Raw genomic sequence first — 57,088 nt, forward strand, 5'->3', positions numbered from 1 at the left:
TGACCAGCGAGGTTCCCTTGAACATGCCGATGACCTGGTTACCGGTTGCCGGGATGATCGAGGGCATCGCCTGCGGGATGATCACCTTGCGCATCCTGGTGCCCGCGCTCATCCCGAGCGAGTCGGCGGCCTCGATCTGGCCCTTGCCCACCGAGGAGAAACCCCCGCGGATGATCTCGGCCATGTACGCCGCCTCGTTCAGCGTCAGGCCGACCAGGGCCGCGGTGATCGGGCCCATGATCGCGTTCGTGTCCACGGCCGTGCCGATATCGGTGAACGGGATCCCGATCCTCAAATCCGGGTACAGGGCGGAGATGTTGAACCAGAAGATCAGCTGCACCAGCACCGGGGTGCCCCGGAACAAGGTAATATACAGCCCCGCGGCGATGGACACCGGCTTCACGTGCGAGGAACGCATGACCGCCAGGGCCAGCCCCAGCAGGGTTCCCAGGGCCATGGACGCGACCGTGAGGAAGATCGTAAGCATCAGCCCGCGCAGGATCGACTCGGCGAAGAAGTACTTCCCGACGATATGCCACTTGAAGTTCGGGTTGGTCAGGACCGAGGAAAGGATCCCGATCCCGACGAGGATGCTGAAAATCCATCCCGCGTACTCGGAACGGGTCCGAAGCCGCAACCGCGGCTTCAAGGCCGCATCAACGCTACCCATTGCTGTACTTCCTCGGGGGATCGTTTTCAACATCGGGGTACCCACTAGCGGATCGCGGCTTCAGTGATGGCTGATTCGCCCAAGCCCCAGTACTCCAGGGACTCCTTATACTCCGGGGACTCCAGCACGGACTGGATGGCTGCCTGCAGGGCCGGGGTCAACGGCGAGCCCTTCTTCAGGCCCATGGCGACGGTGGTGTTCGTGCGGGTATCCATCCTGGGCTCCAGGATGGTGAAGTGGTTGGGCTGCTGCTCGTCGGCCCATGCCAGGGCGCTGGCGTCGTAGAAGACGCCGTCGATCCGCTTGGAGTCCAGCTGCGTCAGTGCCTCCTGGACGTTGGGCAGCGTGATGGCGTTGATGGCCGGCTGGCCCTTTTCCTCGCAGGTCCACTTCGAAACGTTCGGCAGGTGCTTCAACTGCTGGGTGGAACCCTTGGTCACGCCAATGTTCTTGCCGCACAGAGTCTCGTTGGTCAGATTGAGCGGGTTGCCGTGGGGCACGGCCACGGCCGAGCCGCCCTTGAGGTAGTTGATCATGTCCATGACCTTCAGACGCTCTTCTGTGGCGGACATTGTGGTGGCAGTGAAGTCGTATCGGCCGCCGTCGATACCTGGAATAATCGTGTCGAACGCCGTGTTCTCGAATTTCAGCTTCAGCCCCAGCTTCTTAGCCACCAGGCGAGCGAGGTCCGGGTTCAGGCCGATCGGCGTGGTGTTGTCCTCCGCCAGGAACGTCATCGGCGGGGAGCTCAGATCCATTGCGACGGTCAGCTCGCCCTTGGACTTGTAGGACGCGGGCAGCAGCGCCACCGCGGCCGGGTCCGGCTGGACACCCTCAGAGACGTCACGAGTGTTTTGCGTCTTGGGGATCTCCGTGTCCTGGGTGCTCGTAGCCGCGCCGCCACAGGCACTTATCGTCAACACGAGAGCAAGTCCCGCGGCCGCCGTCTGGATCTTGTTCATGGTCTTCATGGTGCTTCCCTTCTAATTGCCTTCAGCAGCAAAAGTGCGCTGACGCCGGTGCAGGCTTTATCGATGCGTCTGGCATCTGAAGCAACTGGCGAAGCGGGGCAACCGCCACTTCGGGGGTGCTGTGATCTATATCTCGTCTGCACCTCTTATAAAACTCTAGGGTGCGGCAAATGTCAACAGTTCAACAGTAGAAAACTCAACTGTTGAGCAGCAATTGAGAGCCTGTGTCGTCCAACTGCCCGGAGTGGCGCGAGCAAGCGTGCACTGACTAAGGCGTTCTACCTGCGGTAAGAACGCCCCGAAGAGGTAGCTGGTGATGGAGCCAATGATCCTGGCCTGCCTGGTGCCGTCTGCATGCTTCACGGTAAGGGTGTAAAGGCAGTCCTGGCTGTCCATTACTTTCTTCATATAGGCATCGCCGGGCAGGACCCCGACGCCGCAGATCGCCCAGTCATGGGCTTTTCCGGCATTCATGAGCGTTTCCCGGTACATGGCCTGATGCGCGCGGTGGAAGCCGCCTACTCCGAAGTGGACGATGCCCTCAACCTTGACCTGTTGTACGCAGGTTGGCTGACCGGACCAGGAACGCTGGGCAGGGTGTAGTTGCCCAGGGTCGGCATGATGTGTGTCTATCCTTCGACGATGGACGATGGGATTGCGAGTGGGCCGAGGTCGGCCTGTTCCGGGGGGTTCGCCCCAGGTCGGGAGCAAGTGATGCCGGCTGCTGTGTTGGCGTAGCGGGCCAAGGCATGGAGCTGGTCCGGGGTAAGTGCCTGGAGGCGCTGCCGGGCTGCTGCGCCGAGTGCGTCCAGCTGCATGAGCCCGGAGATCAGTGCGGCCATAAAGGAGTCTCCTGCTCCGACAGTGTCTGCAACAGTGACCGTTTCACCGGGGATGTCAACCCTTCCAGACCGGTTGAGGAGGACCGGTCCGTGGGCGCCGCGGGTCAATGCCACCAGGGCAGGCCCCAGAGCCAACCATGCGTTCATCGACTCCTCCAGGGTCCTGTCGGGGTAGAGCCAGCGCAGGTCCTCATCGCTGGCTTTGACGATGTCGCTGGCGGCAACAAAGTCCTCTGCCTGTCTCCGGGCGGCTGCTTTGTCCGGGCTGATTGCCGGCCTGCAGTTGGGGTCGAAGCTGATGGTGGCGTGATGCCTGGCGCCTTCAATCAGGCCCATCACCGAATTACTGCCCGGGGGCAGAACCGTGGCAATGGATCCGGTATGGACGTGCAGGGAGCTTTCCGCCGCTGCCAGGGCGGGGATGGAAGCTCCGTTGATGTCCCAGCTGATGGCGAAGGTGTACCGGGCGGCACCCGTGTCGTCCAAAGTCGCCACAGCCGTTGAGGTGGGTTGGGATCCGCCGACGATGCTTTCGACGCCGTTGTTCTCCAGATGCTGGGCGATCAACTTGCCGTACGGGTCCTCGGCGAAGTGCGTGACGAGTTTGGTTTGAAGGCCCAGCCGGGCGCAGCCGACTGCCACGTTCAAAGGGCTGCCGCCCGGGTGTGTCTCGTGCGTTGCGGTGTTGCCTTTGCTGGGGTCTTCGATGATGTCGACGAGTGCTTCGCCGATGACAGTGACTAGGGCTTGGCTGTCGGAGGGTTTTGGTTGGGTGCCGGTCCCTTGTGATGACATGGCTGCTTCCTCGCAGGTCGGTGCTGGATGTGGCTGCGGATGCTCCGTAACTTTGGGGCTCAGCGGCCAGGGTAGACGACGGCTTTGAGCTGGCCGGGCTGCTTGCCGGCCTTGAGTGCCTGTTCGGATTCGGCGAGGGCGAACTTGCCGGTGACTAGGATGTCGAGGTCCACTTTCCCGTCCGCTATGAGCTGGATGGCAAGCGGCCAAGTGTTCGTGTAGCGGAAGACGCCGGAGAGCCAGATCTCCCGGTTCTGGATGTAGGAGACTGGGAGTTCGACGTCGTCCGCGCCCAGACCGACCAGAATGACCTTTCCCGCCGGTGCCACGGCCTTGATGCCTGAGCGGACTGCCTGCGGGGCGCCGGATGCATCAATAAACGCGTCGACGTCGAGCCCTTCCGCACTGTCGGTTCTGGCGTTCAACGCGTGGGTTGCGCCGTGTTCGAGGGCGAACGCGAGCCGGTCCTCGGCGATGTCGCTGATGTAGATTTCGGTGGCGCCGAAGGCGCGGGCGGCCTGGGCGGCGATGATGCCGATGGGGCCGGCTCCGGCGATCAGGACCCTGCTGCCGGGCCTGATCTCGGCGCGTTCGCAGGCCCAGAGTCCGACGGAGAGCGGCTCGATCAGGGCGGCCGCCTCGTCGCTGACGCTGTCCGGGATGTCGTAGGCGAAATCGCTTTGGATGGTGACGTATTCGGCGAAGGCGCCGTCGATCGGCGGGGTGGCGTAGAACTCGATGTCCGGGCACAGGTTATAGCGGCCGGCTTTGCACTGCTTGCACTTCCGGCAGGTGCGCTGGGGCTCGACGGCGACGCGCCGGCCGATGCGGGCAGGGTCGACGGCGCTTCCGACGGCGGCGATCCGGCCGGAGAGTTCGTGGCCCAGGATCAGCGGGTGGTCCACCACGTAGGGGCCGATCCGGCCGTGCTCATAGTAGTGGACGTCGCTGCCGCAAACGCCCACGGCGGCGACCTGCACGAGGACCTGGTCGGCGTCGAGCTGCGGGAGGGGCAGGGTTTCCATCGCCATGTCGCCCTGGCTTTTGAGGATGTTGGCGCGCATCGTGGCGGGCAGTCCGGAGCCGGCGGCGGGTGACTGTGTGGTTGTGGTTGTCATCGAAGTAGTCCTTGAAGTCTTGGGCGGGGGAACCGGCAGGCTATTTCACGGCGCCGAGGGAGAGTCCCTGGACGAGTTTGTCCTGGGCTGCGAAGCCTGCGAACAGCACCGGGAGGGAGATCACGACGGCGGCCGCGCAGACCTGGGCGAGGAAGAGGCCCTGGCCTGAGACGAAGCCGGTCAGGAACACGGGTGCGGTGCCGGCCACGACGCCGGTGAGGACCCGGGCCAGGAGCAATTCGTTCCAGCTGAAGATGAAGCAGATCAGGGCGGTGGCGGCGATGCCGGGCATGGCTACGGGGGCGATGACCTTGCGGAGGATGAGCAGGAGGTTGGCGCCGTCGATCTGTGCTGCCTCCAGCATTTCCTCCGGCACCTCAGCGAGGAAGGAGCGCATCATCCAGACGGCGATGGGCAGGTTCATTGATGTGTACATCAGGATCAGGAACCAGATATTGTCCAGGGCCCCCACGGTCCGTGCGAAGAGGTAGAGCGGCAGGATCGCCGCGACCACCGGCATCATCTTGGTGGACAGGAAGAAGAACATCACGTCGGTCCACTTCTTCACCGGCCGGATGGAGAGGGCGTACGCGGCCGGGAAGGCCAGGAGCAGCACGAGGACCGTGGACAGGATCGAGGCCGTGGCGGAGTTGATCAGCGACGGCCACGGGCTGACGCCGGAGGTTTCGCCGAAGAATTCCCGGTACGCGTCCAGGGTGAGGTTCGCGGCGATCGACGGCGGGTTCGTTGCCGCATCGGTTTCAGAGTGGAACGAGGTGAGGAACATCCACAGGACCGGGACTGCGAAGAGCAGTGCGAGCAGCCAGGCTGCGATGCCGGCGGCGGTGTTGTTGCGGGTTGGGTCCATGCGTGCCTTGCCGCGACGCGGAGGGCGGCCGGTGTTCAGCGCGGTAGGGCCGGGAGGTGTGCTCTGCGGTGCAGCAGGGGTGAGGGTGCTCATCGTGCTGCCTCCTTCTTGAAGAGTGAAAAGACGGTGCGGAGGGCGAAGGTCGCCACGATGATGGTGCCGATGACCACCACGACGCCGGCAGCGGACGCCAGGCCGTATTCGTTGGCGAAGTAGAACGTCTGGTAAATGGCGTAGGGCAAGTTGGCCGTGCCCAGTCCGCCTGCAGTGAGGGTGAAGACGGCGTCGAAGTTTTGCACGATGTAAATCGCTCCGAGCAGCCCGCCGAGCTCCAGGTACTGGCGCAGGTGCGGCAGGGTCAGGTGCCGGAAGATCGCCCACGGGGTGGCGCCGTCCATCTGGGCAGCTTCCACGGTGTCCATGGGGCGGGACTGCAGGCCGGCCAGCAGGATCAGCATCATGAACGGCGTCCACTGCCACACCAGGGAGAGGATCACCGCCATCATGGGTGCCTGCGAGAGCAGGTCCAGCTGTGGCGCCGCAGCGCTGCCGAACAGGGACCAGACCCAGGTCAGGACGCCATTGATCAGCCCATAGGTGGGGTTGAGCAGGGCATGCTTCCAGATCAGTGCTGCTGCCACTGGCACCACTAGGAACGGTGCGATCAGCAGGGTCCGGGCCAGGCCCCGGCCGATGAACTTCTTGTCCAGCAGCAGGGCCAGTCCCAGGCCGATCAGCAGGCTGATCAGCACCACGGAGACGGTCAGGAGGATCGTGGTCAAGATCGCCTGGCGCAGGTCAGGGTCAGTCAGGACAGTGGCGTAGTTCTCCAGGCCGGCGAAGGCGGTCTTGTCCGGGCTGAGGCTGTTCCAGTTCATGAACGAGATGATCAGCGTCACCACGAACGGGAGCTGGGTGACCAGGATGAGGAAGACCAGGGCCGGGAGCAGCGGTGCACGCCGTGCCCAGGCCAGGGCGCGTTCGCGCGACTTGGCGTCTTTCGAAGGTTTGGCTGCGGTGTGTCCCGGGCGGGAGATGCGCGCCGTTGCGGTAGTCATGAGGTTCTCCTGCTGTTCGGTTAGGGCTGCTTGTATTTGTTGCCGACCTTTTGGGCGGCTTCCTGGCCCTTGGCCAGCGCGTCAGCCACGCTGCCTTGACCGGCGATGGCCGAGCTGACGCCTTGGGACACGTTGGTGCCCAGGGCGGCGAATTCGGGGATGCCGACGAACTGGATGCCGACGGCGGGGCGTTCCTGCGCGCCGGGGTTCTTCGGGTCGGCGTTCTCGATGGCGAAGCGCTCGGCCTCGAAGAACGGGGCGGCCTTCTGGAACTCGGCGTTTTCGTAGGTGGAGATGCGTTTGCCGGACGGGACCTTTGCCCAGCCAAGCTCGGAAGCGACGAGTTCCTCGTAGTCCTTTGAGCTGGCCCAGGCGATGAACTTCTTTGCAGCGTCCTGCTTCTTGGAGGCGGCCTGCATGGCCCAGGACCAGGTCCACAGCCAGCCGGAGGACTTGGTTTCCTTCACCGGTGCCTGGGCGTAGCCGATCTTGCCCTTCACGGGCGAGTCCTCGGCTTCCAGGGCGCCGGCGGCGGATGTTGCGTCGTACCACATGGCCACTTTGCTCTGGCTCATGTTGTTCAGGCACTCGGTGAATCCTGCCTGCGCGGCGCCTGCTTCGCCGTGCTCGCGGACCAGCTTGGTGTAGAACTCGACAGCTTGGGTGAACTCCGGGGAGTTGACCTGGGCGTTCCAGTCTTTGTCGAACCAGGTGCCGCCGAAGGTGTTCACGACGGTGGTTAGGGGTGCGAAGACCTGGCCCCAGCCGGGCTGGCCGCGCAGGCAGATGCCCTTCATGCCCGGTTCCGCGCCGTCTACCTTCGCCGCTATGGCCGCGACCTCGTCCCAGGTGGGTTTCACCGGCATAGTCAGGCCCTTGGCTTCCAAAATGTCCTTGCGGTACATCAGGAACGAGGACTCGCCGTAAAACGGTTCACCGTAGAGCTTGCCGTCCTCGCCGGTCAAGGAGGCAGTGTATGCCGGCAGGATGTCGTCCTGGTCAAACTCCGGATCCTTGGCCACATCGTCCAGCGGGGCGAGCCAGCCGTTCGCGGAATAGAACGGAATCTCATAGTTGGAAAGGGAAGCTACGTCGTACTGGCCGGCCTGGCTGGAGAACTCCTGGCTGATCTTGGCCCGGACATCGTTCTCCGGCAGGATCGTGTAATTGACCCTGATCCCGGTTTCCTTGGTGAAGTTCTCCGCGGTAAGCCGCTGCAAGTCCTCCATCTGCGGGTTATTCACCATCAGGACACTGATGCTGTTCGGGTCACCGGCGGAATTACCTCCGCCGGCACCTGCACAGGCCGAGGCACTCAGCGCGACACACAAAGCGCCGGCGGCCAGGGTCGCAGCACGCATTTTCGGGCGCATAAAGGACTCCTATGTTCTTTCAAGGGTGCATTGTCACCGCGCCCCGACTGCCATGTCGGGGTACCAGACCGGGGCGAGGGCCATGACCGGAAATCCCGGTATACCTCGCTGATGTTCTTCAACATTAGGGGGCGATCCAAGTCACAACTAGCGCCCTAGTTGCCACTTTCTGATACTTATTTTCCCAACCTGTCACCGCCAGTAGGCTCTAATCTGGGATCAGGACCCTGAAGTACTGTCCAGAGTTCATAAACCGTCGACCAAAGGGAGTACCAAGATGACTGCCGCCGACATTGCTGACGGAGCCGCGGCGAGGCTGGCCGAGCGCCTGTTGGGGATGCGGGCCAACCGGGAGGTCATCCCGCCTGATCCCAACCACTCCGTCCGCTGGCACCAGCACAGCTATCCCAGCCCCGTGGCGCGATGGAACTACCACCCCGAGTACGAGATACACCTCATCCGCAAGGGCACCGGCAAGTTCATCGTCGGCGACCACATCGGCACCTTCGAAGCCGGCCACGTATCCCTCGTCGGATCAGGGCTACCCCACGACTGGGTCAGTGACCTGGAACCAGGCGAGGTGCTGGAAAACCGGGATGCCGTCATCCAGTTCGATGGAAAGTGGGTTGAGCAGGCCGCTGCCCTAGTCCCCGAGCTGGCCGAGGTGAGGCCGCTGCTGGAACAGTCGCAGCGGGGAATCGAGTTCCTGGGCGAGACAGCCCGGCAGGCGGCAGCATCCATCGAGGCGATGGGGACCACCTCCGGGCTGGTGCGGCTCCAGCACCTGTTTGCACTGTTCCGGGTCCTGGTCGAAGCACCTCAGGCAGACCGCCGCTACCTGGCCGAGGAATGGTTCAGGCCCCAGCTGGACGGCCAGGCCGCCGCCGTCGTCGACCTTGTCCTGGAATATGTGTTCAGCAACCATGCCGGCACCGTCAAGATGTCCGAGGCGGCCGCACTGGTCGGAATGCAGGAAGCGTCCTTCTCGAAATACTTCAAACGCGCCACCGGACAAAACTTCAGCGACCTGGTCCGCAAGCTGCGCCTGGCCCACGCCCGGCGCCTGCTGGAACGCAGCGACAAACCAATCTCTGACATCTGCTACGAAGTCGGCTTTACCAACCTCTCCAACTTCAACCGGCACTTCCTCAACGACGCCGGGGAAACTCCCCGGCGGTTCCGGCAGCGCGTCCAGAACTGACAATTCCGGCCAAAGCCTGCATTCCTGGTGCCGATGGTCCTTTCATCAAGCACCTAGCAGCGAAGCACCGGAGGCGATGTCCGGCCGCTGCCTCGGCCAAGGGGACTATTGGAGGTTTCCACCTGGTGCCGGATCCATACTTTTGATCAGTTTCATCATGGGATGCGAGATGATGCGGTGGATGCCGGGAAGTTTTGTCATTTTCTGGGTTTGGAACCGTTCGTACTCGTTGCCGTCCGCGACGTCGACCCGCACGATGTAATCAGGGACTCCATACACGCGCCGCGCTGGGATAACTGCCCATCAGCCTGATACCCGCTCGCCCTTTAGCGCTGAAAGCGCAGAGCGAAGGCGTTAGCCCCGACAATGAGGACTATCCCGGCCCATTCCACAGCGCCCAGTTCCTCATTGAGTGCGATGGCTCCGATGGCCACCGCGAACACAGGATTGATGCTCATGAGTACGCCAAAGATGTGGGCGGGGACGCTCCGCAGCGCTACCAGGTCAGCAATATACGGCACTACGGACGCCAGGAGTCCAGCGACGATGGCGCAAAGGACCATGGTGGCGTCGGGCCTTTGGGTGATGAAGATGGTGAGCCCGATGGGGATGAACAGCGCGGCTGACACTCCCGTTGCGGTGGCCGTTCCCTGGACACCGGGTATCCGGTTACCTACCGTTCTGTTCAGCAGGATGTACGCAGCCCAACTCGATGCCGCGATCAGTGCAAGACCGATGCCCGCGTAGTCCGTGGAAGCCTCGGGCTGGGTGATGGCAACTACGCCCGCACCAGCAATGGCAGCACAAAACATGCTGCCTTTATTTCGGGTCGTGGCCAAGGCAACTGCCAGAGGCCCAAGGAATTCCAGCGTCACGGCCAGTCCCAACCCGATCCGCTCGATGGCCGCGTAGAGCGAAAGGTTCATCGTTCCGAAAACAAGCGCGAGCAAAAGTATCGGCCACCATTGGGAAAGCGTGAAATCCCGGACCCGTGGCCGGACCAGCGGCAGGAGCACCGCGGCAGCGACAAGTTGACGAACTGCAACAACACCGACTGGGCCCACTGCCGGAAAGGCCATCGAGCCACTGGCAGCACCCAACTGGTTTGAAAGGGCACTTGCTACGAGCGTGGCGGTCGCCCGCCCCTGACGCCCTTTCCCTGCTTTATCCATGGTTGAATTCTCCGCAACGGCCGCTCTCCCCCATAATGCATAAGTGCATCGACTAATGCAGATCATGCATGAATAGACTGGTGGCCATGGACATCGAGATGCGTCACCTGAGATCTTTCCTCCGGGTTACAGAGGCTGGGACGTTCACCGACGCGGCGATTGAGCTGGGTATTTCCCAGGCCGCTGTTTCCCGGAACGTCGCTGCTCTTGAACGGGCATTAGGAGTCCGGTTGCTGGTGCGGACCACCCGAAGCGTGGAACTTACTCCCGCTGGGAAGCGCGTGATAGGTCGCGCCCGACATGCCCTCTCCGCGTTGGAGGGTCTTCGGCGTGACGCGTCCTCCTCCAAGAGCACCGTAAGGATCGGATATGCGTGGTCTGCCTTGGGCAGACACACCCCTGAGTTCCAACGCCGGTGGACCACCGCATTCCCCGACAAAGACCTGCTACTCATCAGGACAAACACCCCAACTGCAGGACTGGCCGAAGGAACAACCGATCTTGCAATCCTGCGCCGCACCCCCGAACCAGGAACCCTCGACTTCGTCCTCACCGGGTACGAGAAGCGCTACTGCGCAATGGCAACCGAGGACCCCCTGGCCGCCAAACGAACTGTCACGCTCGCCCAAATCAGCGATGCCACGGTTGCCATTGATCTACGCACCGGAAGCACCCGCCTGGACCTCTGGCCCGAAGGAAAGCAACCCGTTGAGACCGTAACCACAGACGACGTGGACGACTGGCTAACGGTCATCGGCAGCGGCAAAGCCCGGGGCATAACCGCCGAGTCCACCGCCCATCAATACCGCAGGGCCGGCCTGGTCTACCGGCTCGTCCGAGGCGCGCCGCCAGTCCCCGTCTACCTAGCCTGGTCGAAAACCGACTCTCCCGCACTCAAAACCGAGGCGGCCGAACTCATCCGCGGCCTATACGAAGCGCTAGAAATAACGCACGGGGCCGGGAGCTCGTCCAGATAGAGCACGTGTCAACCTGACGGCAGGGACCATTCGACAACGTAAAAAGGCGTGCCTCGCCTTTCAACATCGCCTTTCGCCAGCTGCGTGACGCCGCCTTGCTTCAGGTGTTGGCGGCGTGAGGTGCTCAGTGACCATTTTGTAGCAAAGCTTTCCGGTCAGTTTCTCGGGCCGGATCCACACGCGATAGCCTTCGGCCGCGGTGAACAACTGCCGCCCATAGTTGCCGTCCGACGCCAGCCAGAGTGCGGACGAATCAGGCATGACGTCGTCAACAATTCCTGCACGGACTATCGAGAAGTCCTTGCGGATTTCCACCGGAGTCCCGACCAGCCGGCTCCAGTCATGGTACGGGTATGCCTCGGCAGTCATCTCAACCTCATCCCTGCGCCTTGGTGCCGGGCCGTCTCGTATCTTGAAGTCGTTAGTCATGACCGGCTGCCTTAGAGGCGCCTTGGGCTGTCAGTGGAGGTGGCTTCCGCCGTTGATGTCCAAAGTGACGCCGGTGAGGTAGCCGGAGTCCTCGGAGGACAGGAAGGTGATGGCGGCAGCAACTTCTTCGGTGGTGGCGTTGCGGCCCAGTGGAATGCCGGCGTTGATCGCCGCTTCCTGCTCCTCTGTGCTGCCCACGCGGATGTTGGTGTCCACGGCGCCAGGGGTGATGGCATTGACGGTCACGCCGGTGGTTCCGAGTTCACGGGCAAGTGCCTTGGTCAAGCCCAGGATGGCAGCTTTGGCGGCGGAGTAGGGAACCTTGCCGAATACGCCGCCGCCGCGCTGGGCGGAAACGGAGGACATGTTCACGATCCGGCCCCAGCCGTTGTCGATCATGTCCGGCAGGAAGGCTTTAGTCACCAGGTAGGTTCCGGTGGCGTTAACGTCCATGATCTTGTGCCACAGCTCCAAGGTGGTTTCCAGGAACGGTACCGGCGAGGTGATGCCGGCGATGTTGGCCAGGGCACCCACCGGCGGGAGGTTTCCGGCACTGACCTCGCCCGCAACGGCCTGGTACGCCGCTTTGACGGAGGCTTCGTTGGCGACGTCGATCTCGTGGCCGAAGGCGGGGACGTTGTACTCATTGCCGATTTCAGTGGCGACCTTGGCGGATTTCTCGCCATCGAGGTCCAGAATCACCACGGCCCAGCCTTCACGGGCATACCGGCGGGCGGTGGTGATGCCGATGCCCCGATCCGAAGTTGCCCCTGTGAGGACGGCGGTGCGCTGGATAGTGCTCATGATGCTCCTTGAATGCTTGTGGTTCGGGTTGCTGTAGCAGGAGTTCGGGGAGCACGAGTCTTGGCGAGTTAGGCATCGGCGTAGTCCTCCGAACTGCGGTGATGTGTATCACCGTAAGCCCGGTCATTGTTAACCGTCAACCTCCAACATTGACTGTTGACACAGGAGCATGGTGCAGGTCACACTTGGGAAACGGTATGTTAACGGTCGACAGCGTTGGAGCCTTGAAGCTTCGTCGCTCATCGAAAGGGATTTAGCTAATGAGCAATGAAGCTCTCAAAATGCGGGGCCATGTCCATGGCACCAAGGACGCAAAGCGTGTCGCCGTCGGTTCCGGTGTCGGCGCTGTCATTGAGACGTATGACTTCATCGGTTTCGGCACCGCCGCGGCGCTGTACTTCGGGACCGCCTTTTTCCCCACCGGTGATCCCGTCACCGGCACCCTGGCCGCCTTCGCCACCTTGGGCGTCGGCTTCGCGGCCAGGCCCCTGGGCGGCATTATCGGTGGCCACCTCGGGGATAAGGTAGGTCGAAAGCCGGTCCTGGTCGCTTCCCTGATCCTGATGGGTGTGGCCACGTTCCTGATCGGGCTGCTGCCCACGTATGAGCAGGTCGGGCTTCTCGCTCCGGCGCTGCTGGTCTTCGTCCGCGTGGTCCAGGGCTTGGCCTTTGGCGCGGAGTGGGGTGGCGCCATTTTGATGAGCTACGAGCATGCGCCCTGGAAGTCCAAGGGCAAGTACACCGGCATTGTGCAGGCCGGCTTCCCGGTGGGCCTGCTGCTTGCCAACCTCGTCTTCCTGGTCAGCGTGAACCTCGGCGGTGAGCTGGCCTGGCGAGTTCCGTTCCTGGCCAGCATCGTGCTGGTGGTGGTTGGCCTGATCATCCGTTCCAAGGTGCCCGAGTCCCCTGTTTTCGACGAGGTCAAAGAAAGCGGCTCGATCGTCAAGTCCCCCATCATCGAGGTCATCAAGACCGACTGGCGGAACATCGTCAAGGGAATCGGCCTGCGCATCGCCGAAACAGCCGGCTACGCCGTGTCCATCACCTACATGATTTCCTACCTGCACACCGAGCAGCTGGCGGACAAGACCGAAACCCTTATTGCTCTCTGCATTGCCTCCTTCATCGGCATCTTCGCTACGGCCGCCTGGGCACGTTTGACGGACAGGATTGGCCGCCGACCGCTGTATGTCTGGTCCACCGCCTTCGCCGTCCTGTTCGCGGTTCCCATGTTCCTGATGGTGAACACCGGCATGTTCTTCTTTGTCATCGCCACCCTCGTTATCTCCTACGCCGTCTGCCAGAACTCGCTCGCCGGCGCCCAGGGCGCTTGGTTCCCCGAGCTGTTCCAGGCCAAGACCCGGTCCTCCGGTGCCTCTCTGGCCTACCAGATCTCTGCCATGGTGTCCGGGTTCACCCCCTTTATCACCACCCTGCTGTTCGTCGCCATGGGCTGGATGGGTCCGGCACTGCTGTTCGGCGCCTACGCGGCCATCGGCCTCTGGGCCGCCCTTGCCACTCGTGAGACCTGGGGCAAGCGCGAACGCCAGCTGGCTGACGAAGCCACCAAAAGCACGCCCAACACGGTAAGCGTCTGATGACCCTCACGCACGAAACGAACTCGGAGCCAGCAATGCCTACAAATACAGTCCAGGAACCCATCGCTCAGGACGGCGTGACGCGAGATGCCGTAACGCAGGAGAGGATCGCCCAGGTCAGCGCCGCCGCATACCGGATCCGGCACCACGCCCTGAACATGGGCGAAGTTCAGGGCCAGGGTTACGTGGGCCAGGCACTGGGGGCAGCAGACATGCTCGCCACGGTTTACGCCGACCAGCTCCGCTTCAAGGCCGCGGATCCGCACTGGGAGGCCAGGGACCGGTTCCTGCTCTCCACCGGGCACTACGCCATCGGCCACTACGCCGCCCTCGCCGAAGCCGGGATCGTCCCCGTCGAGGAACTGGAAACCTACGGCTCGGACGATTCCCGCCTGCCCATGTCCGGGATGTCTACCTATACCCCCGGCATGGAGATCTCCGGCGGTTCCCTGGGCCACGGCCTGACCATTGCGGTGGGAATGGCCCTGGGCCTGCGCTACCAAGGCTCAGGTGCCCGGGTGTTCAACTTCCTCTCGGACGGTGAGCTGGACGAAGGTTCCACGTGGGAGGCGGCGATGGGCGCGCACCACCACCAGCTGGGCAACCTCACGGCGATGGTGGACATCAACGCCCTGCAGGCCGACGGGAAGACCGACACGGTGCTGCGCACCGAGCCGGTGACTGAGAAGTGGGAGTCGTTTGGCTGGTACACCCAGCGGGTGGACGGGAACGACGTCGGCGCGCTGCTGGCCGCGTTCGACAAGGCAGCGGCCCAGGCCGCCGCCGTCGGACGCCCTTCGGTGATCCTGTGTGACACCAAGGTGGGCCGCGGTGTTCCGCTGCTGGAGGACCGCGAGAAGGCGCATTTCATGCGCATCGAAGAACATGAATGGCAGACCTGCCGCGAGCAGCTGACCGCCGGATACGAAGGAAAGACTGTCTGATGAGCACCACCACCGAGGCACCCGACAGCACAACAGCGGCCAAGCCAAAGCTGAAGACCTCCGCCATGATCGCGTCCTTCGCCGATCCGGGCCAGAAAACCTCCTCGGCACCGTTCGGGCACGCCCTGGTGAAAGCCGCGCAGGAGAACGACAAGATCGTTGGCCTCACCGCGGACCTGGGCAAATACACGGACATGCACATCTTCGCCAAGGCCTTCCCGGAGCGGTTCTTCCAGATGGGCATGGCCGAGCAGCTGCTCTTCGGCGCAGCCGCAGGCCTGGCCGAAACCGGGCTGGTGCCGTTCGCGTCCACCTACTCCGTGTTCGCCGCCCGCCGCGCCTACGACTTCCTCTGCCTCGACGCCGCCGAGCCGAACCTGAACGTGAACATCGTGGGCGGCCTGCCCGGCCTGACCACCGGCTACGGCCCCAGCCACCAGGCCACCGAGGACATGGCGATCTTCCGCGGCATGCCCAACCTGACCATTGTCGATCCCTGCGACTCCGTGGACATCAAAGAGGCCGTTCCGCAGCTGGCTGCCAGCGAAGGGCCAACGTACCTGCGCCTGCTGCGCGGCAACGTGCCCACCGTCCTGGATGAGTACGACTACACGTTCGAACTCGGCAAGGCCAAGGTGCTGCGCGGCGGCAACGACGTCGTGTTCATCTCCAGCGGGCTGATGACCATGCGCGCCCTGCAGGCAGCCAAGGCGCTGGCGGCGCACAACGTGGATGTCGCCGTCGTCCACACCCCCACCATCAAGCCGTTCGACGCCGCCACCGTCCTGGCCGAGATCAACACCGGCCGCCTGGCCGTGACCCTGGAAAACCACTCCGTGGTGGGCGGCCTGTTCGAAACGGTGGCGTCCGCCGTCGTCACCTCCGGCGTCGGCAAGCGCGTGGTCCCGGTGGCACTGCCGGACCAGTTCCTCGACGCCGGCGCCCTGCCCACCCTTCACGACCGCTACGGCCTCGCCGTGGACAAGATCGTGGCGAAGGTCCTCGCTGAGCTCAAATAAGCCGCTGCAGCACTAGGAAGCACGGCACCAAAATCCGACCGGTGCCGTGCTTCTGCCGTACTATCGAAATACGGCTGCTAACAGTCGACTTACAACATTGAGGACGGAAGCCATGGCCGGTCTGACAGCCCCGCTGCTGGGACTGCAAAAGAAAAGCCTGCGGGAGCAGGCGCTCTCGGCGCTGCGGACCGCGATCACCAGCGGCGAGCTCGAACCCGGGCGGCATCTAGTGGAAACCGAACTGTCCGAGATGCTGCAGATCAGCCGGGGTACGCTCCGCGAAGCCCTGCGCCAGCTGGAACAGGAAGGCCTGCTCGCCGCCGGGCCCCGCGGCAGGCTCTCCGTCCGCCACTTGGACGAGAAGGAAATCCGGGACATTTTCGCCGTCCGAGCAGCACTCGAATCACTCGCCGCTCTAACCCTTTGCGAGCTGCCGGACCGACAACAGATCACCCAATCCCTTCACGCCGCCATCGACACGATGGCATCAACTGTCGATGGGACGCTTGAAGAACGGATCGAGTCCGACCTCGAGTTCCACCGCACCCTATGCCGCCTCACGGGCAACGAGACTCTCCTCCACTCCTGGGAGTCATTGGAGGGCTCCATCCGGATGTCCATCATGTTCGCCGGCCGGGAAAAGGGCGTCAGTAACATGAGCGTGGACCGCCACAGGGATATCGTGGATGCTATCGACACTGGCGACTCCGCCCTGGTCCGGAAGACAATCCTCGAGCACATGGACACCGCTGCCGCCAACCTTGTCGCATAAGGACCTAGTACGGGCACGAGGCACGGGCTGGAGTTCGCTCGGCTAGTGCACACCCCAAGCTGACGGGCCTAGGCCTCTCGACCAGTATTTTTGCCACGCTTTGGGGCAAAAATTGGGATGCCATGCGTGTCCTATTAGGTGGTGACTTCAGTGGACTAGTGCTTGGGTCTTCCACTGGATTGGCGTGGGATTAGGGTCGGCATTGACCGCCTAATGAGGGGTTCCGTACCGGGATTGACGATGAGATCGATGGCGGTAGCGGCAATTTGGTCCAGGGGAACGCGGACCGAGCTTAAGGGTGTGGGCAGCCGCGCCGAAAGGGGTGTGTCGTTGTACCCGACCAGAGCGAGGTTATCGGGGATGGTGATGCCGTTGCGATGGGCTGCAGCCATCACACCCATGGCGATGTTGTCGTTGGCCGCGAAGATCGCTGTAGGGCGGTGGCCCGCGCCGAGGAGTGTTTCACCGGCCGTATAGCCGTTTTCGATGCCATAGCCCGCAGTGATGAGCCATTTGTCGGGCGGGTTGATGCCAGCTTCTTCCATGGCCCTGCGGGCGCCGGCGAGACGGGCCTTTCCGGAAGATGTGAAGTCAGGGCCGGTGACGACGGCGATGTCGCGGTGGCCGAGGTCGATGAGGTGGCGCGCGGCGAGGTAGCCGCCCACTTCGTCATCTCCGAGCGCAGATGGGCTGATACCGTCGGTGCGCAGTACCAGTGCATGCGCTACCCGGCGTTCACGCAGCAACCGTGGAAGTTTGTCATCGAGCCGGGCCGTGGCCAGAATCAACCCGTCAACGTTTCTGTCGAGCAGGGTTTCAGCAGCACGGCGTTCATCATCCGGATCGTCCCCACTGGTGGCAACCATGGCGAAGTAACCGCGGGAAGATGCGGCCTTTTCAAGTTCTTCGAACAACAGCGCCATGACCGTGTCGCTCAGGCGGGGGACAAGGACGCCCAACGTCCGCGTTTCGCCCCGTCGGAGGCTGGAGGCGAAAGAATTCCGACGATAGCCGAGTTCCTCGGCTATCTTCCGCACGTTTACCGCGGCAGCTGACCGGGACGTGGTGCGCTCATCCAGGGCGCGGCTGGCCGTGGAAATGCTCACGCCACTGGCCGCTGCAACATCCTTCAACGTGACGACATTGCCTGCGGCAGCTGGGTCCATTGCGGTTCTCCTCTTCAGCAAGGGTGTAACAGACACTCTAATCCTCCTGACTTGCAAACGTTCTCTTGACAGTGAGCTGCGCCACGTGCAGAATTGAAACCGTTCCCGCAAACGTTTTCATATCAGCGGGACTGCCGACCATCCATGAAGACAAGAGGTAGCTGTAATGACACTCGATCTCCGCGGACTTAGCCCCGCACCTGTCACCCCGTTCACCGAAGATGGCGCTGTCGACTACGCTGCGATCCAGCGTCTGGGTTCGTGGCTCGGATCGATTGAGGGCGTGAAGAGCCTGGTCGTCCTGGGCCACGCCGGCGAAGGGACGTTCCTTACCGAAGAGGAGCAGCTGGACGTTATCCGCGCGTTCGTGGCGTCGACCGACGGCCGCGTGCCGGTCGTGGCGGGCATCACGAAGGAGGGCAACAAGACCGCGGCCCTCGAGGCAAAGAAGGCGGTCGAGGCCGGCGCGGCAGCCGGTCTCGTCTACCCCTCGCACGGGTGGCTGCGCTTCGGATACCAGGACGGTGCGCCGCAGGCGCGCTACCAGGAAATCTATGAAGAGTCCGGTCTGCCGCTGATCATGTTCCAGTACCCCGACAACACCAAGGCGAACTACAACCTGGACACTCAGCTGGAGATCGCCGGCCAGGAGGGCGTCTTTGCCACCAAGAACGGTGTGCGGAACATGCGCCGGTGGTACACCGAGATCCCCGCGCTGCGCGCCGCGCACCCCGAGCTGCAGGTGCTGTCCTGCCATGACGAGTACCTGCTGCCGACGATGTTCGATGTGGACGGTCTGCTCGTCGGCTACGGCAACATCGCCCCCGAACTCCTCGTCGAACTGATCGAGGCCGGCAAGGCGCAGGACTACCCGCGTGCCCACGCCATTCATGAGCGGCTGCTCCCGGTGACCAAGAATGTTTACCACCGCGGGTCCCACATGGAGGGCACCGTGGCCTTAAAGTGGGGCCTCGTGAACCGTGGCATTCTGGACCACGCCACAGTGCGCACCCCGCTCCTGCCCCTGCCCGAGGGCGCCGATACCGAAATTGCGGAAGCCTTCGCTGCCGCAAACATCGGCAAGGTCACCGTCACCGCCTAATCCCAACCTTTACGGGTCCTCACGGGTGGCGGGCCCCTGGCCTGCCACCCGTGCCCTAACTTTCACTCTCCATCCCGGGCCATGACGCCCCCAGCAGTGTCGCTGTATAAGGAGGACTCGCCGATGCGCGAGCAGCAGAATAAGACCATCGCACACCAGGAAACCATGGAAGAGCAGATGGCAGCCCAGCAAGGAAACCAGGCCCCCGCGGCCGCGAAGAAGCACCGGACCTTCCTGCAATACCTTGCCCTGATGGGCCCGGCTTTCGTGGTCGGAGCCTGGCAGTTCGGACCCGGGAACCTCACCACCGCCGTGCAGGCCGGAAGCCGGTTCGACTACAGCCTCGTCTGGGTCATCGCCGTCTCAACGATCCTGATGATCTTCTTCACGGACATGAGCGTCCGGCTCGGCATCACCACCCCCGTCTCCTTGATCTCCTCGATCAAGGAACACCTGGGCAAATGGGTCGGTATCCTCGCAGGGTTCGGCGTCTTCGGGATCACCCTCATGTTCTCTGTCGGCAACGCCGTCGGGTCAGGCCTTGGCCTGTCACTGATCTTCGGCGGCTCCCCGGTCCTATGGACCGTCGTCTGCACCATCGCCGTCGCGATCGTGCTGGCTTTCAAGAACGTCTACGGCATCGTCGAAAAAGCACTCCTGGTAATCGTTGTCCTGATGGGCATCGCCTTCATCGCCAGCACCGTCGTCGCCCAGCCTGACTGGTACCGGACCATGGCCGGCATGGCCCCGCAGCTGCCTCCCGGCAGCGAACTCCTCATCGTGGCCCTCGTAGGTACCAACTTCTCCATCAACGCCGCCTTCTACACCTCCTACGGCATCAAAGAACACCGCCGCACCCGCGATGACTACCGCGACATCACCCTCGTCGACACCATCCCCGGCATCGTCGCCCCCGGCATCATGACCGCACTGGTCATCATGGTCGCCGCCGCCGTCCTCGGCAGGACCGGAGCCGAAGCCGGCACCATCAACGCCCTCGCCTCCGTCTTCACCCCGCTGGCCGGCCCCGTAGGAGCCATGCTCTTCGCCCTCGGCCTCTCCGGAGCAGCGTTCTCATCCATGATCGCCAACGCCACCGCAGGCGGAACCATGCTCTCGGACGCCATCGGCCGCGGCGCCAAAGCCGGATCACCCGCCGCCCGCATCGTCACCGGAATGATCCTGGCCTTCGGCCTGATCATCACCCTGTCATTCCAGTCCTCACCCGTGGGACTGATCGTCATCGCCCAGTCCCTTACTGTCCTCATCGCACCCCTGCTCGGAGTTCTGATCGTCATCATGGCCAACAAAACCGCCGTCATGGGTGACCTCCGCAACAAATGGTGGCAGAACCTCTTCGCAGCCATCGGCCTCATCGCCATCATCGCCTCATCCATACGCCTCATCACCCTCCTGACCAGCTAGCAACAACCCCCACCACAACGAACACAAGTGATGCCCCCCCTTATGGTGGGGGCATTACTCATTGGCGGTTGTTTCATATCTGCGACCAGGCAGCCGTGGCCCTTCATGGTAACCACTGCCCGAATTCCAAAAGACACGGCGCATCCATTAAGGGCACACCCAAACCTGACGTCGGAGCGGCCTGACGTGGGAGGACTCGGCCTGTGGGGTGGAGCCCTGGGTTGTTCTCCGACGTCCGACCAGTTACATCAGGTGACATGGCCGCCCATGCCCGAAATGGACTTCATAAGATATGCAACTCCATGGACTTTTCCGTGTTTTCGAACTTCCAGCGACTGTCAGGGTGGAATCTGAGAACATCATGGAGCCACTGTCAGGGAAGCGGAATTTCGCTCTATTCTGATACCAGCGCGTGAGAGCGGCGCGTGCCCTCTCCGAGAAATGCAAATTAGGACGATCGCCCGAACCGAGTAAGCCACCATTATCGGGGTGGCCACCCGAGGCCGGCTTCGAGCGGTCATGCCGCAAAGGATCTTTATCGGTTGAGGGATGCCTTGGGTCGACTCACAACCACCTCCTCGTCACAGAGGCCTTTCTTCATAAGGGCAGTTGCGCTGTTGTGCGCAGTTCTTCGGCTGTCGCAGTGCCGAATCCGAAGAACTCGAGGTAAGCGGGGATCATCTCGAACAGCATGTCGCTGCCCACCTGAACTGTGCATCCCTTCTGCTTGGCGGCCTGCAGGAATGGGGTCATTCCGGCCTTCAGCACGACGTCCCCGACATAGGAGCCGGGCGTGATCCGGTCGATGTCGACAGGCATGGGGTCACCGTCCCTCATGCCGAGCGGGGTGGCGTTGACGATCAGGTCGTAGCCCTCGGGATCTTTGGACCCCATGGCGATCTGTACGTCAGGGTAGTGCGCGCTGATGCGCTGGGCGAGCGCGTCGGAGGCACCTGTATCGGGGTCGAACAAGCCGATGCCGGCAAGTCCGAGGCCGGCCAGTGAGGCGGCGATCGGCGAGCCCACGCCGCCGTTGCCGACGACCAGGGCCCGCTTACCGTGAGGGTCGAATCCTTTGCGCAGGGCGCCGCGGACGAAGCCTGCTCCGTCGAACTGCTCGGCCAACAGTGATCCGTCATCTCGCCTGAGGACGGCATTGGTGGCACCGGCGATCTGGGCAGTTGGGCTGACCTCGTCGACGAGGTTCATGGTGACCACCTTGTGCGGCATTGTGACAAGCGCACCTCGGATGTTGGTTAGCGTGAAGACGGAGCGGAAGAAGTCGGGGTAGTCCTCCGGTTTGATCCCCATGGGGACGACGACTGCATCGATCGCGTGCGTTTCAAACCATGGGTTGCAGATCAGAGACGACTTGAACGTGTGCGTGGGATATCCCAGGTGCGCGATGAGCGTCGTCGTTCCGCTGATCATCGGGTTCGCCCGTTTGCGCGGTGCACCCAGCTCCGTCACTGGAACATCTGTCCAGGAGCAGAGTTGGTCGCCGTGCTCAGCCCAGTACTCGTCCCACTGTGCGAGCTTGACAGGGTCGCGCTCGAGGCCTCGCTTGCGCAGCCTATCCTGCAAGATATCGGGAGCCACGCGGACCTGGACGACTTCGATGACAAGAAGCCGGCCAGTTCCTGGCCCTCCTTCGGGCCACGGTCGGCACCTATGACGAGGGCCCCTTCGGCTGTGAGTGCGCTGACGACTGCATCGCCGATTCCGCCGCTTGATCCGGTCACCAGAACGACTTGGTCTGCTCGTTTCATCTTTCTAGGTCCTTACTTGAGGTGTTTCCCAAAGGCTGTGCCGTGGCTCCGGGCGCCGCTGCTTCAGTGGGCGTCGCTCCGTGCCCGACCTTCTGCCGCACTGTTGAAGCCTGTTGTCTGCAATCCCCCGGTCCAGGGTGGCGTACGTGCCGGTGCTGACTAGCTGTTGTTCGCGCTGGTGGCGTGGCTTGCCCATTGCCGGCCTTCTTGTTCTTCTGTGGGCAGTCCGGAGGCGGCGAGGATCCGGTCGAGCAGCCGCTGTGTATGGACGGCTTCGCGGCCGGAGGTCAGTGGCTGGGCCCTGTCGGCGACCCGGTCCAGGAAATGATGGACGGCGGCGGAGAATCCGAGAGTGTCGGTGGCCGTTGCCCAGCCGTAGGCCTCGGCGCTGAGCTCCCGTGAGGTGGTGACTCCCTGGACAGTGGTCGAGACGGTTTCCGGTGCCCTGACTTCCACGGTCTTGCCATCGCCGTAGGCGTCGAGTTTTTCATTCCAGGCTCCTGCTGTCCTGGCTGCCATGAGCACTCCGGTGTTGCCGGTGCTGAAGCGGATCATGGCTGCGACGCCGTCTTCTTCCCAAGGGTCATCACCGGCTGCGTGTGCGGCCACGTCCACGGGTTCGCCGCCGCAGTACCAGCGGAGCAGGTCGACCATGTGGATGGCGTTCTCGAACGTGGCGCGGTATTCGGATCCCGGGCGGTTCTTTTGGGCCACGCAGAAGGTAGCGCCTTTCGTGCCAAACAGCTCACGGCCGGCGGTGTAGACGGGTGCATAGCGGCGGTTGAAGTCGACCATCAGGATGCGGCCGCGCTCGTCGGCCAGGTCCGCCAAACGTTCTGCCTCCTCGGTGGCCGGGGCCAGGGGCTTTTCGCAGAACACATCGACGTCATTGTTTAGGCACAGCTGGACCGCGTGGGCGTGTTCGGACCGGGGTGTGAGGACGAAGACGGCATCCAGATCCTGCGCATCCAGCATGTCCTCGACCGACTTGTAGGCGGCGCCGAACCCCCAGCGCCGGACCAGGCTGCCCGGGTCCTCACGGCGGGACACCAGGGCGGCCAGCTCAACGTCTTCGCGTTGGACGAGTGTGGGCAATTGGGCAATGGTTGCGATGTTTCCGGCGCCGATGACGCCGACGCGGAGGCGGTTGGTGTTCATCGGGCGTTCCTTACATGAGCGGGATCAGAGAGCATGGCGCGCAGGACGTCGGCTGATTCCCTGAATCCGTCCTCCGGCTTGGGAAGGTCTTGCCGGTGCCAGCGGTATTCAAGTTCGATGCTGAGCACGTCGTCGTAGCCGTGCTGCACCAACCCGGCGAGAATTTGGGGCCAGGGAACGACGCCGCTTCCCACGACGCGGGATCGTACTGCCCGCTCCGAAGCGTTGACGCGCGCTGTTTCGGTTGCGCGGAAGGCGGCGTTGGGATCGGTGAAGACAAGGTCCTTCACGTGCACGTGGCCAATCAGGTCGCCTTGGACGGCGAGGGCCTGTTCGAACTTTTCGTCGTGGGTGAAAGTCAGGTTCGCCTGATCGTACAGAACGCGAATGGCCGGGTGGGCGATTTCGCGGACCAGGGCTGCGGTTTCTGCTGCGGACTGGGTCATTGTGCCGAAGTGGTTCTCCACACACAGCCGCACACCTGCCTGTTCAGCTTCAGGTGCAAGGGTCTGCAGTGCATCCACGAGTTTTGCCCACCGCCGGGCATGGTCGGAGTCTCCGGCATGCCACGCTCCGGCGTAGACACGAACCCGGTCAGCCCCGACCATGTGCGCGGTTTCAATGGCACCGCGGAATTCATCGACCGCGCCGCGCCACTCCACGTCATCGAGTGAGTTGATAGCTGTGGTGTATGGCGTAAGGCCTACGATCGGCACGCCTTCGCTGTCCGCAGCCTTCAATGCCTCCATCGCGGCGCGCCGGTCTCCCAGAGGCAACCCTGAAAGGTAGTCGTCCTGGTAGATGACTTCCGCGGCGTCGAGGCCGGCGGCTTTGAAGAGCGCTAGTGCCTGGGGAACCGTGTGGTCCGGGGTTCCGAGTGTGTGACCCGCAAGCCGCATCATTGGTTGTCCTTTCTGGAAGTGTTTGGAGCCGCTGCCCAGTCCGCAGGACCGACCAGCCGGGGTGGGGCTGCGACGCGGGACCGGTCGACGATCTCCATCAGCAGGCCCCAGGGGGTGAGGAAGTAGGTCCAGCGGTTGCCGGCTACGCGCGGGCTGTCACCCGCGACTTCTTTACGCTCACCGAGCACCCGCACCCCAGGTGTTTCCTGGAGCACGGCGATCGCTTCGTCGACGTCGTCCACGACGAAGCACAGATGGTGTCCGCCGGCATCGCAATGCCGTGGCGGGGTTTCGCGCCGCTCAGCGCTGCTCCACTCAAATAGCTCAATATTGAGGTTCGGGGGCAGGCGCAGCATGGCTAGCGTGAGTTTCGCATCTGCCGGGACGTCGAAGTTTGTGGGCATGAATGCTTCGTCGGGCCCGCGTTCAGAGCGGTACAGTTCCTCCGCCCCGAGCACGTCGACGAAGAACCGGATACCCTCCTCGAGGTTGGGGACGGTCAGGCCGACGTGGTCCGTATGCTGGACCCCCGGCAGCCGCCGCAGTGTTCCTGTCGGGGCGCCGCTAGTCTGCGCTGTCATTTGCGCGGTCCCGAGGTGGAGCCACGGACCAGAAGTTCAGGTTCGAGGACGATGTGGTCCACGGAGCCGTCCGCGTTCTGCTTCTCAGCCAGTTCGATGGCGATGTGTCCCATATCGGCGATGGGCTGCCGGATGGTCGTCAAGGCCGGGTTGAACCGCGCCCCCAAAGCCAGACCGTCGAAACCGATGACCGACACGTCCTCCGGTACGCGCACGCCGCTTTTGCCGAGGGCCGAGATTACCGCAAATGCCACCATGTCATTTGCCGCGATGATGGCCGTTGGCGGATTCTCCATCTCGAGGAAATGTTCGGCCCCGCGCGTGCCGGCATCGAGATCCGACCCGCTGTCCAGCACCACAGGTGCGCTGCCGCTCTCAGCGGACAGCTCCAGATACGCGTCCATCCGGTCCTGGGCGGTGTACGTTCCGGCGATGCCGGAAACGTAGCCGATCGACGTGTGCCCCAGAGAATGCAGGTGGTCCAGCGCGAGCATGATTCCGCGGCGGCTGTCCACGGTGACAGTTGGGACCGCATCGTCGCCTTCCACCCGGTCGATCACCACCACCTTGTGGCCAAAAGCGAAGCGTTTCAGCGCCTCGGTATCGACCTTCGTGGAAGGCGCGACGATCCCGAAGGGGGCATACATGGCCTGCATGGCGGTGAAGTACCCGTCGGTCTTGGCAGGGTCACCATTGGTGACGCAGAGCAGCAGCTGGTAGCCGCGCTCGTCAGCCGCCTGCGTCATCGTCTTGGCAAGTTCTGCAAAGAACGGGTTGGTGATGTCAGGGACGATCAGCGGGATGAAGGTGCTGGTCTTTCTGCGAAGCGCCTGGGCGAGTGGACTCATTGTGTAGCCCAGCCCCTCGGCTACCCTGAGGATGTGCTCGCGGGTTTCACTTTTCACCGCTTCCGGGCGGGAGAATGCCCGGGAGACCGTGGACCGGTGGACACCGGCGGCCTTCGCAACGACGTCGATACTCAGATCAGGCATGTTCTCTTCCTCCGTGCTGGTCGTCATAGGCCTGCCAAATGGGGCGCATGACGTCTTCGAGCTGGGCCAGTTTAGGCAAGCCCTGGAATCCATCTTCCAGCGTCTGGGCGACCCGCCGCACGAACGGATCGTAGAGAGGGTCGCTGTCCACGTCGATCCTGGCGCTCTCCGTGGTCCCATCGGCTGCGGTGAACGTAGCAGAACCATCCGAGTTAACCGAGGCGTATCCTGCCTCACCAACAGACGTGTAGCTGCAGTAACGCTTCAACGGCGAACCCGGGAATGCGTAGCCAACCTCCACGATGGCTTCCCGTCCCTCCGGCGTAGTGAGGATGAGACTGGCGTGGTCCTCCACATCTCCGCCGTGCAACGTTGACGAAAGCCGGGACTGCACACGAACCGAGGTCTCGTCACAGCCCTGCAGGAACAGGTCCACGAAGTGTGGACCCAGGTTCGCCAGGCATCCTCCGCCCGCCTTGGCCGGGTCCAGCATCCACGGATTGCCGTTATCGACATAGCGGGAGGGCGGTCCGGCAATAAAAGAGGTCCGCTGATACGTTGGCCTGCCAGCCTTGGCGAGCCACCGATCGGCGGGACCGCCCCGCTGGATCAGCGGGACGGTAGCGGGCACACCGGCTGCATCGGCGGCTTTGCGCACCGCAGTAAGTTCGGCAAGGGACGTTCCCAGCGGCTTTTCCACCACGAACGGAATACCACGCTCGATCAGGGCATGACACTTCTCGGCCATCCCGCTATGGGGGCCAAAAACGTAGGCCAGCCCAATATCGGGAAGGTCAACGAGCTTCCGCCAGTCAGCTTCCACCGGAGCTCCCCAGCCATCGGCAAGCCCCTGCACGAGGGTCATGTCCTCGTCACTGACACCGACGACCTGGTGCATTTCACCGATCGCCCGCGTATAGAGCGGAACATGCCAATGAGAAGCACCAAGAATAATCGTGCGTGGTCCACTCATCTGCCAGCCCCTTTGCTAAGTATGAGATCGATTGCTGAGATCGGTTGCAATAACAGTATGGATGGTGGGAGAGTTTGTCAACGACACTTCAACAGTGGCCCAGGTAACAACGAGCATCAACACGCCTGGGCCCCGAGAAAGGCCAGCCATGTACAAGAAACTTCGCACCCTGCAGACCATCGACGCATCAGGCGCCGTCCTCATCGTCCGCCTCGAGAACGCTGAGGTCGCAGAACGTGTTGCCGAAGCTGCCATCGCCGGAGGCTTCCGCGCCCTTGAAATCACACTCTCGATCCCTGGAGCCGTCGATGTAATCCGCCGGCTTTCGACCAGGCATAGCTCGAATGGAGTAGCGATCGGAGCCGGAACGGTGCTGGACGAGCACTCGGCCTACGAGTGCATCCGCGCCGGGGCTGAATTCCTCGTCAGTCCCCAGCTGAACCCGGCAATGCTCCGGACAGCAAACCGGTACCAGATACCCACCATCAGCGGGGCCTACACACCCACTGAGCTTGTTAACTCCGCCGAGGCGGGCGCTGACATCCTCAAGCTCTTCCCCACCGAGGCTGGCGGCATCCCCTATGCCAAGTCCGTGCTCGCCCCGCTTGCCCATCTGCCGATCATGCCGGCAGGCGGGGTAACCGTAGAGAACGTCGGCGAATGGTTCGCGGCGGGCGTAGCAGGTGTCGGCGTCGGCAGCTACGTGACCAAAGCATGGCAGCCGGACGGCGACTTTACCCGTGTCACCACAGCCGCGGAGGAGTTCCTGTCAGCTGTGGCAGAGGCCCGCCGATGACAGTCCCCAGCGTCTTTATTATTATTGGCCCGGCCGGCTCAGGGAAAACGACGGTCGCGCAGAAAACAGCAAAAGAACACAACGCGGCATACCTGGACAAGGACCGGGTCTGCGGACGCTTTGTCGAGTTCGCGCTGAAGGCGACCGGACACGACCCCACCGACCGGGAGTCCAACGACTACTATCGCGACAACCTGCTTCCCCTCGAGTACGAGACACTCATGGACGTGGCCGGGGCCAACCTGCGCCTGGGCCGGTCCGTCGTGCTCGATGCCCCTTTCGGAGCCTACTTCGACGAACCGGATTTTCTGACGCGTGCGGCAGAAAAGTTCCATTGGCCACCGTCTGAGACCACGGTAGTGCGGGTGAGGGTCCCCCAGGACCTTCTGCGGGACCGGATTGCCCGCCGCGGCCTGGAACGGGACCAGTGGAAACTTTCCCATTGGGAGGAATACTGGTCCGTCTACGGGAGCTTGGAATGCGCGTGGTCCGGAGCCCGGTTCGTGGACTACAACAACGAGACACCCCTTCCGGCGGAGGGGTAATGACTGAACCAGCAGACCAGCTCAGTTCGGCCAGTTCTACGCCGGCCGCTCTTACAGCTCCCAGCATGAACGGGCCACACCACTCCTAATCCGGCCGAGGCAGCACGTCTGCCTCCAGAGCACAAAGCGGTTCCCCTCCCCCAGAAGCGGCAAGGCCAGAAGCTGCGACGCGGCTCACAAAAAACGTTGACAAGCCTCGTTTGTCGCCCGTAGTGTTTGTTGCAACCGATCTCTGCAACCGATCTCAGCAACCGATCTTATTAGTTCCGGTGAGCAGCCGGAGCACCGATCGCCCCCGGCTCGACCCGTAACCCTTCCTCATCAGCAACGTGAAAGTATGGAGAGTTCAATGAAGACCTCAAAAGACGCGCTCGACAGCTCGGGCCTTCCGGAAGTGCCGGAGCCGCCCCGGCGCTCCGTCAACATGGTGGCAGGCACGATCGGCCACTTTGTGGAGTGGTACGACTGGTACATCTACGGGCTGCTGGCAGCGGTGTTCGCGTCACAGATATTCCCAAGCGAGAATCCGTTCGCGTCCCTTGTCGCAGCGCTGCTCACCTACGCGGTCGGTTTTGTTGTACGCCCGCTCAGCGGAATCATCATTTCGCCGCTGGCCGACCGCTACGGCCGCCGGCTCATCCTGACGCTGTCCATCTCCGGGATGGCGCTCGGCTCTCTGATCATCGGCCTCACCCCTTCATTCGCGACGATCGGCTACGCAGCACCTGTTCTCTTTCTGGTTGCACGCATCCTCCAGGGAATCTCGGCCGGCACCGAGCAGCAGAGCGCCATCGCGTTCATGGTCGAACACGCTCCCGCGAACCGGAGGGGCCTGTTCGGCTCGTTCTCCAACATGGCAAGCGGCCTCGCGACCCTCGCAGCGACCGGTTCGGCCGCGATCGTGACATCATCCTTTGCTCCCGCCGAACTCGCAGCCTGGGGTTGGCGCATCCCCTTCGTTGTGGGCGGCGTCCTCGGCGTCGCCGGTCTCATCCTGCGGGCCCGCTCGGATGAGACCCCTGAATTTGAGGCAGCTGCCCTCGTCGATCAAAAGTCCGCCTGGGCGCGCCTGAAAGACCTGCTCCGCGAACACCCGAAGGCTCTGCTCCAGGCAGCGGCACTCTCTGCCCCGGCCGTGGCCTACTACACCTGGGCCACTTTCCTCCCCACCTACGCCAAGCTGACCACCGGCCGGGACCTGTCCTCCACACTTGCCGGAAGCGTTATCGGGCTGGCCTTGCTCGTGATCATCGTGCCGGTCTGTGGATACCTTTCGGACCGCCTCGGCCGACGCAAGATCTTCCCCATCATCGGCGCCATCGGCATGATCGTGCTCTTCTACCCCTTGCTCCTGCTGCTGAACCAGCCAGGCTTCTGGGTATACGTTCTGGTGTCGGCATCCGGGTGGGTAGTTCTCGGAATTTGGCAGGCCGTTTACCCGACAATCCAGGCCGAGCTGTTCCCGGCCTCAGTACGGGTAGCAGGCATCGGCTTCGCACACCAGATCGTCATTGCCGTCTTCGGTGGCACCGCACCACTTATCGCCGCTGCATTCGTCGGCGCCGGACAGCCCATGTTCGTTGCGTACTACATGATCGCCATTGTCACGCTCGCCCTCATCGTCTACTTCACGCTCCCCGAGACCGGCAGCAAGGGCCCGCGTGCCACCGTCGCACCGGCAGACCCCGAAGTGCTGGAAGGCGAGCACCTGCTCTTCGATGCTCCACACGGCGGGATCCAGACGAAGGATTCCAAGCCGTAGGCGTCCTTTCTCCTGCCCTCGTGACCACATAACGCCCCCGCACTTCGGGGATCGCCCTCGACCGAAACTCTGGTCGAGGGCGATCCCATGCCCGGCCAAGGCCAGCAACGGCACAAGTGATTCGCGGACACCTTTAAAGTTCGCCCTTTCCGGAAACAGGCGCAGTCCGGCGGAACCTCATATCCCGATTGAACTACACCCCAACCTGACGTCAAAGCCGCCTGACAAGGGAGGATTTTGCCTGTGGGCGGAGTTCCTGATTGTTCTCCGAGGGCCCGCCCCGTCACGCCAGGTGACATAGCCACCCCTGCCCCAAACGGGCTTCATCAAAGTGTGGATTCTTTGGACTGCTTCCACGATTCTTGAGCTACCCCACCCGGTTTCCTTCCGCTCGACTGTCAGGGTGGGTTCTGAGAACATCATGAGCCACCGTCAATAAAGCGGAATTTCGCACTATTCTGACGCCAACGCACGAATCGGCGGGTGCCGCCGGGTCATGAGAACCTTAGGACTTAGGGCGAAAGTGATGATGCGTGATCTGGCGGCTAGCATCAGCCGCGCACCCGTGGGCCCTTGAGTTCGCGTGTCAGATGACTATCCGTCGCGAGTCTACGGCGAGACGACCTCCGAGTATCCGCGACCGGGGCACGAAAGGGCCCTTGCTATCGCTTCCGTTCCCCAGGACATAACTCGACGCCACTTGACCACAACGCCATTACCGGCGTTCCGACCTGTGATCCCGGGTGTGATTGGACCGTTGAAACATACTGCTGTTCATGGCACCATGAAAGCATGACAGCCGTTGCAGGAGCCCGTGGAGGGCTCAAAGCGCACCAGGATTCCATTCGGCTTTCCGAGCCTGAACTGGTTCGGGATCTGCGGGACATCCTGGGGGCGAAGCTCGTTGCGTACATCGGCTCGGTCAAGGAAACCCGGGCCGTGCGTCAGTGGGCCGACGGTGAGCGGAAACCGTCAGCCGAGGTCATGACCCGGCTGCGTCATGCCTACCACGTCGCAGCTCTGTTGGCTGAGCGGGACTCCCGGTCCGTGGTCCAAGCCTGGTTCCAGGGAATGAACCCCCAACTGGACGATGTGCCGCCAGCGCGACTACTGCGCGAAGGCCAGGTCGACGACGCGGCACAGGCGGTCCTTGCCGCTGCCAGGGCATTCGCGGCAGCAGGCTGACGGGTGGTTTACGAGCAACAACTGGCAACAGCCGCTGTTAACACTCGGGTATGGCGCATTGGTTTCCGCCCGGATCCTTGGGCGTGGAGTGGCTGGGAGTGGGCAACCGATGGCAGGTTCCCCGGCCGGTGGGATGACCTGCACGGAAACTTCCGGACCGTCTACGCCGGCTCAAGCCTGAGGGCATGCCTGCTCGAGGTGCTCACCGCCTTCCGCCGTGACGCGAGGCTAGCGATGGAGCTGGACGAGATCGTCGAGGATGACGAAGATGCGGGGCTGCACCCGACACTGGTATCCGGGCAGGTGCCCCGGGAATGGCTTGACGCCCGCGCGGCGACGTCAGCCGAACTTACCGGCACCTACTGCGCCGTGACGGACTCCCGGTCCATCGCTGTCCTCCATCCGCACTTCATCGGAGTGGCTCTCAGCCTCGGACTCTTAGACCTGGACGCCGCAGCCCTAAAAGATGCTCGGCCGCGCCGGTTGACCCAGTCAATCGCCGCTTGGATCTACGAGACAACCGTCCTCGATGGGGTTACCTTCGCGTCCCGCCATGGCGACGACCTGAGGCTCTGGGCAATCTTCGAACGGCCAGGCGACCCTTTCGTCGGCCCGAAGCTAACGCACGCCCGGCCCGAGGAACTGCACCACGACAGCGATGCGATCAAGGACGCCTTCCGGATGCTCGGCCTGACATGGAGGACTGAATAGTCCGCTCCCCCGCCGCTCCTCGCCCTAGCTTGACGGAATATCCATTATCGGCGATTGAATTAGGGCAGGGGGAGTGCCCCAAAAGGTCTTTTGGCTTCGGTCGTCGAAGTTCGGGGATTTGTCGTGGCTACTCCCATGTGGGCGATGATGTCGGCCGCCAGGTCATAACTGATGAGGACCCAAAACCTGCTGCGCGAAGAGTTGCCTGAAGCGCTACAACTTTCGGGACAACAACACGAATCCGTGATAGATTTTGTTAGATAATGTGATCTTCTGGTACTGGTGCCGATCGAGGCAGGAACTTCTTGAAAATTTTGGTAACGGGCGGCGCCGGGTACATCGGTTCCCACGCTGTTCTTTCGCTGCAGGAAGCCGGCCATGACGTGGTCGTCATCGACAACCTCGTGAACTCCAGCGAGGAATCGCTGCGCCGCGTGGCCGAGCTGAGCGGCAAAGCCGCGGAGTTCCATGAGGTGGACCTGGTGGACGAGGCCGCCGTTGAGCAGGTGTTTGCCGGCGCAGGTATCGACGCCGTCATTCACTTCGCCGGCCTCAAGGCCGTGGGGGAATCAGTGCAGGAGCCCCTGAAGTACTACTACAACAACCTGGTAGGCACCTTGAATCTGATCCGCGTCATGGACAGGCATGACGTCCGCTCCGTCGTCTTCAGCTCCTCCGCTACGGTCTACGGGGAGCACAACCCCATTCCCTACGTGGAGAAGATGGAGATCGGCGCCAACAACCCCTACGGGCGCACCAAGGAACAGATTGAGGACGTCCTCTCCGACCTCGGCTCGGCTGACTCCCGCTGGCACATAGCACTGCTGCGCTACTTCAACCCGGTGGGTGCACACCCCTCAGGCCGGATTGGCGAGGACCCGCAGGGCATCCCGAACAACCTGGTGCCGTTCATCGCGCAGGTGGCCGTGGGCCGGCGCGAGAAGCTGATGGTCTTCGGCGGTGACTACGACACCCCGGACGGCACCTGCCTGCGCGACTACATCCACGTGGTGGATCTCGCGGAAGGGCACGTCGCTGCCCTGAACTACATCGCGGACCGCACCGGCGTGTTCCGCTGGAACCTCGGCTCCGGCAAAGGGTACTCGGTCCTCGAGGTCCTGCATTCTTTCGAGAAGGCCGTTGGCAAGCCCATCCCCTACGAAATCACCGGCCGCCGCGCGGGCGACTTGCCCGCCTTTTGGGCCGACGCCACGTCCGCACTGGGCGATCTGAGCTGGTCCGCCACCAAAACCGTTGACCAAATGTGCAAGGACCACTGGCGCTGGCAGAAAAATAACCCGGCTGGCTACTGATCGAGAACCGCGTGCAAAATCGGTCGCCGAGGTAGCCGTGTGCCGGCGGCTAGACACTTTCCGGCATCCCCGGCTGTGTACACCAGGCGCTCCGCCGGGCACCAGGCCCCGCATAAGCATGGGCCGCTAGCTGCGGCGTTCGTAGACTTCTCCGCACGGCACAGATTGGTCGACCGCCACTTGGTACGTCGTTTCGCTGTGCCTGGTGACGGAAATACCCGTTCTTCTCCTGAGCGCCTCAGGTATCAGTTCTTGAACGGCCCTATTCAAGGCTGCGTCTCTGGTTCTGGCGTCGCTGACGCTGATGTCCAAATGCAAGGGGCGGGAGTAAGGCAACGTGCCCTCCAAAAGTGATGAAATCAGATCGAATGGGATTATGTCACCGTGGTTTTCGGTCGGTCCCGGAGACGTCCAAATCCGCAAAGCGGGCCTGGTCTTCACCGGAGGGGACACCCGGCTGTCGGTCAATATTTGTAGACGGAAACCCGGGTGATACCTGCGTCCGGTATCCGGGTCGGGATGATACGTCCCGGAAGCAACGGCGCCCCGGCGAACGGGAAGGAAATCAGCGTTCCGCCGCCTGTCTCGTCGCCATTAAGGTGCCGCAGCGGCCGCAGTTTTCCGTTGTCGAGACGGTATTGGGTGGCAGATGCGAAGGAGGCTTGTTCGGGCTCACTTGCGGCCAGTGTGATCCAAAAACCTCGCCCAATTATAAAGAGCCCATCCCCGTCTTCAATGGCGACACCGTACGCGGGGTAAACAGGGGTGACAGTGCCCAACTCATCTTTGGAATGGATCATGATTGTGGCGTTGCTGAGTTGCAGCTGGGCTCCGGGCTGAGCCGCGGAGAGCACGAATGCTTCGACGGCGGCCTCGGGGTTCTCACGGATGAGGAGTGCGGCAGCTTTGAGCAGGTGATATGCGTCCACAAGCTGAAGGTTGTCCGGATCGGAAGGGTCGAGGCTGTCTACCCCAAACAGGGAGACTCCGAGCGCCCGGTGTGTTCCTAGAGCGGAGAACATCTGGGCGATGCCTATGGTGTCCGCGCGCAACTCCGGGATAAAAAGACGACCTCTGCGGCTCTGGTACGCCTCAAAGACTTCCTCGCTTTCATCAACGTACATGTCAACAGCAAGGAAGTGCAGTTGGGGTGCAAGGCTTTCCCAGATGGCTGCCACCGGCATGACAGGACCACCGCTGGGATAGTCCCCCGGCCGCTTTCCGCCCGCCACGGCTATGGGGCCGTCGAGGACACTGTCGGCATCTAACCATGCGTTCACGAAAAGGGGTATATCGTGCTCGGCGGCGCCGGCTGCTGCAACCTTTCCAACGTACGCCGCGAATGCGGCGGCCATGAAGGCTTCGTCACGGCGGTCACCCTCGGGGAACACCTCTGACCACGTTCCGCTCCGGCAGGATCCGTGATCCAGCCATTCTTGATGCACCGGCATTGACGGGTCGCTGGCGACAGCCTCCACCACCTTTGCGGGAACGGCTGAAGCAAAGGCTGCTTCTGCAAGCTGACCTCGGTCGCGTGTGTCTCCCAAAAGTCCGATTTCGTTCTCTACCTGCACTGCCAGGACAACGTTGTTGGTGTCCACTGCCGCGATATGACGCATCAGCTGGGCAAAAGCGCGTGCGTCGGCTTGGCAGGATTCGAGCCCGAAAACCGAAAGATGCTCGACCCTACGTCCGTTGCTTATGACGGCCCGGGGGAATCGATCAAGGTTCGTCTTGACCCAACGAGGTACGTAGGTTGACACGGCATTCTTCCAAGAACCGAACCACAGCGGAATCAGCCGCATTCCGAGGGCCGACGCGGTATTGATCATGGCGTCGATCAGCACGAAGTCGAAAACGCCTTCCTCAGGTTCGAAGAGGTCCCAGGCTACCGGTGCAAGAACGGTATTGGCGCCCAGCCGCTGAACCGTTGTAAATGATTCATTGATAGCATCGACCGTGCTGGAGCTCGAGTTATGGACTTCGGCCCCCACGATGGGAAACGGGGCACCATCGACCGACATATATGGTCCGCTCCAGCCAGTCGTTGCAGTGCTGTCAATCATTTCTGTCTCCAAGTTTAGATGGGCGTAAAACCCGATGCGGCACCGGGATGATGATGTCTACCCGCGTCGCGCTGAGCAGGTGCGATTAAAGACCCCGACATGCTGCCCCTTCACTTCACTTGAAGGAAGTGAAGTTTCGCGTAGGCGCCATGGGCTGCGAGAAGGTCCTCGTGAGTCCCCGTTTCGACTATGCGGCCGCCGTCGAGGACAACTATTCGGTCCGCGGAGCGAATGGTTGAGAGTCTGTGGGCAACAATCAACGTGGTCCGTCCGTGTCGCAAGTTAGCAAGCGCGTTCTGGACGAGTCGCTCCGACTCGCCGTCGAGAGCGCTAGTTGCTTCGTCGAGCAGGAGAATCCGCGGATCCCTGATGAGGGCACGCGCGATGGAAATTCGCTGTCGCTGTCCGCCGGATAGCCGGGCTCCACGTTGTCCCAGCAAGGTGTCGAGTCCGTCTGGAAGCGCTTGAACGAAGTCCAGGGCGTTCGCGTCCTGAAGTGCTTTCCGGATTGATTTGTCATCGACGTGTTCAAGTCCGTAGGCGATGTTCTCCCTGATCGATCCGGAGAACAGCACGGACTCCTGAGGCACCACGGAGATATGCCGACGCACGGTGCGCAGGTCGAGTGTTTCCATGTCGGTGCCATCCAGCAGGAGACGCCCTCCGGTTGGTCGGAGAAAGCCGAGGGTCAAATTCAGCACCGTAGATTTGCCCGATCCGGACTTTCCCACGAAAGCGATTGTTTCACCCGGCTTGATGTCTAAGTCGAGGCCTTTGATCGCGAGGTCTTCTCCTTCGGGGTAGCGAAAGTCGACCTGTTCGAATGTTAGGCGCCCCTCTACACGACGTACCTGATGCTTGCCGCTGCTTCGCTCAATGTCCGGGTCCTGGAGCACCTCGGCGATTGACCGCAGTGACTCGCGCCCTTTTGTGAGTAAGGGGGCGAGGTTGAGAAGGTTAACGACTGAATTGATGAGCATCACAAAGTAGGTACTGAGCAGTACTACTTGTCCTGGGGTGATCGGTAGGATGCCGCTGACGGAGAGCAGTGCCGCACCGATCAGGCAGGCTATGGACAGCATTTGAAAGGAACCCCAGGCAAGCGCGCTGAACCGGCCGTTGAGCACGTCAAGGCTGAACCCGGAATCACGCACAGCCTTTGCTGTGGTGAGAACCCGTCGGGTAGCCACCTTTTCAAGGCCATGCGCCCGGGTTATTGGCAGCAGTGTTGCCATCTCCCCTACCTGCGAGGAGAACCTTTCGATGTCCCGGCGGAATAGTTCATTCCTCTGGTCTGAGCGGCTGCGCACTCCGCGAACGAGCACGGCGGATAGCGGCACAACAAACACGAACAACAGCAGGAAGGCTGGCACCTGAAGGGCGAGCACCGTTATTGCCCCCAAGATCACGCCCAGACCTGAGAGCAGCGGGTTGGCGCCCTGTTGAAGCATCAATTCGACGTTCTCGACGTCACGAACAACCTTGGTTTGCATGACGGACGAGCTAGACCTTGTATGGAATCCGATGGACAGAGCCTGGAGCCGGTGCGCCAGCTGGTTCCGCAGGGAGACGCCGAGGTCGCGGACAGTAGCGCTGACCAACCGAACGAACGTCTGGCTGGCGGGGTAGTTCAAAGCGACCAATGCCACCGCGATGAGGCCCAGTAGTACGAGATCCTTGACGGGGCCCCCTGCGATCACGGTGTCGATTACGGCCGATGTGATCACGGGCAGCACCCATACCGGGCTGTCTTTCACGAGGTAGGCGACCGCTGCAAGCGACAGCTTGAGCCGCGCTGGTTTGAGTTCCCGTGCCAGTCCCGTCAAGGGAGCGTCGACCGTTATAGGAGACTGTGCAGAGTCTTGCCTGCTCGGTCTGCTGGGTGAGGCGTGTGACCGCCAGTTGAACGTCACCGGGCTACTTCTTGGGGATGTGGTTTGCCGCCGTCGTAGGTCACGCCGCCTTTAGTCCAAACTCGCGCCGGTTGTGAGTGATTCCTTAGCCTGAAGAGCCGGCGCCTGGTTTTGATTGTGCTGACTGTCGACCGACATCTCGCGCAGGGTTGGGATGGTTTTTGACGCGCAGAGTTGCGCGAACCAGTGGGAGCTGAGTTTTGGGGTCCGCTCGAGGGTGTCGTAGTCGACGTGGATAATCCCGAACCGAGGTCCGTATCCGGCGGCCCATTCGAAGTTGTCCAAGAGCGACCAAACCAGGTATCCAACAATGTTGGCTCCGCGTTGACGGGCGCGGTCCGTCGCCGTGAGGTGTTCGATGAGGAAGCGTGTGCGAGCAAGGTCAATGACAGCTTGGCTGCCCTGTAGCGAGACAATTTCGTCAGGAAACGCTGCTCCATTTTCCATCACCATGATCGGCAACTTGGGATATTCAGCGGAAAGGGCGACTAGGTGGTCTTCCAAGCCTTGGGGTTCGATCCCCCAGTCCATCCCGGTCCGCTCAAGATCGCCGCGTCGGACGAATTCGATTCTTTCCGAACCCGGGAATGCGGTGCCGCCGTCCTTTTCAGTTACGGGGTCGAAAGCCGGGTTTAGGCGCACATGCATGACTTCGTAGTAGTTGACGCCGAGGAGGTCGATCGGTTGGTGACTGATTTGCAAGTCTCCGGGCTGGACGAAACTCCAGTCCGTAAATTTTCGGGTGTCGGCGAGAAGGTCGGCGGGGTATTCGCCGTCGAGCATTGGCCCGGTGAATACGCGATTGGCCACGGCGTCGAACAGGCGAGCAGCTTCTGCGTCTTCTGGTGTTTCAGCCTGGACACGGAAGATGTTGAGTGCCACCGAGATATGGGCGTCAATCCGGGTTATGGTTCGCCGGAGGGCTTTGACGGCAAGCCCATGGGAAAGGTTGAGGTGATGGGCAGCGATGAGCGCATCCTCGTGGCTTGTTCCACCAGGCGCGAACGCTCCGCTGCCGTAGCCGGAGAAGGAGTTATTCCAGGGCTCGTTATGGGTCGACCAGATGAAGACGCGGTCACCGAGCGCCTCGCCCATGACCTCTGCGTACTTTTCGAAGGCGAAAGCGGTCTCGCGTCCACGCCAACCGCCGTACTTGTCCTCCAGTGCCTGAGGCAGGTCCCAGTGATTGAGCGTCACGATTGGTTGGATGCCGCGCGCCAGCAGATTGTCCACGAGACGTGAGTAGAAGCCCAGGCCTTCGGCGTTTACCTCCCCCTCGCCGGTGGGCATGACGCGGGACCACGAGATCGAGAAGCGGTAGGCATCAAGGTTGAGGGCGTCCATCAGGCCGAGGTCCTCGTCGACACGGTGATAGTGGTCCGCGGCGACGTCTCCCGTTGCCCCGTCCTCGGTTTTTCCTGGCGTGTGGCTGAAGGTATCCCAGATGGACGGGCCGCGTCCCCCTTCGTTTGCGCCGCCTTCGATTTGGTAGGCGGCTGTCGCGGCGCCCAGGATGAATGAAGGTGGTAGATCGATGTGTCCAGCATCGAGGAGACCGTTGTACATGGCCAGTCCTTTCGCATCGGTCGTTTGACCGCGTTGTAATTCGCTGCAGCGGGTGGTTTATGGCAAATCTGCGGTGAGTATCAGGGATGTCGAATCAGTGAGGAATACCCGGCTGTCCGTCACGTCTGCTGTCCCGCCTGTGACGTTCAGGAGAGCGCTCAGCGGACGGTGGCCGGAGGATGAGCCGACTGAGATGGACATCGGTCCCGCTTCAACGATCCACCTGCCCTCGAGCGACAGGTAGGCCAGGAGCGCGAGTTGAAGCCTGAAAGCTACTGTTGCCTCCTGGCCGGGTTCCAGGATGATTCGCTGGAATCCGGCAAGTTGCAGCGCAGGTCGTGACAGCCCCAGAGCCTCGTCTTCGATGTACAGCTGGACCACTTCGGTACCGGGGCGCTCCCCGCTGTTGGTCACCGTCACCGACACCTCAATCTCGCCATCCGCGGCCACAGATGCCTCACTGAGAGTGAGTGCTGAATACGTGAAGTTGGTGTAGCTAAGACCGTGACCAAACGGATAGAGCGGTGTTGAGGCCTCGTCCACGTATCCGCCGTGGTCGTCGCCCTCGCGGCGGCGGTAACCGCTGCCGAACCGCTGGCCTGAGTGGATAGGTACCTGCCCGCTGGACCTCGGAAGAGTGTACGGGAGGCGCCCTTGCGGCTCGCTGGCGCCGGTGAGAACGTCCACGACAGCGCCGGTGCCGTGTTCGGAACCGAAGTAGCCGAGTACGAGCGCGTTCAGCTTAGGTTCGATATCGCCCAGTGCGACCGGCCGGCCCGAGAAGAGTACGCCCACAAGCGGGATGTCCAGGGTGGCGATCGCATGGACGAGCTCGCGCTGTGATTCCGGGAGCCGCACATCGGAGGCGTCTGCGCCTTCACCTTCGGTGCGTTCGGAGAAGAACCACCGGGCCAGCCCGCCGAGAGCGAGGACAATGACGTCCGCGCCGCGCGCCGCTTCCAGCGCGGCGGGGATTTTCTCGGTGCCGCCGTCAACGTCACAGCCTTCGGAAACCACTATCGTCGCGTTCGGTAATGCAGCTCGCAGGGCGTCGCTGAGCGACACGGCACCGTATTGGGTCTGAGCGTACTCATCCTCGCCCATTGATAGGAGGTCGCCGATCTCGCTTTCCACGTATGCCACGTCCGGCTGGAAGGTCGTCTCATCCACTCCGACCATGGAGCTCGCCATGCCACTGCGCAGAGCGCGTGTCAGGGCAATGAAAGCGGGGAACGTATAAGGGGCGAATGCCGCGCCGGCAGCATTCGCGTGAGGACCGATGATCGCGATGCGGGGTGCGGCGCCGGGCGCCGCACCCGGAAGGGGCAGAACTCCGTCGTTCTTCAGCAGAGTGATCGACTCGTGCGCGAGCCGCGACGAGAGTCCACTGCCTTCCTTGGCAAGTGACGTCACTGTGATCGGATCAGCGCCGACGTAGGGGTTCTCGAACAGCCCGAGCTCGAACTTGTGAGTAAGGACCCGCAATACCGCCTCATCGATGAGCGCCTCCGTGATCTCGCCATCATGAACGGCGGAGACAAGGGCCTCGCCGTAGCCATACGGGGCCGGTAACTCTACGTCGATTCCCGCGCGCATCCCCAGCACGGCTGCTTCGCGTGCGTTGCTCGCGGCCCGGTGGTGGATGACGAGGTTCTCAATCGATCCCCAGTCAGACACCACGGTTCCTTCAAAGCCCAGTTCGTCCCGCAGCAGGTGCCGGAAGATCCGAGGATCAGCCGCTGCGGGTACGCCATCCCAATCGGAGAGGGAATTCATGACCGAATCCAGGCCGGCGAGACTAATGGCGGCAGCGAACGGACGGGCATAGACCTCCCGGAGCTCACGCTCGCCCAGGTTCACAGACGCCATGTTCAAGCCTGCTTCACTCATGGCGTACCCAAGGAAATGTTTGCCGGTGGCGATCACACCGTCCCGCAACGACGCTCCCCGCAGGTTCCGGACGAACGAAACTCCGAAAGCGCTCACGAGGTAGGGATCCTCGCCATATGTTTCATGTACACGCCCCCATCTTGCGTCTCTTGCAACATCAAGCACCGGAGATAGCGCATGGTGGAATCCGACCGCGCGCATTTGCCGGCGGGTCAGCGCAGCCATTTCACCGACCGCTTCCGGATCCCAGGTTGCGGCAAGGCCGATGGCTGTGGGGAAGGAGGTGAAGCTGGGTGCGTTGACGCCGTTCAGCGCCTCCACGTGCATGATGGCGGGAATACCCAAGCGGGTGTTCTCCACCAGATACCGTTGAACCGCGTTGTTGAGCCGCGCGACCTCGGCAGCAGTCCTTGGGAATCCCCCCATATGAGGTTCTACATATCCGATGCCATCGCCAAGCTTGCCGGCGGCGATCCCGGGACGAATGCCGTCTGCGTCAAACAGCATCGTCGGCACCAGCGAGGTCAGCTGTGCGACCTTCTCCGAGATGGTCATCTGTGTAAGCAGATCAACGGCTCGAGAGCGCGCTTCCTCCACGTTTTGCTCCTAAAGTTCTTTGTTGCGTGGTGCACCCAGCGTTGCCTCCACGCTGATGGTGATCAGCGCATCGTCCGCTCGGCGACTGTTCATGGTGGTGCCGGGCCGGCAGACAGCATCCGAGATGAGTCGCCTACCGGCCGCTGACAAAGCTGCTAGGGAACTTCAGCCCTTGACACCCGAGGAGACGGTGGAACGGATGAAGTACCGCTGGGCGAAGAAGAAGATCGACAGCACAGGCAGGATATACAGCACGGCAGCAGCGGCCTGCACGGTGGGAATGGTGTTTCCGTTAGGGTCCTGGTACCAGGCGGTGATGGCCACCGAGAGGGTCGTGTGGTCAATGTCCAGCAACAGCGCGGGGGCGATGTAATCACCCCATGTCCACGTGAACGACAACAGGAATGATGTGATCAGGACCGGGCGGGAGAGGGGAAGGAAGATCTGGACGAAAATTCTGAACCAGCCGGCACCATCCATGATGGCCGCGTCCTCCAGTTCACGCGGGAGCGAGGAAAAGAACTGCCGGAACAGGAACACCATGTACGGTGATGCTGCCAGACCCCACAGGATCCAGGGCCAGTAGGTGTTTACCAGCCCGATTTGCGAGAAGAGAACGTACGTGGGCAGCAGCGTCAGAATCTGCGGGATCATCATGGTCGAGAGCAGAACCAGGAACAATGCTTTTTTCCCTGGGGCCCTGAGCCGGGCGAAACCGAAGCCCACCGTGGCGCTCGATATGGTGATCAGAACCGAATAGGTCGTGGCGAGGAACAGAGAGTTGACCGTGTAGCCGAAGAAGTCCATCTGGGTGACGGCGTCGACGAAGTTGTTCCATTGCGCCTTATCAGGCAGAACCTGGATCGGAAACGAAGCCCATTCAGCGGGCGTCTTCAACGCCGCAAGTACCAGCCACAGGAACGGGCCGATGAAGAACACCGACAGGAGCAGAATCAAAATGTAGAGTATCGCCGGTGGCCGCTTATCCTTCCGGGCCTTTTCAGCCTTCGGAGTTCGCGTTCGCGGTGCCGCAGGTGTCGACCCCACGGCCGTTTCACGCTCAGTCGTAGTCATCGGGTTGCTCCTTCTTTCTCGGCTTCCGTGTCGACTTCGTAGTAGACCCAGGACTGGCTCGACCGCAGGAAGAGCAACGTCAGACCGAGGATGATGAGGAAGAACACCCATAGCATTGCCGATCCGTAGCCGAAACGGTTGCTGAGGAAGAACTCCTGGTACACCTGCACCATGTACAAGGTGTTGCTGTCCGGTACACCGCTGACCTTCGAGATCCCCGCCGAGCTTGTCAGGAGCAGGGGCTGAATGAAGACCTGCAATGCGGCGATAACGCCAGTGATCACCTGAAAGAAAAGGATCGGTGAAATCATCGGTACTGTCACGTGCCGGAAGACGGACCAGCGGCCGGCACCGTCGATGGTGGCCGCTTCCTCCAGCTCAGCCGGAACTCCCTGAAGAGCGGCGAGCATGATGATCATGCCTGCGCCCAGACCCCAGAGCATAAGGATAATCAGGGCGAAAAAGGCGGTCGGGTCCAGAAGCCACGCGATCGGCTGGATTCCTGCGGCACCCAAAAGAGCGTTAAGGATGCCGGAGTCCCTGTTGAAAACAAGTTTCCACATGATCGCCATGGCTACCACCGGTACGACTGAGGGCAGGAAGAACAATGTCCTCCACAGTCCCAACGCCCTCAGCCTCCGGTTGATAATCATCGCCAGACCAAGAGATCCGCCGATGGTGATTGGTACAACGATAGCGGTGAACAGCAACGTCCTAAGGAGCGCCATCCATGCCTCGCCGTCACTGAACAGCTCGACGTAGTTACTAAGACCAACCCATTTGAAGCGGGGAGAACTGCCGTCGAAGTTGGTGAGGCTCACAAGCAACCCGAACACCATGGGCAACGCCGTCAGCAGCACGAAACCTATTACCCAGGGCCCGACGAAGGCGTAAAAGGCCTTCTTCGGGTAGCGGGACCACTTGCGTGCCATATTCCTTAGCCGATCTGCTCTTTGCCCTGTGCGAGGGCCTTATTCAGCTCATCAGTGAGCGCTTCGCATGCCTGATCAACGCTCAGTTCACCCTTGATGGCTTTTTCGAGGTACGTCTGGATCGTGCTCTGCATCAGGTCCCCGGAGATGTAGGGCGAATCGGGCAGGGGCTTGGCGTACTGCAGTTCGTTCTGCGCGACAGTGTATGCCTGCTTCTGATGCGGAAGATCCTGGGGCAATTTCTCGCTCAGCGACTTTAGCCCCGGAAGGCCCCAGCCACTCGCAGCGCGCTTTTCAGCGGGCGCGCCTGCCATGTAGTACTCCATGAGCTTGAACGCGGCGTCCTTGTTCTTCGCCTTCTCCGGGATCCACCAGCCCTGACCGGAATAGGTGGGCGCGACCCGGGTATCTCCCATTACCGGTGAAGGAGCCATCCGAACTGTCTTCAAGGCATCAGGTGCTGCGAAGTTGCCGCCGTACCAATAGCCGTCCTGGCTGATCGCCATGCGTTCCGCCGCGAAGGTCGAGTAATCAGAGCCGTCCGGAAGCGGGTTCAGGGATGTTGGTCCTACCCCGGACTTCCCGAAGTCGACGTACCACTGAAAGGCGCGCTTGGCAGCCGCGGAGGTGAAGTCGATTTCGGTCAGGTCCTCGTTGTAGAGGTTTTCACCCTGCTGCATGACCATTGCCGATATTGGGCCGTAAAGGGACCAGTCCCATTCCACGCCAAGCCCAAAGGTGGTGGTTGTGGTGCCTTCCTTTACGGTGAGCTTTTTGGCGGTCTCCAGGAGCTCGTCGTAGCTGGTTGCCTCTGTGTCGCTGAGGTATGGGACCCCCGCCTTGTCAAAGAGGGCGGTGTTGTACCAAAGAGTCGAGTCCTGGCTCCAGTCTTTGACGATGCCGTAGAGAGGACCTTCGCCGCTCTTGGTACCGTCCCAGCGGAAGCTGTCGTTGACCGGCTGAAGGTCGTCTTCCTTCAGCGTCTCACTTTTCTCCAGATACGGTGTGAGGTCCGTAGCCAATCCTCGTGCGTTAAAGTTGGCGCTGCCGACGGCACCGCCCACCGCGATGTCCGGGGGGTTACCCGAAGCGAGCATGGTGTTCAGTCGGGTCGCGTCGAACAGAACCTGGTTAATCTTGATGCCGGGGTTGTTCTTCTCAAACTCAGCGACCTGCTCCGGAGTAAGATCCTGAGCTCCGACCATTACGGTCAAAGTGGTCTCCCCCGCCTGGCTCCCGCCACCACCGGCGCTGCACCCGGCGAGTAGCGCCGTTGCGGCGATGAACGAGCCTGCGATGAAAGTACGCCGCCTGAATGATGCGTGTGTATGCATGTCTACCTCCTCGTGACATGGGGTGCCCGGTACCGGGTCACCTTGGTGATCGTGATCATCATTACACGAAAACGGAACACTTGCTACAATTTTATTTAGGCAATTGAATTGGGCCAGGCGTTGTTCAGGCGCCGTGGCAGCTGAGTAAGGTCTCTAGCATGAGTGAACAGAAGAACGCCGGCGTTCGTGGTCCGTATGCAAAGTCGGCTCAGCGGGCCAGTGACATCCTCGATGCTGCCGCTACTGTGTTCGCCACGCACGGCTACCACGGCGGCTCGCTGCGTGACATCGCCCGTGCACTGGACCTGAGCCTGACCAGCGTCGTTCACCATTTTGGATCCAAGTACGAGCTTCTCGAGGCGGTGCTCGAACGGGCCGACAGGACCACTCCTGGCAATGAAGAGTTCGACTTTGATGCAGCTTGCGCTGAGCGGGGAGTCGCGTCCGCCACCTTGGAGCGGGTTCAGTCAAGCCTCGAGCGACCTGAACTGTTGCGTCTGTTTGCCATTCTGGCTGCCGAATCCTCCGCCCCCACGCACCCTGCCCATGACTGGTTTGTCGCCCGGTACCGGCGCAAGGCGAAAGAACTCGCGGCCGCCTTCGCCCACGACCAGGCCGTGGGCCGAATCAGCCCGCACCGGGACCCGCACACTCTCAGCCGGCTGCTCATCGGCACCTGGGACGGAATACAGCTGCAATGGCTAATCGACCCAACCGCCGACATGACCAAATCCATGACAGCGTTCTTCGAATGGGCCCTTCCAGAAGCAATCCAGGATCTCCCGGGGGTTTCAGGCGCATCCGCAGTCAGGTGAACTCGCCAACTTTCAGGCCTCCGAGTTCAATGCCGTCTAGCCGGCGCCCGGTCCGGCTGGCCCCCAGGTACACCGTTGACCAGAAAAATGTAGCAGTTGTTCTGATTTCGTCGTAGGGTGGGCGCTGTCGCTTCTCCAGTCGCGACGACTGCACATATTTCAATGAGGAGATCCCCCACATGAACGGCTCCAAAAGGAATCACGCCAGAGTTGGGAAACCTGTGGAAGGCCCCGTGCGGCCTACCAAGGGCAGCAGAATGGCACGGGCGTGAAGGCACCATCCATTCTGACAATCGGCACTTCAAGTTTTGGTCGGGGCGCCCGCCGCGATTCCGCCAGTGAAGCGCAGGCCGTGCGTTTAGCCGAGACCGCCCTCAGCGCAGGTCATGCGTACGTCGACACCTCGAACAACTATTCCGGGGGACGGTCAGAAGAAGTCCTGGGGATAGCAATGGCCCGACTCGGAAATCGCTGCTCCACCGGGGTGATTACCAAGGTCGATGCTGACCCAGACACCGGCCGCTTCGATCGGGACAGGGTCCTGGCCTCGTTTGAGGAAAGTATGTCCAGACTCGGGGTTGACCGGATACCCCTGCTGCACCTTCACGATCCTGACATGCTCACCATGGCAGAAGCCCTTGGACCTCGAGGCGCTGTCGAGGGACTGATCGAGCTGCGGGCGTCCGGCGTCGTTGATGCCATTGGCATCGCAGGTGGGCCCTTACCCATGATGACCGCCTATCTCGAGACTGGAGAATTCGACGCCGTCCTCTGTCACAACCGGTACACGCTAATCGACCAGAGCGCCGAGACCCTATTCCAAGCAGCACGAGACCGCGACATGACCGTGTTCAATGCGGCGCCTTTCGGCGCCGGCATCCTGGCAACCGGGGCGCAACCCGGAGCACGGTACGCGTATCAGCCGGCAGGTGAGCACCTCACGTCGTGGGTTCGACGAGTTGAAGAGCTTTGCCGCGAACTCCAGGTGTCACTGCCCGCTGTATCCCTTGCCTTCTCACTAGGGTCCCCGCTAATTGATTCCACCGTGGTCGGCGTCTCCTCGCCCGAACGAATCCTCGAGTTGGCACAGCTGCGTGAAGAGGTCATCCCGGATCAATTTTGGGACGAACTCGCGGCGTTGGGTCCTGCTCCATCGCCCATCCAGGACCCGGCCGTCCGATAGCCCCCTAGGGGCTGCATCGCCAATAAGCCTTGGTAACTGAGGTTGCCTACCCAGGAGAGGATCCATATGACCGATCTAGTTCTGTCAACCACACCTGACGGGGTTCCGTACCGTGATCTGAACAAGAACGGGATTATGGACCCCTTTGAGGACCCACGGAAAACACCCGAAGAGCGCACGGAGGACCTTCTCAGTCGGCTTTCGCTGGACGAAAAAATTGGCCTCATGTTCCAGACCGTCATTGAATCTGGACCTGATGGCTCGTTGCTTGAGGAAGCTGGTCACATCAGCAAGTCACCGACGTCGGTAGTGGTTCTACGCAAGAATATGAACCATTTCAACGTGCACGGACTAGAGGACGCGCGTAAAGCCGCCCAGTGGAACAACGCCCTGCAGAGACTCGCTGCCCAAACGCCGCACGGAATTCCTGTGACAATCTCTACCGACCCCCGCCATGCGTTCGCCGAGAATGTCGGCGTCGGGTTTTCGGCAGGTCCGTTTTCGCAATGGCCAGAAGGGTTGGGGCTGGCCGCCATCGATGAGCCGGAAACTACCCGTCTCTTCGCGGAAATAGCCCGCACTGAATACACTGCGGTCGGAATCCGTTCGGCGCTTCATCCGCAAATCGACCTGGCAACCGAGCCTCGGTGGGGACGTCAGCTTCAAACTTTCGGATCCTGCGTGGATCGCGTTGTAGCCCATACCGCCGCGTATGTGGACGGCTTCCAAGGCGCCACGCTTGGCCCGGGAAGTGTTTCCTGCACGACCAAACACTTCCCGGGTGGGGGCCCCCAAAAGGACGGCGAGGATGCTCACTTCCCCTACGGTCGCGAACAGGTGTACCCCGCCGGCCGGTTCGAAGACCACCTTGCCCCGTTCAGGACTGCCATTGAGCACGACACCGCGGCCATCATGCCGTACTACGGGATGCCGATCGGACTTGAGATCAACGGGCAACCGGTAGAAGAGGTAGGTTTTGGCTACAACCGCCAGGTACTTCATGATCTCCTTCGCGAGGAGCTCGGCTTTGAGGGTGTCATCGTGACCGACTGGGAACTCGTTAACGACAACGTGATCGGCGACCAGGTCCTACCCGCCCGGGCGTGGGGGGTAGAACACCTCGACGCCCGAGGCCGGATGTTGAAAATTCTTGAAGCAGGAGCGGACCAGTTCGGCGGCGAAGAATGCGTCGAAATCCTCCGCGGCCTAGTCGATGAAGGTCTCGTCGCGGAATCCCGGATCGACGCCTCGGCTCGGCGCCTGCTACTGGTGAAGTTCCGGCTCGGACTTTTCGACAACCCTTTTGTCGACGAAGATCTAGCCGACCGCATCGTCGGCAGTCCGGAACACCGTGCCGCAGGTGAGCTTGCTCAATCACGCTCCGTTTGCGTCCTCGAGAACAAGCTCCGCGGCACTGAGCCGGTCCTTCCAGTTGCACCGAACCAACGCCTCTACATTGAAGGAATCGATCCCGCGGTAGCCAGCATGTTTGGTACCGTCGTGTCCACACCAGATGAAGCAGACCTTGCAGTCATCCGAGTCGACGCACCATTCGACGCGCGAGACGACCTTTTCCTCGAGTCGTTTTTCCACCAGGGAGGGCTCGAGTTCCGCCCTGGCCTCATCTATCGACTGGGTGCAATCGCCTCCCGCATACCGCTGGTCGTCGATGTCGCTTTGGACCGCGCCGCAATCCTTACTCCTATCGCAACCATCGCAACAGCACTCACCGCTACCTTCGGGGTATCCGACCGTGCACTACTGCGGGTGCTCAGCGGCGAAATTACAGCAGTCGGACGATTACCAATCGCCCTACCAATATCCATGGATGACGTCCGCACTGTCGCTGCGGACGCCGGCATAGCTGCCGAGGCATGTCTTTATCCGGCCGGACACAAGGCGCTTCAGTAAGCGCCTCTCTTACAACCACCGTCCACCGTTGCACCGTTCGCGTCGCCTTGAACGGCGGCAATCCGGTGCAGTGAGGTGCAGCGAAAGGAACACTCGCATGAAAATTTCAGAGGTGGCAGTACCCGGCATGCTGGAGGTGCATGTCAAGGAAGCATCAGAGGTTGACATCGCCCTCGAAGAAGCCATAGCAGTCGTATTGAAGGCCGCGCTCCAACACCGTACAGGGATCCTTGTGACGCGGATCGAGGCCGGCAGATACATCGTACGGGCTCACCCCGCCGTCCCCTTTGGGCTGATCCGCCAGCGCCATGAAGCATCAGGTAAGTAACCCCAAGAAGCAGTTTTGGAACACCCCTGTGACGGTCCCAGGCAGGTTCTTTCTCGGGTTGCGTGCCGAACCGTGCTGGGGAAATCGGCGTAAACCGAATTCCGCCGGAGCCAGGGCCCGGGCGTGATCGCTGGGATAAAAATGTTCGCACCGTTCCACAAAAATCGTCAGGGACGGGGATTTGCCCGGCTGAAAGGCTGGCCCGCAGCTTTGTCCTCGGCCGCTGATGGCATTGCATTTGGTGACACGGGCTGGAAACCGGGTTTCCCGTCCTGTGGTGGAGGAGGGACATTGTGAGCTGACAAGACAATTCTTATGTGCCGGTCATCGACTTTTTCAACAACCCTCCTATGCAAAACGCCGTGGTGCTTCAACCACAGAATCGCGCCGTCCGCGGTGACGGCATCCACGATTCCTTGGTCCAAGAGGCGGTCTCTGTCCCAAACTTCCACCTTCAGACCCGTGACCACAGTCCAGTCGTCGACCTGCTTCCATACTGCCCTCGACGGCATCACAAAACAGACTTCATTTGTCGGCCGATGAAATCGGTGACTGCGCGGGATGAAATGCGCGAGGCAGCATCCAGCACCTTGGCGTCCTTTCCCACCAAGACTCGAAAGCTGCCCTTCTCCAGGCCCTGGATAATTTTGGCGGCAGTTGCTTCGGGTGTGGTGGCAGGTGCCTTCCTTCCTTTGGGATCAATTGCTTTGACCCCAGAGTTGGCGCTGATGTCGGTGCTGATGTTTCCCGGGAAAACAGTCGTAACGGCAACAGATGTGCCGCTCAGCTCCTGGTAAAGGCCCTCACTGAACTGCTTGACTGCTGCCTTTGTTGCCCCATAAAAAGTCTGGCCTGCAAAAGGCAACAACGCGGAGAGGCTGGAGATGTTCACGATTGCTGCCGCCGGCCGCTCCAGCAAAGCAGGCAGGAAGGTCTTACACACGTTCACCGTGCCCCAAAGGTTCACGTTCATAACCCGCTCGAAATCATCGAATGTCAAATCAGCCACCGGCACGAAGCGGTGGATGATACCCGCCACGTTGATAAGGCCATCGACCTGTCCGTGAACACTGATCACGTCATCTAGTAGTGCCGCAACCGCATGACGGTCCGTCACGTTTGTTATGTGAGTACTCAGTTCGCCATCAGAAGCAGCCAGCGCCTTCGTCCCGGCCAGAGCATCAGCGCTCAGGTCAACGGCTGCGATTTTTGCTCCGCGACGAAGGAGCCCTAGAACCACCTGGCGGCCGATACCATTGCCGCCGCCTGTGACTACGAAGGTCTTGCCTTGAATCTGCATGTCATTTCCTTTTTTTAATGAGTTCCGAGTGCTTTGAAGCTGTCCCAAGGATAGAACGAAATTGTTGCATGCGTCACAATTTCGAGATAACCTTTTGAGTACCGAAGCAGATCTCGGTGTCGTCGCCCTACCTGGCACGACGGGAATGGCACCGCTGCCCCCACCCCCGGGCCAGCACCCATCGAGCGCATGAGTAGCTGGCTCGTTCCCCGAGCAAGCGTCTTGAGCGGCCGAGAGCGCTTTTGGCAGGCAACTACTCGAAGGAATTCACCCCGGATGAAAACGAAAAAAACACTAGCCATGCTCGCGGCAGTCAGTCTTGGACTGACGATGCCGGCGTTCTCAACCCAAACCGCAACCGCCACAACGCCGAGCCCAACCTCGGATGTGCTTATCGGGGAGGAGGGTATCGGCTCACTCCGCGAGGAGGCAGCGAAAGCCGGGCTCATCATCGGATCAGGTTCTATCAAGGGTATGACGTCAACGGCTGACGACCGGCCCTCGAACTATCTTTCCGACCCTCAGTACAGGGAGGTGCTGGCTGAGCAGTTCAACAGCCTGTCGCCCGAGAACGACATGAAGTGGAAATTTGTCCAGCCGCAGGAGGGCGTCTTCGAGTTCGAGGGCCTTGACCGGTTGGTCGCCTTCGCTCAAGAAAACAACATGCAGGTCAAGGGACACGGCCTGATCTCGTCTTGCTGCAACCCCGACTACCTGGTCGCGAAGACCAATGATCCGGTCGCGTTCCGTGCCGCTATGGTCAAGCACTTCAACGCGATTATGAAGCGGTATAAGGGCAAGATGGACCGATGGGATGTCGTCAGCGAGGCGCTGATGACGAACGGCGGTGGCCTTCAGCAAAACGATTTCTATAAGGCCCTCGGCCCTGGCTACATCGCAGAGGCATTCAGGATCGCGCACCGCGCGGACCCGAAGGCGAAGCTGTACCTCAACGAAAACCTGGTGGAGACCAACCCCGGGAAGCGGCAGGAACTGTACGACCTCGTCTCGGGTCTCGTCGCTGAAGGTGTCCCTGTCCACGGAATCGCCTTGCAGATGCACCAGACGATCCAGGGACCTCCTGCTGGGGTCATCACCGAAATGTTCAACGTCTTCACCGGTTTGGGACTTGAAGTCTCCATCGCGGAACTGGACGTGCACACACTTGACCCCGTGACGCAGGCGCAAATCTACGGCGATGTGGTCACTGAGGCGCTCAACGCCGGGATCACCGAGATCAGTGTCTGGGGCTTCACGGACAAGCACCTCTACACTTGGCTTCCGGGAGCGAAGCCGTGCATCTTTGACGAGAATTACAACCCCAAGCCGGCGTACTTCGCCTTCCGCGACGCTCTCCGTAACTTCATTGCGAAGAAGACGCCACCCGCGCAGCCTGTAGGAACAGTACAAAACACCACGGACTCGGTCCTGTACTCGGCAACACAGTAGGACCGTCAGCGAAACGACATAAAGCCCCTCCGTCCTGCTTCTAACAGGAGCGGACTTACACGCACACCGCGGTTTGACACCCCATAGGATAACGGCACTCGCATTGAGCGTCCGGGGCCATCATCGCTCCGGGCGCTCAGTGCTGCGGCGCTACCAAGCCAAGCAACCTGTTCGTCACTACTTATAAGCGGGCTGAGGCCTCGGGTAAGGATCAGTCGTGACCGCAATTGAACTGACAGCCGGTGATTACACCGCAGTTGTCGACACACTGGGAGCCACCCTTTGCTCGGTAACTCACCAGTCCAGGCACTTGATTCTGAATCAAACACCTGGAAGCGAAACAGTGGATTACCGGGGTGTTGTCTGCGTGCCATGGCCTAACAGGCTGGCCGACGGCAGCTATCTATTCGAGGGAACCCGCTATCAGGTCCCCGTTACGGAACCAGCACGGTCCACCGCACTTCACGGACTTGCTTACGCCCGCGAATGGCAAGTGCAAACCGTAAGTGCTGCTGAAGTGGTGCTGTCACTCCAACTTGGCACAGACCCCGGCTACCCATTTCAGGTGAGCGTCGAAGCACGCTATAGCCTCTCACCAACGGGTCTAAGCAGTAATATCCGAGCCATCAATACAGGTGATACACCAGCTCCTTTTGGATCTTGCCCCCACCCCTACTTAGTTGCGGGGGAAGGAAACGTGGATGACTGGACTCTCCAACTTGATGCAGAACAATACATGACGGTCTCTCCTGAACGTCTGCTGCCCACGGGGCTCACCGAAGCCAGCGCAGGTCCCTTTGATTTCCGCTCAGGACGAAAAATCGGAAGCACTGTCATCGATAACGCCTTTACTGGCGTCGCCGTAAACAACGGTCTCTGCGAAGTTCGAGTAACAGCTCCAGACGGTCACGGCGTTCTTATGTCCTGGAACCCTTTCATTAAGTGGGTTCAAATTTGCACCGCAGATTTTGCCGACCGAGAACCTCGTGCAGGGTTAGCTGTAGAGCCAATGGACTGCGCTCCAGACGCATTCAATTCAGGTGCCGACTTGGTCGTTCTACAGGGCAGGGAAGCCCACGAACTTGAATGGAACTTGGCGGCGATCTGAGCGTTTCTCGAGGCACGCCCTGGTCGATGGAAAACCGAGCCAGGGCACCCGCGGTTATAAATCATGGAGAGAAGGATTGTTTAGAGGTAGCGGCGCGTTTGTAACGCATGGGCGAAGTTCCAACTATGTACCCTCGTGCAGCAGGCAGGTCAGGTGATGGTTCAGGCGCAGGGTGATGCTTAGTAAGGTCTCTAGCATGAGGGAACAGAAGAGCGCCGGCGTGCGTGGCCCGTATGCAAAGTCGGCTCAGCGGGCCAGTGACATCCTCGATGTTGCCGCTACCGTGTTCGCCACGCACGGCTACCACGGTGGCTCGTTGCGTGACATCTCACGGCAACTTGGCCTGAGCCTTACCAGCATCGCCCACCATTTCGGATCCAAGTACGAGCTCCTTGAGGCGGTGCTTGAGCGAGCGGACAGGACCACTCCTGGTTACGAGGAGTTCGACTTTGATGCCGCCTGTGCTGACCGGGGGGTCGTGACCGCAACCTTGGAGCGGGTTCAGTCGAGCCTTGAGCGACCTGAACTGTTGCGTCTGTTTGCCATTCTGGCTGCCGAATCCTCCGCCCCCACGCATCCTGCGCATGACTGGTTTGTGGCCCGGTACCGGCGCAAGGCGGAAGAACTCGCGGCCGCCTTCGCCCACGACCAGGCCGTGGGCAGAATCAGCCCGCACCGCGACCCACACACTCTCAGCCGGCTGCTCATCGGCACCTGGGACGGGGTACAGCTGCAATGGCTAATCGACCCAACCGCCGACATGACCAAATCCATGACAGCGTTCTTCGAATGGGCCCTTCCGGAAGCATTCCAGAATCCCCAGAGCATCCCGGGCCGGTCTGCCGCCGAGTAGTTCAACCCAAGCTGCACCTGACATTGCTATGTCCACCTGGCGCCGTCGCTTCTGCTGACGCCGCCAGAGGCGCCACGATTCCAGTTCCTCCCGTTTCCGTGCATGGCCCAGGACCCCAAAGCCGACAGACTTGGCAGTGCATGCATTGCCTGGTCCGGCCAGCAGAAAGTGCGGCAAGTGTAGAACGAATCGATCACCCCTCCTTCCCCCTGAGCCGGACAGGAAAAGAAATTGTTGCACGCGTCACAATTTCGCTCTACCCTTTGAACACCGAAGCAAATCTCGGCGTCGTCGCCTCATCCGGCCACGGCGGGACTGGCACCGCTGCCCCCAACCCCCGGGTCAGCGTCCATGAGCGTATGAGTAACTGCTTCGTATTTCGAGCCGTCATCTTGCGCAGCCGAGCACGTTCTTGACTCCCAGCGGACCCTCTCGACATCAGATCACTGGACCGGGTCGTGCTGCCTCCGCTAGATGAAGATGAAAAGTCAGGGAGTGGCACCTCACCAAGCACACCTACGAATGAAACAGGAACTTATGAAAGCGATAAGCAAAGTCGCACTCGCATCAGCAGTCACCCTTACGCTGGCATTTGGGGCCACCGCGCCAGCTATGGCTTCCCCTGATACGGAACCAACAATCCGCCAGTTGGCTGAGCAAGCTGGCATCCTTTTCGGGTCCGGCTCGGTTAAGGCGTCCGAGTCCACGGCTGACGACCGGCCGGCGAACTACTTCTCGGACCCCCGGTACGGGCAGGTCCTGGCAGAGCAGTTCAACAGCTTGTCGCCGGAAAACGAGTTCAAGTGGAACATGGTGCAGCCACGCGAAGGAGTCTTTGATTTCGAAGGTCTCGACCGGATGGTTGCGTTCGCGGAAGAACACGATATGGAGGTCAAGGCCCACAGCGGGATTTCCCGCTCGTTCAACCCTGACTACCTCGTGGCAAAGACCGATCCGGCCGAGTTCCGAGAGGCGGTCGTCGACCACTTCAACACCACCATGCAGCGTTACACCGGCAAAATGGACCGCTGGGACGTCGTCACGGAGATGTTCACGACCTTCGGCGGGGAAGGGCTCGAGCACAATCTGTTCTACGAGCGCCTCGGCCCCGACTATGTCGCCGAGGCCTTCAGGATCGCCCACGCCGCAGACCCGACCGCGAAACTCTTCGTCAACGAGAACATGGTCGAGTACTACCCCGCAAAGCGGCAGGAGCTCTATGACCTGGTTTCCGGAATGGTAGCCGACGGAGTTCCTATCCACGGTGTTGCCTTGCAGATGCACGAAACATTCGTCGGTCCGGCCCCCGGCGTGATCACCGACATTGTGAACGACTACAGGGCCCTCGGACTCGAGGTGACAATCGCCGAACTGGACGTCCACACATACGACCCGATCTCGCAGGCGCAGATCTACGGTGACGTCGTCGCCGAAGCCCTCGCTGCCGGCATCACCGACATCAGCACCTGGGGTTTCACCGACAAGCACCTCTACACCTGGCTACCCGGCGCGAAGCCGACGATCTTCGATGAAGAGTTCAACCCGAAGCCGGCCTACTTCGCGGTAAGAGACGCACTGCAGTCCTTCGTGTACAACGACAGGGCACCGGGCAAGGGGAAATTGTCGAGCACGAGCGGATCCAGCAATGGGCTTCACGACGGCAACTACACCGTGACGATGAACCTACCGAATGGAACACCGGGCAGCTACTACCGCCTGTATGAGAACGATGTTCTTGTCGCCGCTCAGCAGCTGAACGCTGTCGACGTGAAGACGCAGTCAGTAGAAACGTCCTTCACCGAGAAACCGGTGGGAACATACACCTACCGTGCCGAGCTCATCAACTCCGAAGGGGTGACCCAGACCACCACCACAAAGGTCAAGGTCAAGGACACAGCCCCGGGAAAGCCGGACAACAGGTAATTTCACCGCTGCTTGCGAACCTGCCGCGGGGCCCCGAAGTCAGCGGGGCCCCGCTAACGGCGAACACTCCTACTCGAGTTGGTGCCCATCGCCCAAAAGCGTGCCATCGAACATATGACAGCCCAGGTTGACCGTAGTGCTGGAGATGGGACTTCTAAAAGACGGATCCCGGTTATTATCGCTGCGGGTTTCGCCTCGAGGAAAAGCAGGTTCCACCACAACTCGCTTAGGTGCACAATGTGGGCGACCTCCGACGCCATCCGTAGCGGTGAAGCCGGCAGTAACGGGGGTAAAGCGGGACCGTGGCCGACAAAGAAGAAGATTTAGGTCACCTTCGTTGGCAACGTAAAAGCCGTCAGACTCAGCACGAACTGCTAGCTGGGATACACCCCAAACTGACGTCGAGGCGTCCTGGCGTGGGAGGATCCGGTCTGTCGACGGAGCTCGATCAAGTTTCTAGACACTGCGAGTAGCGGCCAAACGCGAGGACTGCTTCCTCGGAGAACCAGCGCAGGAACTCGGCACCATAGGTCACTTCGCCGCGGGCTTCGGCCAGGGGCTTGCCCATCTTTATGAGCAGCGCGAAGTCCTCAGCCCGCTCAGTCACCATTCAAAAGCGAGGCGCAGGATTTCCCCGCGCTCCCGCGACGGAACCTTCGACCAGGGCTCCTGCGCCGCCGCGGCTGCGTCCAGTGCCGCGGCACCGGCATCGGCACCGGCATCGGCAATGCTCAACAGAACCCTGCTGGTGCAGGATCTTCGACGTCGAATGTTTTCCGGTGGTAGCCCGGCGCCATTGTCCGTTGATGAGGAGACCGGTTGGGACGGAGTCCAGGAGATCGAGTTCCTGGATTGCGGGAACAGACAGTGTTTTCCTTGGTGTTCCTTGAGCGTCTATGTACCTGCAGCACGCACTACGGCGTGCTGCAGGTACATAGACGGAGCGTCCTGGGAGCAGGAAGGCGCACTTGCCCGGACGTGGACTAACTACTGGTGGGAAGGTATTGGGGGTCGTACAGGACGCTGGCGTCGGGGATATTGGTCAGGGAAGAGTACTTCTTTGACAGGTCCAACCATCGGTTCAAACCGTCAGTACTGATAGCAGCATCCCGGGAGTAGGCCGATTTCGCCCGGTCGAAGGACGCCTTCGCCTCCTCGATGCTGACCTGCGAGTCCTCCGACAGGATCTTCGTCGCAGCCTCGGGATGAGCCACGACCCACTGTGCTGACTCTGCAGCAGCGGCCATGAACTTCTTGACCGTGTCGGGCCTCGCGGTAAGCGCCCGATCATTGGAGGCAAATACCTGGGCGGGCATGTCGGGGAAGTCTTCGCCAAGAACGCTTAGCGGGTGCATACCCGCAGCCTCCGCCTTGATGTCGAATGGCGGGACCAGCATGGCGCCCTCTACTTGCCCCGTAGTTATGGCAGCAAACTTTGCAGCCATAGTCCCTGTCGCGACGAACGTTACCTGGGAAGCATCAACGCCTTGGGAGTCGAGATACGCCCGGACAAGAACTTCCTCGCCGCTGCCGGGACCAACAATTCCTACCTTCTTGCCGATGAGATCCTTCGCGGAGGTGACTTCAGCGGAGGTTTCCAGCCGGTATTGGACCTGGTTGAGGAGGTTGCCGATCATCGTCATCTTGCTGCCGGCAGCGGCAACAGCGACGACGCCCTCGGGCAACATGGCAGCGACGTCGGCCTGACCACTGGCCACGGCCGCAGCGGCCTCTGCGCTCGACTTCACCTTAACGAGCTCGATTTCAAGTCCGTGCTTTTCAAAAATTTCTTGGTTCTGTCCGGCGGTTACGGCAAGGAACGAGCTTCCCGTAATGGAGGAGACCAAGGTGATCT

50 protein-coding genes and 2 pseudogenes (1 of these 52 cut by a window edge) are annotated in these 57,088 nt (G+C 61.4%); 22 read left to right on the forward strand and 30 right to left on the reverse strand.

What is annotated here, in order from left to right; all coding sequences use genetic code 11:
• The 8 genes from AC5RUU_RS04525 to AC5RUU_RS04560 all read right to left on the reverse strand — a co-directional run.
• On the reverse strand, window positions 1-670 hold a 670-nt coding region (locus AC5RUU_RS04525), incomplete at its 3' end, for an amino acid ABC transporter permease (RefSeq protein WP_493974026.1).
• A gap of 44 nt (window positions 671-714) precedes the next feature.
• Window positions 715-1,641 carry an ABC transporter substrate-binding protein gene (locus AC5RUU_RS04530; protein WP_493974027.1) on the reverse strand — a complete coding sequence of 309 codons (927 nt, stop codon included), beginning with the start codon at window positions 1,639-1,641 and terminating at the stop codon, window positions 715-717.
• Between the two features lie 156 nt (window positions 1,642-1,797).
• A complete protein-coding gene (locus AC5RUU_RS04535) occupies window positions 1,798-2,133 on the reverse strand; it encodes a hypothetical protein (protein ID WP_493974028.1) in 336 nt (111 codons plus the stop codon).
• Between the two features lie 137 nt (window positions 2,134-2,270).
• Complete coding sequence (locus AC5RUU_RS04540; protein ID WP_493974029.1) at window positions 2,271-3,278, reverse strand: carbohydrate kinase family protein; 1,008 nt, start codon at window positions 3,276-3,278, stop codon at window positions 2,271-2,273.
• 59 nt (window positions 3,279-3,337) lie between these two features.
• Complete coding sequence (locus tag AC5RUU_RS04545) at window positions 3,338-4,396, reverse strand: NAD(P)-dependent alcohol dehydrogenase (RefSeq protein WP_493974030.1); 1,059 nt, start codon at window positions 4,394-4,396, stop codon at window positions 3,338-3,340.
• 40 nt (window positions 4,397-4,436) lie between these two features.
• Window positions 4,437-5,357 (reverse strand): carbohydrate ABC transporter permease, encoded by a 921-nt coding sequence (locus AC5RUU_RS04550; RefSeq protein ID WP_493974031.1) that lies wholly within the window; start codon window positions 5,355-5,357, stop codon window positions 4,437-4,439.
• A complete protein-coding gene (locus AC5RUU_RS04555) occupies window positions 5,354-6,322 on the reverse strand; it encodes a carbohydrate ABC transporter permease (RefSeq protein ID WP_493974032.1) in 969 nt (322 codons plus the stop codon). Before AC5RUU_RS04555 ends, AC5RUU_RS04550 begins: the two co-directional genes overlap by 4 nt.
• A 20-nt stretch (window positions 6,323-6,342) precedes the next feature.
• On the reverse strand, window positions 6,343-7,695 hold the full coding sequence (locus AC5RUU_RS04560) for an ABC transporter substrate-binding protein (protein ID WP_493974033.1): 1,353 nt from the start codon (window positions 7,693-7,695) through the stop codon (window positions 6,343-6,345).
• Between the two features lie 277 nt (window positions 7,696-7,972).
• Here AC5RUU_RS04560 and AC5RUU_RS04565 point away from each other — a divergent pair, with 277 nt between their 5' ends.
• Window positions 7,973-8,896 (forward strand): AraC family transcriptional regulator, encoded by a 924-nt coding sequence (locus AC5RUU_RS04565; protein ID WP_493974034.1) that lies wholly within the window; start codon window positions 7,973-7,975, stop codon window positions 8,894-8,896.
• A 105-nt stretch (window positions 8,897-9,001) separates the two neighbouring features.
• Here AC5RUU_RS04565 and AC5RUU_RS04570 read toward each other — a convergent pair whose 3' ends face one another.
• Window positions 9,002-9,190, reverse strand: coding sequence for an Lrp/AsnC ligand binding domain-containing protein (locus AC5RUU_RS04570; RefSeq protein ID WP_493974324.1), 189 nt, complete (start codon window positions 9,188-9,190; stop codon window positions 9,002-9,004).
• A gap of 32 nt (window positions 9,191-9,222) precedes the next feature.
• Window positions 9,223-9,822 (reverse strand): EamA family transporter, encoded by a 600-nt coding sequence (locus AC5RUU_RS04575; RefSeq protein WP_493974035.1) that lies wholly within the window; start codon window positions 9,820-9,822, stop codon window positions 9,223-9,225.
• Window positions 9,823-10,154: 332 nt separating this feature from the next.
• On the opposite strand from AC5RUU_RS04575, the gene AC5RUU_RS04580 reads away from it, so the two are divergent.
• The gene (locus tag AC5RUU_RS04580) at window positions 10,155-11,045 is read left to right on the forward strand and encodes a LysR family transcriptional regulator (RefSeq protein ID WP_493974036.1); all 891 of its coding nucleotides are present in this window, start codon (window positions 10,155-10,157) and stop codon (window positions 11,043-11,045) included.
• Between the two features lie 60 nt (window positions 11,046-11,105).
• On the opposite strand, the gene AC5RUU_RS04585 is transcribed toward AC5RUU_RS04580, so the two are convergent.
• Entirely contained in the window at window positions 11,106-11,414 is a 309-nt protein-coding gene (locus AC5RUU_RS04585; RefSeq protein WP_493974037.1) for a hypothetical protein, read from the reverse strand.
• 90 nt (window positions 11,415-11,504) lie between these two features.
• Window positions 11,505-12,278: an SDR family NAD(P)-dependent oxidoreductase gene (locus tag AC5RUU_RS04590; RefSeq protein ID WP_493974038.1), complete on the reverse strand. Its 774-nt coding sequence runs from the start codon at window positions 12,276-12,278 to the stop codon at window positions 11,505-11,507.
• 260 nt (window positions 12,279-12,538) lie between these two features.
• Here AC5RUU_RS04590 and AC5RUU_RS04595 point away from each other — a divergent pair, with 260 nt between their 5' ends.
• The 4 genes from AC5RUU_RS04595 (at window position 12,539) to AC5RUU_RS04610 (ending at window position 16,611) form a co-directional block, all read left to right on the forward strand.
• A complete protein-coding gene (locus tag AC5RUU_RS04595; RefSeq protein WP_493974039.1) occupies window positions 12,539-13,876 on the forward strand; it encodes an MFS transporter in 1,338 nt (445 codons plus the stop codon).
• Between the two features lie 35 nt (window positions 13,877-13,911).
• The gene (locus AC5RUU_RS04600; protein ID WP_493974040.1) at window positions 13,912-14,820 is read left to right on the forward strand and encodes a transketolase; all 909 of its coding nucleotides are present in this window, start codon (window positions 13,912-13,914) and stop codon (window positions 14,818-14,820) included.
• The gene (locus AC5RUU_RS04605) at window positions 14,820-15,839 is read left to right on the forward strand and encodes a transketolase family protein (RefSeq protein ID WP_493974041.1); all 1,020 of its coding nucleotides are present in this window, start codon (window positions 14,820-14,822) and stop codon (window positions 15,837-15,839) included. Before AC5RUU_RS04600 ends, AC5RUU_RS04605 begins: the two co-directional genes overlap by 1 nt.
• A 112-nt stretch (window positions 15,840-15,951) precedes the next feature.
• Complete coding sequence (locus AC5RUU_RS04610; protein ID WP_493974042.1) at window positions 15,952-16,611, forward strand: GntR family transcriptional regulator; 660 nt, start codon at window positions 15,952-15,954, stop codon at window positions 16,609-16,611.
• Between the two features lie 155 nt (window positions 16,612-16,766).
• On the opposite strand, the gene AC5RUU_RS04615 is transcribed toward AC5RUU_RS04610, so the two are convergent.
• Window positions 16,767-17,777 carry a LacI family DNA-binding transcriptional regulator gene (locus AC5RUU_RS04615; RefSeq protein ID WP_493974043.1) on the reverse strand — a complete coding sequence of 337 codons (1,011 nt, stop codon included), beginning with the start codon at window positions 17,775-17,777 and terminating at the stop codon, window positions 16,767-16,769.
• A gap of 166 nt (window positions 17,778-17,943) precedes the next feature.
• Between AC5RUU_RS04615 and AC5RUU_RS04620 the strand changes: the two genes are divergently transcribed.
• Window positions 17,944-18,879, forward strand: coding sequence for a dihydrodipicolinate synthase family protein (locus tag AC5RUU_RS04620; RefSeq protein ID WP_493974044.1), 936 nt, complete (start codon window positions 17,944-17,946; stop codon window positions 18,877-18,879).
• Between the two features lie 177 nt (window positions 18,880-19,056).
• The gene (locus tag AC5RUU_RS04625; RefSeq protein WP_493974325.1) at window positions 19,057-20,304 is read left to right on the forward strand and encodes an Nramp family divalent metal transporter; all 1,248 of its coding nucleotides are present in this window, start codon (window positions 19,057-19,059) and stop codon (window positions 20,302-20,304) included.
• A 597-nt stretch (window positions 20,305-20,901) separates the two neighbouring features.
• On the opposite strand, the gene AC5RUU_RS04630 is transcribed toward AC5RUU_RS04625, so the two are convergent.
• From AC5RUU_RS04630 to AC5RUU_RS04660, 7 genes and pseudogenes are all read right to left on the reverse strand, one after another.
• Window positions 20,902-21,903, reverse strand: a complete 1,002-nt coding sequence (locus tag AC5RUU_RS04630) for a shikimate dehydrogenase family protein (RefSeq protein ID WP_493974045.1) — start codon at window positions 21,901-21,903, stop codon at window positions 20,902-20,904.
• A gap of 17 nt (window positions 21,904-21,920) precedes the next feature.
• A pseudogene (locus AC5RUU_RS04635) lies at window positions 21,921-22,073 on the reverse strand (SDR family NAD(P)-dependent oxidoreductase); the annotation flags it as partial.
• A gap of 159 nt (window positions 22,074-22,232) precedes the next feature.
• Window positions 22,233-23,231 carry a Gfo/Idh/MocA family protein gene (locus AC5RUU_RS04640; RefSeq protein ID WP_493974046.1) on the reverse strand — a complete coding sequence of 333 codons (999 nt, stop codon included), beginning with the start codon at window positions 23,229-23,231 and terminating at the stop codon, window positions 22,233-22,235.
• Window positions 23,228-24,133, reverse strand: coding sequence for a sugar phosphate isomerase/epimerase family protein (locus AC5RUU_RS04645; protein WP_493974047.1), 906 nt, complete (start codon window positions 24,131-24,133; stop codon window positions 23,228-23,230). The genes AC5RUU_RS04640 and AC5RUU_RS04645 overlap by 4 nt, the downstream gene beginning before the upstream one ends.
• Window positions 24,130-24,714 (reverse strand): VOC family protein, encoded by a 585-nt coding sequence (locus AC5RUU_RS04650; protein WP_493974048.1) that lies wholly within the window; start codon window positions 24,712-24,714, stop codon window positions 24,130-24,132. Before AC5RUU_RS04650 ends, AC5RUU_RS04645 begins: the two co-directional genes overlap by 4 nt.
• Window positions 24,711-25,706 (reverse strand): LacI family DNA-binding transcriptional regulator, encoded by a 996-nt coding sequence (locus AC5RUU_RS04655; protein ID WP_493974049.1) that lies wholly within the window; start codon window positions 25,704-25,706, stop codon window positions 24,711-24,713. Before AC5RUU_RS04655 ends, AC5RUU_RS04650 begins: the two co-directional genes overlap by 4 nt.
• On the reverse strand, window positions 25,699-26,679 hold the full coding sequence (locus AC5RUU_RS04660; protein WP_493974050.1) for a Gfo/Idh/MocA family protein: 981 nt from the start codon (window positions 26,677-26,679) through the stop codon (window positions 25,699-25,701). Before AC5RUU_RS04660 ends, AC5RUU_RS04655 begins: the two co-directional genes overlap by 8 nt.
• Before the next feature lie 148 nt (window positions 26,680-26,827).
• Here AC5RUU_RS04660 and AC5RUU_RS04665 point away from each other — a divergent pair, with 148 nt between their 5' ends.
• The 6 genes from AC5RUU_RS04665 (at window position 26,828) to galE (ending at window position 32,991) form a co-directional block, all read left to right on the forward strand.
• Entirely contained in the window at window positions 26,828-27,475 is a 648-nt protein-coding gene (locus tag AC5RUU_RS04665) for a bifunctional 4-hydroxy-2-oxoglutarate aldolase/2-dehydro-3-deoxy-phosphogluconate aldolase (RefSeq protein ID WP_493974051.1), read from the forward strand.
• Entirely contained in the window at window positions 27,472-28,020 is a 549-nt protein-coding gene (locus AC5RUU_RS04670) for a P-loop nucleotide/nucleoside kinase family protein (protein ID WP_493974052.1), read from the forward strand. The genes AC5RUU_RS04665 and AC5RUU_RS04670 overlap by 4 nt, the downstream gene beginning before the upstream one ends.
• A gap of 349 nt (window positions 28,021-28,369) precedes the next feature.
• On the forward strand, window positions 28,370-29,782 hold the full coding sequence (locus AC5RUU_RS04675) for an MFS transporter (protein ID WP_493974053.1): 1,413 nt from the start codon (window positions 28,370-28,372) through the stop codon (window positions 29,780-29,782).
• Window positions 29,783-30,574: 792 nt separating this feature from the next.
• Window positions 30,575-30,967, forward strand: a complete 393-nt coding sequence (locus AC5RUU_RS04680; protein WP_174177549.1) for a hypothetical protein — start codon at window positions 30,575-30,577, stop codon at window positions 30,965-30,967.
• A gap of 3 nt (window positions 30,968-30,970) precedes the next feature.
• On the forward strand, window positions 30,971-31,678 hold the full coding sequence (locus AC5RUU_RS04685) for an RES domain-containing protein (RefSeq protein ID WP_493974054.1): 708 nt from the start codon (window positions 30,971-30,973) through the stop codon (window positions 31,676-31,678).
• A gap of 305 nt (window positions 31,679-31,983) precedes the next feature.
• Entirely contained in the window at window positions 31,984-32,991 is a 1,008-nt protein-coding gene (gene galE, locus AC5RUU_RS04690; protein ID WP_493974055.1) for a UDP-glucose 4-epimerase GalE, read from the forward strand.
• 464 nt (window positions 32,992-33,455) lie between these two features.
• Here galE and AC5RUU_RS04695 read toward each other — a convergent pair whose 3' ends face one another.
• The 7 genes from AC5RUU_RS04695 to AC5RUU_RS04725 all read right to left on the reverse strand — a co-directional run bounded on the left by AC5RUU_RS04695 (window position 33,456) and on the right by AC5RUU_RS04725 (window position 44,363).
• Window positions 33,456-35,057 (reverse strand): DUF5597 domain-containing protein, encoded by a 1,602-nt coding sequence (locus tag AC5RUU_RS04695; RefSeq protein ID WP_493974056.1) that lies wholly within the window; start codon window positions 35,055-35,057, stop codon window positions 33,456-33,458.
• A 110-nt stretch (window positions 35,058-35,167) separates the two neighbouring features.
• Window positions 35,168-36,883 (reverse strand): ABC transporter ATP-binding protein, encoded by a 1,716-nt coding sequence (locus AC5RUU_RS04700; protein WP_493974057.1) that lies wholly within the window; start codon window positions 36,881-36,883, stop codon window positions 35,168-35,170.
• A gap of 138 nt (window positions 36,884-37,021) precedes the next feature.
• Window positions 37,022-38,536, reverse strand: a complete 1,515-nt coding sequence (locus AC5RUU_RS04705) for a GH1 family beta-glucosidase (RefSeq protein ID WP_493974058.1) — start codon at window positions 38,534-38,536, stop codon at window positions 37,022-37,024.
• A 57-nt stretch (window positions 38,537-38,593) separates the two neighbouring features.
• Window positions 38,594-40,981 carry a glycoside hydrolase family 3 N-terminal domain-containing protein gene (locus AC5RUU_RS04710; RefSeq protein ID WP_493974059.1) on the reverse strand — a complete coding sequence of 796 codons (2,388 nt, stop codon included), beginning with the start codon at window positions 40,979-40,981 and terminating at the stop codon, window positions 38,594-38,596.
• A gap of 207 nt (window positions 40,982-41,188) precedes the next feature.
• On the reverse strand, window positions 41,189-41,980 hold the full coding sequence (locus AC5RUU_RS04715) for a carbohydrate ABC transporter permease (RefSeq protein WP_493974060.1): 792 nt from the start codon (window positions 41,978-41,980) through the stop codon (window positions 41,189-41,191).
• Window positions 41,981-42,093: 113 nt separating this feature from the next.
• A complete protein-coding gene (locus AC5RUU_RS04720; RefSeq protein WP_493974061.1) occupies window positions 42,094-43,029 on the reverse strand; it encodes a carbohydrate ABC transporter permease in 936 nt (311 codons plus the stop codon).
• A gap of 5 nt (window positions 43,030-43,034) precedes the next feature.
• Window positions 43,035-44,363, reverse strand: coding sequence for an ABC transporter substrate-binding protein (locus tag AC5RUU_RS04725; RefSeq protein WP_493974062.1), 1,329 nt, complete (start codon window positions 44,361-44,363; stop codon window positions 43,035-43,037).
• A 158-nt stretch (window positions 44,364-44,521) separates the two neighbouring features.
• Between AC5RUU_RS04725 and AC5RUU_RS04730 the strand changes: the two genes are divergently transcribed.
• The 4 genes from AC5RUU_RS04730 (at window position 44,522) to AC5RUU_RS04745 (ending at window position 48,600) form a co-directional block, all read left to right on the forward strand.
• Window positions 44,522-45,178 carry a TetR/AcrR family transcriptional regulator gene (locus AC5RUU_RS04730; protein ID WP_493974063.1) on the forward strand — a complete coding sequence of 219 codons (657 nt, stop codon included), beginning with the start codon at window positions 44,522-44,524 and terminating at the stop codon, window positions 45,176-45,178.
• Window positions 45,179-45,446: 268 nt separating this feature from the next.
• The gene (locus AC5RUU_RS04735) at window positions 45,447-46,361 is read left to right on the forward strand and encodes an aldo/keto reductase (protein WP_493974064.1); all 915 of its coding nucleotides are present in this window, start codon (window positions 45,447-45,449) and stop codon (window positions 46,359-46,361) included.
• 66 nt (window positions 46,362-46,427) lie between these two features.
• Window positions 46,428-48,272 carry a glycoside hydrolase family 3 protein gene (locus tag AC5RUU_RS04740; protein ID WP_493974065.1) on the forward strand — a complete coding sequence of 615 codons (1,845 nt, stop codon included), beginning with the start codon at window positions 46,428-46,430 and terminating at the stop codon, window positions 48,270-48,272.
• A 97-nt stretch (window positions 48,273-48,369) separates the two neighbouring features.
• Complete coding sequence (locus AC5RUU_RS04745; protein ID WP_493974066.1) at window positions 48,370-48,600, forward strand: hypothetical protein; 231 nt, start codon at window positions 48,370-48,372, stop codon at window positions 48,598-48,600.
• 511 nt (window positions 48,601-49,111) lie between these two features.
• On the opposite strand, the gene AC5RUU_RS04750 is transcribed toward AC5RUU_RS04745, so the two are convergent.
• Window positions 49,112-49,900: an SDR family NAD(P)-dependent oxidoreductase gene (locus AC5RUU_RS04750; RefSeq protein WP_493974067.1), complete on the reverse strand. Its 789-nt coding sequence runs from the start codon at window positions 49,898-49,900 to the stop codon at window positions 49,112-49,114.
• Window positions 49,901-50,176: 276 nt separating this feature from the next.
• Here AC5RUU_RS04750 and AC5RUU_RS04755 point away from each other — a divergent pair, with 276 nt between their 5' ends.
• From AC5RUU_RS04755 to AC5RUU_RS04770, 4 genes are all read left to right on the forward strand, one after another.
• Window positions 50,177-51,349: an endo-1,4-beta-xylanase gene (locus AC5RUU_RS04755; RefSeq protein WP_493974068.1), complete on the forward strand. Its 1,173-nt coding sequence runs from the start codon at window positions 50,177-50,179 to the stop codon at window positions 51,347-51,349.
• A 217-nt stretch (window positions 51,350-51,566) separates the two neighbouring features.
• Entirely contained in the window at window positions 51,567-52,457 is an 891-nt protein-coding gene (locus tag AC5RUU_RS04760) for an aldose 1-epimerase family protein (RefSeq protein ID WP_493974069.1), read from the forward strand.
• Window positions 52,458-52,653: 196 nt separating this feature from the next.
• Complete coding sequence (locus tag AC5RUU_RS04765) at window positions 52,654-53,310, forward strand: TetR/AcrR family transcriptional regulator (protein WP_493974070.1); 657 nt, start codon at window positions 52,654-52,656, stop codon at window positions 53,308-53,310.
• A 648-nt stretch (window positions 53,311-53,958) separates the two neighbouring features.
• Entirely contained in the window at window positions 53,959-55,233 is a 1,275-nt protein-coding gene (locus AC5RUU_RS04770) for an endo-1,4-beta-xylanase (protein WP_493974071.1), read from the forward strand.
• Window positions 55,234-55,699: 466 nt separating this feature from the next.
• Here AC5RUU_RS04770 and AC5RUU_RS04775 read toward each other — a convergent pair.
• Together AC5RUU_RS04775 and AC5RUU_RS04780 are read right to left on the reverse strand one after the other, a co-directional pair.
• Window positions 55,700-56,101: pseudogene (locus AC5RUU_RS04775) on the reverse strand (aldehyde dehydrogenase family protein); the annotation flags it as partial.
• A gap of 115 nt (window positions 56,102-56,216) precedes the next feature.
• Window positions 56,217-57,088: the 3' portion of an ABC transporter substrate-binding protein gene (locus AC5RUU_RS04780; protein WP_493974072.1), read on the reverse strand. 130 nt of this gene lie beyond the right edge of the window; only the last 872 of its 1,002 coding nucleotides appear in the window; its start codon lies beyond the right edge, outside the window; the stop codon is at window positions 56,217-56,219.

It is taken from the genome of Arthrobacter sp. K4-10C, assembly GCF_059090085.1.

What these genes read in the sequence shown, in the direction of transcription:
- AC5RUU_RS04530 (WP_493974027.1), bottom strand. Translation starts at nt 1,641, where the DNA reads ATGAAGACCATGAACAAGATCCAGACGGCGGCCGCGGGACTTGCTCTC.
- AC5RUU_RS04535 (WP_493974028.1), bottom strand. Translation starts at nt 2,133, where the DNA reads ATGTACCGGGAAACGCTCATGAATGCCGGAAAAGCCCATGACTGGGCG.
- AC5RUU_RS04540 (WP_493974029.1), bottom strand. Translation starts at nt 3,278, where the DNA reads ATGTCATCACAAGGGACCGGCACCCAACCAAAACCCTCCGACAGCCAA.
- AC5RUU_RS04545 (WP_493974030.1), bottom strand. Translation starts at nt 4,396, where the DNA reads ATGACAACCACAACCACACAGTCACCCGCCGCCGGCTCCGGACTGCCC.
- AC5RUU_RS04550 (WP_493974031.1), bottom strand. Translation starts at nt 5,357, where the DNA reads ATGAGCACCCTCACCCCTGCTGCACCGCAGAGCACACCTCCCGGCCCT.
- AC5RUU_RS04555 (WP_493974032.1), bottom strand. Translation starts at nt 6,322, where the DNA reads ATGACTACCGCAACGGCGCGCATCTCCCGCCCGGGACACACCGCAGCC.
- AC5RUU_RS04560 (WP_493974033.1), bottom strand. Translation starts at nt 7,695, where the DNA reads ATGCGCCCGAAAATGCGTGCTGCGACCCTGGCCGCCGGCGCTTTGTGT.
- AC5RUU_RS04565 (WP_493974034.1), top strand. Translation starts at nt 7,973, where the DNA reads ATGACTGCCGCCGACATTGCTGACGGAGCCGCGGCGAGGCTGGCCGAG.
- AC5RUU_RS04575 (WP_493974035.1), bottom strand. Translation starts at nt 9,822, where the DNA reads ATGAACCTTTCGCTCTACGCGGCCATCGAGCGGATCGGGTTGGGACTG.
- AC5RUU_RS04580 (WP_493974036.1), top strand. Translation starts at nt 10,155, where the DNA reads ATGGACATCGAGATGCGTCACCTGAGATCTTTCCTCCGGGTTACAGAG.
- AC5RUU_RS04585 (WP_493974037.1), bottom strand. Translation starts at nt 11,414, where the DNA reads ATGACTGCCGAGGCATACCCGTACCATGACTGGAGCCGGCTGGTCGGG.
- AC5RUU_RS04590 (WP_493974038.1), bottom strand. Translation starts at nt 12,278, where the DNA reads ATGAGCACTATCCAGCGCACCGCCGTCCTCACAGGGGCAACTTCGGAT.
- AC5RUU_RS04595 (WP_493974039.1), top strand. Translation starts at nt 12,539, where the DNA reads ATGAGCAATGAAGCTCTCAAAATGCGGGGCCATGTCCATGGCACCAAG.
- AC5RUU_RS04600 (WP_493974040.1), top strand. Translation starts at nt 13,912, where the DNA reads ATGCCTACAAATACAGTCCAGGAACCCATCGCTCAGGACGGCGTGACG.
- AC5RUU_RS04605 (WP_493974041.1), top strand. Translation starts at nt 14,820, where the DNA reads ATGAGCACCACCACCGAGGCACCCGACAGCACAACAGCGGCCAAGCCA.
- AC5RUU_RS04610 (WP_493974042.1), top strand. Translation starts at nt 15,952, where the DNA reads ATGGCCGGTCTGACAGCCCCGCTGCTGGGACTGCAAAAGAAAAGCCTG.
- AC5RUU_RS04615 (WP_493974043.1), bottom strand. Translation starts at nt 17,777, where the DNA reads ATGGACCCAGCTGCCGCAGGCAATGTCGTCACGTTGAAGGATGTTGCA.
- AC5RUU_RS04620 (WP_493974044.1), top strand. Translation starts at nt 17,944, where the DNA reads ATGACACTCGATCTCCGCGGACTTAGCCCCGCACCTGTCACCCCGTTC.
- AC5RUU_RS04625 (WP_493974325.1), top strand. Translation starts at nt 19,057, where the DNA reads ATGGCAGCCCAGCAAGGAAACCAGGCCCCCGCGGCCGCGAAGAAGCAC.
- AC5RUU_RS04640 (WP_493974046.1), bottom strand. Translation starts at nt 23,231, where the DNA reads ATGAACACCAACCGCCTCCGCGTCGGCGTCATCGGCGCCGGAAACATC.
- AC5RUU_RS04645 (WP_493974047.1), bottom strand. Translation starts at nt 24,133, where the DNA reads ATGATGCGGCTTGCGGGTCACACACTCGGAACCCCGGACCACACGGTT.
- AC5RUU_RS04650 (WP_493974048.1), bottom strand. Translation starts at nt 24,714, where the DNA reads ATGACAGCGCAGACTAGCGGCGCCCCGACAGGAACACTGCGGCGGCTG.
- AC5RUU_RS04655 (WP_493974049.1), bottom strand. Translation starts at nt 25,706, where the DNA reads ATGCCTGATCTGAGTATCGACGTCGTTGCGAAGGCCGCCGGTGTCCAC.
- AC5RUU_RS04660 (WP_493974050.1), bottom strand. Translation starts at nt 26,679, where the DNA reads ATGAGTGGACCACGCACGATTATTCTTGGTGCTTCTCATTGGCATGTT.
- AC5RUU_RS04665 (WP_493974051.1), top strand. Translation starts at nt 26,828, where the DNA reads ATGTACAAGAAACTTCGCACCCTGCAGACCATCGACGCATCAGGCGCC.
- AC5RUU_RS04670 (WP_493974052.1), top strand. Translation starts at nt 27,472, where the DNA reads ATGACAGTCCCCAGCGTCTTTATTATTATTGGCCCGGCCGGCTCAGGG.
- AC5RUU_RS04675 (WP_493974053.1), top strand. Translation starts at nt 28,370, where the DNA reads ATGAAGACCTCAAAAGACGCGCTCGACAGCTCGGGCCTTCCGGAAGTG.
- AC5RUU_RS04680 (WP_174177549.1), top strand. Translation starts at nt 30,575, where the DNA reads ATGACAGCCGTTGCAGGAGCCCGTGGAGGGCTCAAAGCGCACCAGGAT.
- AC5RUU_RS04695 (WP_493974056.1), bottom strand. Translation starts at nt 35,057, where the DNA reads ATGATTGACAGCACTGCAACGACTGGCTGGAGCGGACCATATATGTCG.
- AC5RUU_RS04705 (WP_493974058.1), bottom strand. Translation starts at nt 38,536, where the DNA reads ATGTACAACGGTCTCCTCGATGCTGGACACATCGATCTACCACCTTCA.
- AC5RUU_RS04710 (WP_493974059.1), bottom strand. Translation starts at nt 40,981, where the DNA reads ATGACCATCTCGGAGAAGGTCGCACAGCTGACCTCGCTGGTGCCGACG.
- AC5RUU_RS04720 (WP_493974061.1), bottom strand. Translation starts at nt 43,029, where the DNA reads ATGGCACGCAAGTGGTCCCGCTACCCGAAGAAGGCCTTTTACGCCTTC.
- AC5RUU_RS04725 (WP_493974062.1), bottom strand. Translation starts at nt 44,363, where the DNA reads ATGCATACACACGCATCATTCAGGCGGCGTACTTTCATCGCAGGCTCG.
- AC5RUU_RS04730 (WP_493974063.1), top strand. Translation starts at nt 44,522, where the DNA reads ATGAGTGAACAGAAGAACGCCGGCGTTCGTGGTCCGTATGCAAAGTCG.
- AC5RUU_RS04740 (WP_493974065.1), top strand. Translation starts at nt 46,428, where the DNA reads ATGACCGATCTAGTTCTGTCAACCACACCTGACGGGGTTCCGTACCGT.
- AC5RUU_RS04745 (WP_493974066.1), top strand. Translation starts at nt 48,370, where the DNA reads ATGAAAATTTCAGAGGTGGCAGTACCCGGCATGCTGGAGGTGCATGTC.
- AC5RUU_RS04750 (WP_493974067.1), bottom strand. Translation starts at nt 49,900, where the DNA reads ATGCAGATTCAAGGCAAGACCTTCGTAGTCACAGGCGGCGGCAATGGT.
- AC5RUU_RS04755 (WP_493974068.1), top strand. Translation starts at nt 50,177, where the DNA reads ATGAAAACGAAAAAAACACTAGCCATGCTCGCGGCAGTCAGTCTTGGA.
- AC5RUU_RS04765 (WP_493974070.1), top strand. Translation starts at nt 52,654, where the DNA reads ATGAGGGAACAGAAGAGCGCCGGCGTGCGTGGCCCGTATGCAAAGTCG.